Here is a 53,660-nt window from a genome sequence, read left to right as displayed (position 1 = left end):
GACCCGCTCCGTCTCGGCGAGCGGATGGCCGGCGGGCAGCACCGCCGCGTACGGGTCGTCGAGCAGGTGGACGAGGCGAACGCCCGGGTCGGGCGGCCGGGTCGGCGGGTGCACCAGCACGGCCAGGTGGGCCTGGCCCCGGCGGATCTCCCGCAGCGGGTCGGCCGGGTCGGCGAGTTGGAGGTCGGCGCGGACGCCGGGGTGGGCGGCGCGGAGCCGGGCCAGCGCGGGGGCCACCAGGGTGGCGCCCGCCGTGGCGAAGTAGCGGACGGCCAGCTGGCCGGTGCGGCCGGCCGTCAGGTCGGCCAGGGCGGACTCCGCGCGGGAGACGGCCGCGCCGATCAGCGCCGCGTGTTCGGCGAGGAGCAGCCCCGCCGCGGTGGGCCGCACCCCGCGGCCGACCCGTTCCAACAGCGCGGTGCCGGCCTGCCGTTCCAGCGCCGCGATCTGCTGGCTGACGGCGGACGGGGTGTAGCCGAGGTGGGCCGCGGCGGCGGTGACCGTGCCGCTGGCGACCACCGCGCGCAGGACCTGGAGGCGCCGCACATCGAGCATGTAGCACAGCTTAACGGAGTGCGTAGAACTCTTCGCTTGTTCTCAACGGACCGCTGGGGCACCGTCGAAGGGTCGGGCCCGGGTCAACACCGGGCCGGGAACGACCGGACGAACGGAGACGCGCGTGACCGCCAGCACACCGGGTCCGCGGGGCTGGGCGCGGGTGGCCGTGCTCGCCGCGCTGTGGGGCTCGACCTTCCTCTGGATCGACATCGTCCTGCGCGAACTCGCCCCGCTCCAGGTGACGTTCACGCGCTGCGTGCTGGGCGCGCTGGTGCTGGTGGTGGCCTGCCGGGCGCGCGGGCACCGGCTGCCCCGGGGCCGGACCGTCTGGCGGCAGCTCACCGTCGCGGCCTTCTTCTGCAACGCGCTGCCGTTCGCGCTGTTCAGCGTGGGTCAGCAGACGGTCGACTCGGGGATGGCCGGCGTGCTGAACGCCACCACGCCGCTCTGGTCGATCGCCCTGGGCCTGGCGCTCGGCTCCGAGTCCCGCCCGGGACCCGCCCGGCTGGCCGGCCTGCTGCTCGGCTTCGCCGGCACCGTCCTGGTCTTCGCGCCCTGGCAGTCGGGCGCGGCCACCGGGTGGGGCGCGGTCGCCATCCTCGGGGCCGCGGCCAGCTACGCCGTCGCGTTCCACTACCTGGGGCGCACCCTGGTCCGCCGGGGCACGCCCACCCTCTCGCTGTCCGCCGCCCAACTGGTCGCCGCCAGCGGCCTGACGGCGGTCGCGCTGCCGGTCGGCGGCGGCCTGGCGCCGGTCGACCCCGGCCCGTTGGTGGTGGTCGCGGCGCTGGTGCTCGGCGTCTTCTGCACCGCGGTCACCTTCCACCTCACCTGCCGGATCATCAACGACGAGGGCGCCACCAACGCGGCCGTGGTCGGGTATCTGCTGCCGGTGGTCTCGGTGCTGCTCGGGGTGCTGCTGCTCGGCGAGGAGCTGAGCGCGCGGGTGGTGCTGGGGATGGCGGTGGTGCTGCTGGGGGTCGGGCTGACGCGACGGGCCGCGCCGGCGCCCGGGCGCGGCGGCGTGCGCTGGCCGCGCGTGCGCGGGGGGCGCGGTGGCCCCGGGGGGCGCGTCCCCGCGGGCGCGCGCGGCGAGTAGCCGGCGCGCCGGCGGCGACGCCCCCGTCAGGGCGAAGGATCGCCCCCGTCAGGGCCGCGGGTGGTCCCGGTTCAGGGCCTGGGCTTGTGGGCGAACACCCAACGGTTGCCCTCCAGCGCGTCGTTGGGCTCGGGGAGCGGGCCACGTCCGTGCCGCCGGGTGAACTCGAAGGGGGTGTGCGTCCTGGTGGACCAGCCCCTGGCCGTCAGGGCACCGACGGAGTCGGGGCGCGGCCCGCGGTCGAAGAGAGCGAGCAGGTCGATGCCGATCTGTGCACGGGTCGCCGTGTAGGTCGCGCTGTCCCGGTAGGCCAGCAGGTCCTTCTCCAGCTTGACCTCGAAGGCCAGCGCGCTGCCCGCCGTGGTCAGGGCGTCGACCGTCTCGATCAGCCGGGTTTCGGCGGTGCTCGGCAGGTAGAAGAGCAGCCCCTCGGCGAGCCACACGCTCGGCTCGGTCGGGTCGAAGCCGGCGGCGGTGAGCGCGGTGACCCAGTCGCCGCGCAGGTCGACCGGGACGGTGACCCGGGCGACCTTCGGGGTGGCCGGCAGGTCGGCGAGCACCTGCTGCTTGAAGGCGAGCACACCGGCCCGGTCTATCTCGAAGACCACCCGGTCGGACGGCCAGTCGAGGCGGAAGGCGCGGGTGTCCAACCCGGCGCCCAGCAGCACCACTTGGCGGGCGCCGGCGCCGACCGACCGGAGCAGGAAGTCGTCGAGCACCCGGGTCCGCAGGCCGAAGTAGCGGGCGAACCGGCCCCACAGCGGGTTGCCGTCCCCGTCCGGCACCTGCTGGATGCGCACCGGCCAGGCCGCGCAGGCCGGGGCGGCGCGCACGAAGTGTTCCGCGTAGACGTCGCGGGCCAGGCTGTCGTGGCGGTGGGTCTCGATCGCCCGGGCCGCGGCGACCAGGAGGGCGGTGAGGCCGACCCCTCCGTCCACGCCTTCCAGGTCGGGGGGGCGCTGCGTCGTGTTGACCATGCTGTCTCCGTTGCGAGGGTGTTGACGGTTGTCCACGGGGGTGGTGGGCGGGGCTGGCGGGCGTCGGCCCGCCGGGGGTTCGGGGCGGCGCACGGGTTCGAGGGCCAGCGGGTTCCGGGGGACGGCGCTCGGGTCCGGGGGCGGCGCGCGAAGGGGGTGCCGCGCGCCGCGGTCATCCACCGGTGCGCTCCGGGAGCAGGACGGGTTTGACCACCCGGCCCGCGGCGCAGTCGCGTTCGGCCTCGTTGATGTCGGCGAGCGGGTAGGTGCGGACCAGTTGGTCGAAGGGGAAGTCGCCGACCTGCCACAGCCTGATCAGCTGCGGGACCAACAGGCTTGGCACGGCGTCTCCTTCGCAGATGTGACGGATACCGCGGCCGCCGGTCAGGGTGTCGGGTGCGAGGGACAGCGGGGTGTGGAACCGGGCCACCAGGCCCAGCGTCCCGGTCGGGCGCAGCGCCCGGAGCGCCGCGTCGACCAGCCACGGCGCGGCCGTGGTGTCCAGCGCGTACCGCGCGCCCCCGTCGGTCAGCCGACGGATCCGCTCGGGCAGCAGGGCCGTTTCGGCGGACAGCGGGACCGCGCCGAACCGTTCCGCCAGCGCCAGCCGTTCCGGGTGCCGGTCCACGGCCACGGTCAGCGCGCCGGCGGCGGTGGCCGCCAGCACGGCGGCCAGGCCCACGGCCCCCGCGCCGAGCACCACGAGGGGCTCGCCCGGGCCGACCCGGAAGGTGTTCAGCACGGCGCCGGCGCCGGTCAGGAAGCCGCAGCCGAGCGGCCCGAGCAGCTCGACCGGGAGCGCCGGGTCGACCCGGACCGCGTTGCGGGCCGGGACCAGCGCGTACTCGGCGAACGAGGACTGGCCGAACCACCGCGGCGCCAGCGCGCCGCCGGTCGCGTCGGTGAGCCGCGGCGGGTCGTCCTGGCGTCCGCCGAAGAGGTTGAGGGCGGCGAAGGAGTCGCAGTAGGCGGGCGCCGCGGCCCGGCAGCCACGGCAGTGGCCGCAGGAGTCGAAGCTCAGCACCACGTGGTCGCCGACGCCGATCGCGCCGTCCCGGCCGCCGCCGGTCCGCACCACGACGCCGGCCCCCTCGTGGCCGAGCACCGCCGGCAGCGGGCTACGGCCGGCGGAGCGTCGCACCGCGAGATCGGTCGCGCACATCCCGCAGCCGGCGATCTCGACCAGCAGTTCGCCGGCGGCTGGTGCCCCGGCCAGCGTCACCTCCTCGACGGCGAACGGGCCCTGGTACGAGCGCAGCACGGCCGCCCGGTACCTCAGCACCCCGCGTCCCGCGGCCGGTGCACGACGAACGGCCGCAGGTTGCCGTAGAGGCCCCACGGCCCGCCCGCGACGCCCACGCCACTGTCCTTCACACCGGCGAAGGGTTGCGCGAGGGACATCTCGGCGTGCTGGTTGATCCAGGCGGTGCCGCAGTCGAGCCGTTCGGCCACCGCCTCGGCCCGGTCCAGGTCGGTGCCCCAGACCGAACCGCCCAGCCCGTAGCCGGTGTTGTTGGCCGCGTCGACGGCCTCGTCGAGATCGCGGTAGGGCAGCACCGGCAGGACGGGGCCGAACTGTTCCCCGGTCACCACCGGGCTGTCGGGCGGCACGTCGGTGAGGACGGTGGGGGCGAAGAAGTAGCCGGGACGGTCCAGTCGGTGCCCGCCGGCCGCCGCCCGGGCGCCGTCCGCCAGGGCCCGCCGGGTGAGCCGCTCGACGCGGGCCAGCTGGGCGGCGTTGTTGACCGGCCCCAGTTGGGTCCCGGGGTCGAGGCCGGCCCCGACGGCGACGGCCCTGGCGCGTCCCGCGAGTGCCTCGACGACCTCGGCGTGCCGCCGGGCCGGCGCGTAGACGCGTTTGACCGCCACGCAGACCTGCCCGCAGTTGCGGAACGCGGCCCAGAACAGCCGGTCCGCGATCCGGTCCACATCCACGTCGTCCAGCAGCACGGCGGCGTCGTTGCCACCCAGCTCCAGGGTGACCCGGGCGAGCGAGTCGGCGGCCGCCGCGGCGACGGCCCGCCCGGTGGCCACCGAGCCGGTGAAGGTGACATGGCGGATGCCCGGGTGGCCGGCGAGCCGGGCGCCGAGCGGCTCTCGGCCGGTGACCACGGTCAACACGCCGGCGGGCAGGGCCCGGTCGAGCAGCGCGCCGAGCCGCCGGGTGGCGAGCGGCGTGCACGGGGACGGTTTGAGCACCACGGTGTTGCCGGCCGCCAGCGCGGGCGCGAACTTCGCCGCCGCGAGTTGGAGGGGAAAGTTCCACGGCACGATCGCGGCGACCGGCCCGAGGGAGCGCCAGCGGACCTCGCTGTGCACGGGCCGGCCGTCGCTGATCCGCCGGGTCCGGGGGGCCAGGTCGGCGAAGTAGCGCAGCCGGGCCGCCGTTCGGGCCACCTCGGCTGCGGACTCGGCCAGCGGCTTGCCCTGTTCCCGGGTGAGCAGCTGGGCGAGTTCGTCGCCGGCCGCCTCCACGACGCCGGCCGCCGCCCGCAGCGCGGCGGCCCGGGCGGCCGGGTCGGCGCGCCAGCCGGGCCAGGCCAGGCGGGCGCGGTCGACGGCGGCGTCCAACTCGGTGGCCCCCTGGTCGGGGGCCTCGTCGAAGACCTTCCCGGTGGCCGGGTCGACGACGCCGAACCGCGCGGCCGGGCGCCGGCGCACGGCGGCGGGGCCGGGGGCGGAACGGCGGGCGGAGGTGGGTTCCGCGAGGGGGCCGGGTTGGGGGGCGGATTCGGGGACGGTTTCGGGGCTGCGATCGGATGCGGCGGCGGGGACGGATGCGGGTGCGGATGCGGGTGCGGGTGCGGGTGCGGAGGTGACCAGGCCGCCGGGGCCGGGGGCGCGTTCGGGGCTCGGCATGCCGGTGGTCAGTTCGCGGCCGGGACGCGGGCCGCGTGCTCCCGGGCCTGCCGGTCCATCTCGGCCCGGAACGCGGCCACCAGCCCGGGCTGAATCCTTCCTGCATCGCGGTCGCCGCCCTCGCAGACCGCGCCACGCACCCCCACGATGTCCGTGCCGATGCCGGTCAACGTGCCCAGGTCGGCCTCTTTGACGCTGCCCGCGAGGGCGGCCAGCAGCCCGGCCGCGTGCGCCAGCCGGACGAACTCGGCGCAGGTGTCCGGCGGAACGTGGTCGAACAGCCGGCTCCCGTCCTTGATGGCGGTGTCCAGCATGGCCGCGTCCGCGCCGGAGCGGGCCGCGATGTCGGGCAGCGCCAGCGGGTTGACGCAGCCGATCCGGTGGGCGTCGGCGTAGCCGGAGGCGACGACGAGCGCCTCGGGTCGGTACTCCTTCACGGCCCGGACGACCCCGCGCATGACCTCGACCCCCTGCTCGGGTGTGGTGCAGCCGTAGAGCCCGACCTTGATGTAGGTGGCGCCGGAGACGACCGCGCCGAGCGCGGCCTGGGCCACCGTGCCGGGCTTGAACGGGACGTCGCCCAGGGTGGCGGAGACCGGCTTGGCGGCCGGGACCGCCTCACGGATCGCCCGGATGACCCAGGGGTAGTTGGCGCCGAGCGAGCCCTCGTCGGGCTTCTTGACGTCGACGATGTCGAGGTGTTCGGCGGCCTTCGCACAGTCGAGGGCCTCCTCGACGCTGTCCGGGGAGATGAGAAGCAACACCATGGGCTCCTTCCGCCGCAGGGCCGCCTGCCCGGGGGCAGGGGTGCGGATCACCTGGTTCCTGTGCGGCGCGCTCATCATTCACGCAGCCCGAAGCCGTCGGTAGGGCGTGAAAAACACCCGAGGGGCGCTCGTTCCACGCACTGTGCGCCGGTGCGCGCCGGGGGTGCGGAAGCGTTTCGGCCCAGCGCCGACGGGACCACCCCGGCCGGGGGCACCGGCGGGCCGGCGGCGCGGCCACGGGGCAGACTGGTCAGCCGGACGAGGCACCGACGGGTGGTCTCCGGGGGCCTCCAGGGAGCCTTTCCGGATGCCTTCGGGGGTGGCGGCGAGAGGAGCGCGGGACGTGGCCGGTGCCAGTGGTTGGGACGCGCGACTTGGCTGGGCGCACGGGCTCATCGCCGACGAACGGGCCCGGCGGGAGGCCGCGTTGGCCCGGCTGGCCGAGGAACGGGCCCGGGACCAGGCGGCCGGGGACCGGTTCAACGCGCTGCTGCGGGAGACCCGGTCGAACTACGCGGCCCCGGGGGTCAGGGAGGCGTTCGCCGGGTGGCAGGCGGCCAAGGCCCGGGTGCTGCCCGACGCGTTGTGGAGCCGCTCCCGGGCGGACGACATCCGGCACTGGCCCGGGTTGCCCTACGCGCTGCTCTACCTGGAGTGGGAGGCGCGGCACCCCCGGGAGTGGACCCGGCACGCGAAGAAGTGGGGGACGAAGGAGCGCCTGCTGCGCGACCTCGCGGTGCCCGAACACGCCACCCCCGTGCGGGCGAAGCTCACCGACCTCGTGGAGCTGGCCGTCCAACGCCCCTACCGGTGCAAGGACCGTGGCTACGTGGGCGTGGCCCGCGCCGTCGACAGCGCCGACCTGAGGGACCGGCTCACGGCCGCCGCCCGGACCGCCAACCCCTGGGCCCGCCGCCAGGCCGGCTACGTGCGCTGGCTCCTCGACCACCCCGGACTGCCCAACACCCGGCACGTGTGGCGCCGTTGGAACGACACGGAGCACGACGCACCGGACTGACGGCCGGCCCGCCAACGCCGGTGCGGGCGTGGCCCGTTGGGGCGAGCGCCGGAGCCTGGGTGTGCCAGGTCCCGGTGTGGCGGGGCCTGGCACCGGCGCCCGCGCGCGGCCAGGGTCGTGACCCAGGGCCGGTCCGCCGTCCAGCGCGGCGGCCGGCCCCACCGACCGGCACCCGCACAGCGGAGGAGACCCATGCGCCAACCCACCGGGCCCGCGACGCGGAACCCGACCTTTCGACGTGCCGTCCGCCCCCGTCGGTGCGGCCGGACGACCGGCTGGCGCCCGGTCGGTCGCCCGGCGCTCGCGCTCCTGGCGCTGGCCCTGACCGCCGGCTGCCACGCCGCCGACTCCCGCACCGACCCCCCGACCCCGGAGACAGGACAGGAAACCGTGACCAACGACGAACACGCCCACCCCTACGTGGGCATGTGGGTGACCGCGGACGGGCACATCCGCCAGGAGCTGCTGCGCAACGGTCGCTACGACGAGGCGCGCGGCGAACGCGAAAGCGCCTACACCGGCCGCTACCAGGTCACCGGCGACCACATCGACTACTGGGACGACACCGGCTTCACCGCGGACGGCGAGTTCGACGGCGACGTGCTCCACCACGGCGGCTACCTCTTCTACCGGGAGGGCAGCCAGGCCCACGAGGCCGCCCGGTAGCGTTCCCCGCGTCGAAGGCGTCGACTCCCGCGCGGCGTCCGACGCCGGAAACGGCCGCCGGAAACCGACGATGCTCGCTCCGACGACGGGAAGCAGCCCTCATGATGTCGTTCTACGCCAGGCTCGTCAGCGGCTCGGATGACGTACACCGCTATCGCGTCGTGCTCGACGGCGGGGAGCGGGAGTTCGATCTGGTCCTCGATACGGCCGCACGGCAGATCGTGGCGACCGATCCCGAGGGGGCGCCCGTCGCTGGTTTCAGGCTGTGTCTCGACAGCGGGGACATCGACGCCGAGACGCCGGTCGAGCGGGCGGGAATCCGGTTCAGCCGCGCGGAGTTCGCCCCCATAGCGGTGCACCTCAGGGACCAGTGGTCCCGGAACGGAGCCCCTCCCACGGGTGTGGTCCGGTACTTCGGCTAGGTTCGCGCACCGGGGAGCCCCGGTGGCGTCGCCGACGGGCGCACAGGCGTGTGTCCCTGCTCTACGACGGGCCGTCGTCGGCCGCTGTCGTCCTCCCGGTGGCGTCTGACGAGGCCGTTTCCCCGCACCACGCCGGCCACGGCTGGGCGCTCGCCGTTTCGGGCCAACTCCCCCTGGAGGGCGCCGGGGCGGTGACCTCGGCCGGGAGGAGGGAGCCGACCCAGGCGTCGGCGCGTTCGGTGCCGTGGCGGAGGCGTTGGCGGAGGACTCCCTCGATGTGGAAGCCGACCTTCTCGGCCACCCGACGGGAGGCGTGGTTGCCGACCTCGGCGCGCCATTCGATGAGGTCGATGCCCGCCTCGGCGAAGGCCCACCGGCAGACCGCCGCGACCGCGCCGCTGGTGACGCCGCGGGCCCGGGCCTCGGGGGCGGCCCAGTAGCCGATCTCGGCGGTCCGGTCGTCGCGCAGGTGGAGGCCCACCCGGCCCAGCCGGCATCCCGTCGCGGCGTCCTCGGTCAGGAACTCGGCGCGGGTTCCGTTGGCCCAGCCCTCGACGGTGACGCGCTCGACGAAGTCCGCCGCGTCCGATCGCCGGTAGGGGGACGGCAGGTCGATGTACCGGCGCAGCCCGGGGTCGAGGGACACCCGGTACAGCCAGTCGATGTCCGAGCCGCGGAACGGGCGCAGCCGTATGGAGCCGGCGTCGAGCGTGGTCGGTCGCATCGCGCCAGGCTAGTGAGTGGCGGGGAACGTCCGCCGCGCGCCGGAGGCGTTGGCGGGGCGTTGGCGAAGGCGTTGGCGCCGGTCGGGGCGAGGACGCGGGGCGGTGCGGGGTGGGTTACCCGGGGGCGATGCCGTGGAAGAGGCGGTCGAGGCCGCGGCGGAAGAGCAGGTCGGGGTGGGCGTCGGCGGGGTCGGCCCGCAGGAGGGCGGCCATGGCGCCGGCGAGGTGGGGGCGGCTGGGGTCGGCGGCGATGCTGGCCAGGTGGGCGGCCCTGGCGGCGGCCGCGTCGCCGTCCGGCGGCTGGCCCTCGTGCTGGGCGAAGTTGGCGACCCAGTTGTTCAACAGCGCGACGAAGTCGACCCGTTCGGGGATGTCGAGCCCGGTGGGTTCGAGGGCGGCCAGCAGGAACTCCAGGTAGTCCTGGACGCGCGGCCCCCAGGACGCCTCGGCGCTGAGCTGGGCGGCCCAGGGGTGTCGGCGGTAGGCGGCGCGGCCGCGTTCGGCGACCAGGGTGAGGTCGGCGACCCAGTCGCCGGTGGGTTCGGCCGGCAGGTCGTACTCGGCGGCGACCCGGTCGACCATCAGGTCGTGGAGGTCGGTCTTGCTGGCGATGTACCGGTAGAGCGACGCGGCGCCCGCGCCCAGCTCGGCCGCGACGGCGCGGATCGACACGGCGGCGAGGCCCTTGGCGTCGGCCAGCGCCACGGCCGCCCGGGCGATGTCGTCGAGGCTGTGTGCCGGTCGCGGTCCCTTTCTGCTGGCTCTGGCCCGCGTCCAGATCACCTCGGTGGTCACAGCGCCTCTCCGCCTCCGCGTCGCGGTCCGACCCCCGCGCATACTGCGTGCACTGTTCGCAGTAGGCTGGCACGCGTACTGCGAACAGCGATCGCTGAAGGAGTGGCCATGGCAGGACCATCCGCGCCAGCAATCCGTACGGAGGAACTCACCAGAGTCTACGGTCGGGGCACCAAGGCCCGGACGGCGCTCGACCACGTCGACCTCACCGTGCCGGCCGGCACGGTGTTCGGGCTGCTGGGCCACAACGGCGCCGGCAAGTCCACGCTGATCCGCCTGCTCTCGACCCTCGCCACCCCCACCTCGGGGCGCGCCTGGGTCGGCGGTCACGACCTCGTCGCCCGGCCCGCCGAGGTCCGGGCCACGATCGGCGTCACCGCCCAGCAGACCACGCTCGACCAGCGCCTCAGCGGGCGGGAGAACCTCCTCGTCTTCGGCCGGCTGCACGGGCTCTCCCGGGCGGCGGCCCGCCGCACCGCCGGCGACCTGCTGGACCGGTACGACCTGGCGGAGGCGGCCGACCGGCCGGTCAGCGCCTACTCCGGCGGCATGCGGCGCAGACTCGACATCGCCTCCAGCCTGCTGCTCGCCCCCGCGGTGCTCTTCCTCGACGAACCCACCACCGGGCTCGACCCGCACAGCCGCGCCGCCATCTGGCAGACCGTGCGGGAGCTGGCCACGGCCGGCACCACCGTCCTGTTGACCACCCAGTACCTGGAGGAGGCCGACCAGCTCGCGGAGCGCGTGGCGGTGCTGGACTCCGGCCGGGTCATCGCCGAGGACACCCCGCGCGCGCTGAAACGGCGGACCGGGCTGCGGCTGACCGTCACCCTCGCCAGCCCGGCGGCGCACGCGACGGCCTGCGACCTGCTGCGCGGCCTCGGCGTCACCGGCCTGCCCGACCCCGCCCGCAGGGAGACCGGCGTCACCGGCTCGGTGCCGGCCGGCACCGTCACGCTGCCCTCCCTCCTCACCGCGCTGACCGACGGCGGCGTCGATGTCGCCGACATCGGCCTGCACGAGCCCACCCTCGACGAGGCCTACCTCGCCCTGACCGGAGGTCCGGCATGAACGACCCGGCCAGCACGGGACAGAAGCCCGGCACGGGACAGAAGCCCGGCACGGAACCAAAGCCCGGCACGGGACAGAAGCCCGGCACGGGGCGGGCCGGCCGGCCACCCGGGGTGGCGCCCGCCGCGCGGCGCCGCCGGTGGTGGACCGACGGCCTCGTCATCGTCCACCGCAACCTCCTCGCCCTCCGCCGCGACCCGTCGGTGATCGCGGCGAGCCTGGCCGCGCCGCTCGGCATGATCGCCATGTTCGGCTACGTCTTCGGCACCGCGCTCAGCGACGGCTCGGCCACGGACTACCGGAAGCAGCTGGTGCCGGCGGTGTTCGTGCTGGTCGCCGCGACCGGCGCGGTGCTGACCGCCGGCACGACCGCCCTGGACGCCCGGAACGGCGTCACCGAACGGCTCAGGTCGCTGCCGATGCGGCGGGTCGCCGTCCCGTTCGGCCTGGCCGGCAGCCAGCTGCTGCTCTCGGTGATCTCACTGGCCGCGATGGCGCTGCTCGGCCTGGCCATCGGCTGGCGCGTCGAGGACGGGCCGGCGTCCGCGCTGGCCGGCTTCGCCCTGCTCCTGCTCTTCGGCTACGGCCTGACCTGGGCCGGGGTCTTCCTCGGACTGGCGCTCCGCTCCATCGAGACCGTCCAGCAACTCGCGCCGCTGGCCTTCGCGTTGGTGATGCTCTCCAACGCGTTCGTGCCGACCGACGGCATGCCGTCGGGCTTGCGGACACTGGCCGAGTGGAACCCGTTCAGCGCCGCGATCACCGCGGCACGGGTGCTCTTCGGCAACGCGTCGGTGCCCGCCGGGCCGCTTCCGCTGAGCCATCCCGTCCTGGCGACGGTGCTCTGGTCGGTGGCGCTGGTGCTGGTCTTCGTCCCCCTCACGGCCCGGCGCTTCGCCAAGCCGGAGTGAACGAGGGCCGGCGGGCCCGGACTTGGGAGAGTCGGGCACCGTTGTCGGGGCCCGGGGACACGAGGACACGAGGACACGGGGGCACGGGGGCACGCGGACACGGGGGCACGGGGGCACGATGGCGGGGCGACGGGGCCGGTGGCGCCCGGGAGGGACGCGGGGGATGCGGGAACGGGTCGTCGAACACCGGGAGTTGCCGGCCACGGTGCGGGACGTCGTGCCGTGGGGCGTGCTGGTGACGTTGCCCGGTGGGGTGCCCGGGCTGGTGGACCAGGCCAAGTCGCCGGGCTGGCGGTCCGGTTCGGCGCCGCCGCTGCCCGGCGACGTGCTGTGGGTGGTGGTGTTGGACGGCACCCGCGACCCGGTGCGGGTGAGTGCCCTGGCCGAGGACCGGGAGATCGCCCGCCGGCTGCGCGACCGAACCTGGCCGCGTTAGGCGCCGGTTGACCTGGCCGGGGCCCGGCCGTCAGTCCCCGGTCACCTCGCCCAGCGCCGCCTCGTAGGCGGTGAACGCCCGGACGACGGCGGCCCGTTCGGCCCGTGTCATGGGGGCGAGCGCGGCGCGCCAGGCGCGGGCGCCAGGGGAGAGCCAGCGTTCCAGCGTGGCCCGCTTCTCCGCCGGGACGCTGACGATGCGCCGGCGTCGGTCGTGGTCGTCCTCCCGCCGGTCCAGCACGCCCTTCCGGCTCAGCTCGCCGACCAGCAGGCTCGCCGTGGTCGGCGCCACCTCAAGCCGGTCGGCGAGGTCGCGGACCGTCATCGGGCCGTCGAGGAGCAGGAACGAGAGCAGCGACAGGTGGCGGGGGGCCAGCGCCATCTCGCGGAGTTCCTCGGGGACTTCCATCCGCTTGATCCGCCCGACGGCGCGCGGCATCACCAGCAGCAGGGTGCGGACGGCGGCGTCGAGTTCGCCGCCGTCGGCGGCGCCGACGGGGTGCGCGGGGTCCGGCTGGACGGGGGGCGAGACAGGCATTATGTTTGCTTCCAAATCTATTTTGCTCGCACGGGAAACAGGAGGCAGTATGCCGCACTGCACCGTCACGCTCGCCGAGGAACTGCTGGACGACACGACGGACCAGCGTCTCGCCACGGCCCTCACCGACGCCGTCGTCGCCGTCTACGGCGACTGGGCCCGCCCGCTGGTCGTGATCGCCTTCCACGCGCTGCCCACCGCGCGGTTCGCGGTCGGCGGCCAGCTCGGCACCGTCCCACCCCCGGCGGTCGAACTCCGCAGCCGCGCCGGGATCTTCACCCTGGTGCCGGACGCCGCGCCACGGCTGGCCGCCGGCCTCACGGACGCGGTGGTCGGCGTGCTCGGCGAGGACGTCCGGGCCGACACCGCCGTCACGCTGGTCGGGGTGGCCGACGACCGGTCCGCCGTCGGCGGCGTGCTGTTCAGCGTCCAGGACCCACGCTGAGCCCGCTCGGGCGCGTCAGGCGTCGCTGCCGAGGCCCGCGTCCCGGGCGAGCAGCGCCGCCTGGACCCGGTTCTCGCACTCCAGCTTCATCAGGATGCGGCTGACGTAGGTCTTGACCGTCGCCTCGCTGACATGGATGCGCCTGCCGGCGTCGGCGTTGGACAGGCCCTCGCCGAGCAGCGCCAGCACCTCCAACTCGCGCTCGGTCAGGGCCTCCAGCCGTTTCCTGGCCCGCTCGCGCTGGGCGCCGGCGGCGTTCGCGGCCAGCGAGTCGACGACGTGCCGGGTGGCGCCGGGCGACAGGAACGCGTCGCCGGCCGCCGCGGCGCGGACCGCCCGGATCAGCTCCCCGGGCGCCGCGTCCTTCAGCAGGAAGCCGGCGCCGCCGTGGCCCAGCGCGCGCAGCACGTTCTCCCGCTCGCCGAAGGTGGTCAGCACCAGCGCCCGCACCGCCGGCGCGACCCGCCGCAGTTCGGCCAGTGCGGACAGCCCGTCCAGCACCGGCATCCGGATGTCGAGCACCGCCACGTCCACCGCGTGTGACCTGGCCAGATCGACGGCCTGCCGGCCGTTCTCGGCCTCCGCCACCACGTCGATGTCGTCGGCGGAGGCGAGGATCATCCTGATGCCCGCCCGGATGAGCGGCTCGTCGTCCGCGACGAGGACCCTGATCACAGCACTCCATCACAGGCTGGCGGCGGTACCCGGCAAGGCGGCCGAACACCGGGTCGTCCGGGGACCATTGGCGGCCGCGCGCTCACCCTACGCGAGCCGACACCGCCGGGCCCCGGCCGGCCCCGCCGCCCAAGCCGGGGTCATCCGTTGGTCGTTGCCGGCCTAGCCGAACGTCGACCGCCCGGCCGACCGGCGGGTCCTACCGTGGGCGGGTGAACGTGACGAGAGAGACGACCACCGGTGCGGACGCGGCCGGGGGCAAGCCCTGGACGGTGCGGGGGGTCGCCGTCGAGGGGTCCCTGACCGCGGTGACGACGCTGGTGGCGATCGCCGGCCTGGGACAACACGGGGCCCTGGCGATGATCGGCGGCGGCCTGGCGGCCGTCGCGCTCACCCTGCTGCGGCGGCGGCACCCGGCGAGCGTGCTGGCCGCCGCCGGCGCGGCGACCGCGCTGTACGGCGGCTTCTGGCTGGTGCTGCTGGTGGCCGGCTGGTCGGCGGGCTGGCGGGTGCGCGCGCCGGGGCGCGCGGTCGCGGCCTTCACCACCTCCGGGGTCCTCTTCACCGCGCTGACCATGGTCTCCGACCCGTCCACCGCGCTGCGTCCGCAGTCCGCGCTGTACGGGGTGCTGGTGTTCCTGACCACGACCGCGCTGCCGGGCATCATCAGCCGCTACCGTGGCCAGCGCCAAACCCTGCTGCACGCGCTGCACGAGCACAACGCGCGCCTGCTGCGGGAGCGCGAACTGATCGGCTCACACGCCCGGTTGCGCGAGCGGCAGCGCATCGCCCAGGACATGCACGACAGCCTGGGCCACCGGCTCGCGCTGATCACCGTGCACACCGGCGCGCTGGAGGTCGATCCGTCGCTGACCGACGCGCAACGGGAGCGGGTCGCCGTGCTGCGCTCCGCCTCCGCCACGGCGCTCCAGGAACTGCGGGACGCGGTGGGCCTGTTGCACGAGGACGACGCGCCCGACGCGGGCCACCGGGGCGACGACCGGACGGTGCCGCGCGGGGTGGCCGGCATCGACGAGCTGGTGGCCGCCTCCCGGGACGCCGGGGCCACCGTCGCACTGCGCCGGGACGGCACGCCGCGGCCGTTGGCGCCGGCCGGCGAGCAGGCCGCCTACCGGATCACCCAGGAGGCGCTGACCAACGCGCTGAAACACGCGCCCGGCGCGCCCGTCACCGTCGAACTCCGTTTCGAGCCAGACGCGTTGGTGGTCGAGATCGCCAACGGGCCGGCCTCGCCGGAGGCGTTGGCCGCCGCCGGGCCGGTGGTGAGCGGCGGGCAGGGGCTGACCGGGCTGGCGGAACGCGCGCGGCTGGTCGGCGGCATGGTGCACACCGGCCACACCCAGGAGGGCGGCTTCCGGGTCGCCGGGATGCTGCCGTACGGGTCCCCGCCGACCGCGGGCGCGGGGGCTGGCACGGGGGAGGTGGCCGGCGACGCCGGGCCGGTCGGACGCTCCGTCGCGGCGCCTTTCGTCGACGCGGCGGGCGACTTTCGGGGACAGCGTCCGACGGCCCCGGAACGCGAGGGTGGCACGGTCATCGACTGGGCCGGATCGCCGGCGCGGCAGGAAGAGATCGGCAGAGCCATGGGACGCAGGAAGAAAAAGGGGATCGCGATCGGCTGCGGCGCGGCCCTGTTCATCGTGGTGAGCGTCGGCGCGCTGTTCGCCTGGGCCTACTGGGAGCTGGAGAGCGCCTCGATCAAGCCGTCCGTCTACGAGGCGGTCGAGATAGGCGACGACGAGGAGTCCGTGCGGGACCGGCTGCCGGGCACCTCGTTCCTGATCGAGGACTACCAGAACGAGGGCCCGGAGAAGCCGGCGGGCGCCGAGTGCCTGGTGCTGATGTCGACCGAGCAGCCCGACGACTTCAGCCGCTCCGCCGTCTACCGGTTCTGCTTCGAGGACGGCGCGCTGGTGGAGAAGCTGAGCTACGAGGTGGACCTGTGACCAAGACCCTCCGCAGGCCGCCCGGCACCGCCCAGCGCGCCGCCGGGACTCATTGCTCCAGCGAACCGACCAACTGGCGGGAGGCCGACCCGGCCGACGAACGGGACCTCCCGCACCCGCCACCGGGCCCGGCCCGGGGCCGGAAGCGGCGCCGGGACGGCAGGGAGAACAAGGGGGACGGGAAGAGCAAGGGGAACAAGAAGGGCGAGGACGACGCGGAGGACGCGGAGGACGCGGACGGCGTCGGCGGCGTGCTGGACGAGTTCACGTCGCCCTGGTGGGGCGATCTCGGGCCGGTCGGGGCGCTCGGCCTGATCGCCTCCGCCGCCGGCTTCGCCCTGTGGACCTACCTCGACCTGCCGGGGAGCCCGGACATCCCGGCGACGACCTACCACGAGGCGAGCCGGGTCGCCGCGATCGGCCTGGTCGTCGGCGGCACCTGGGCGGTGAGCCGCTGGCGGTCCGGCCGCCGGCGCGGCACCCCGGCGGCGGACCGGCAGGACGACGCCTGACCCACCTCGGCGACGGCGGCCCGTCGCCGGTCGCGGCCCCCGCCCCCCGGTCCGACCGGCGCACGGGTCTTCGCACCGGGAAACCCGGCCCCTCGCGCCAGGGAAGCGGCCCGACCGGCCCCTGACCCCGCGCCGGACACGCCGGGGCCGGAACGGGACGAGCGAGACATTCGCCCCCTTCGGGAAACTTCGGCGGCGTGCTAGTGTCGGTTCCAGTTGCAGTTGTGGTTCCCAAAGCTTCCGATGTCCTCAGCGGGCTTCACATTCGCTGGTATTTCTGTGGTTCCGGTTTTTCCGGCGGGACGATCATTACGCGACACGGTGTCCGCGCGGTGCGGGCGCCGATGTAACGCACTCCAAAGGAATTAATCATGGCCAGTGGCACCGTGAAGTGGTTCAACTCCGAAAAGGGCTTCGGCTTCATCGAGCAGGAGGGCGGCGGCCCCGACGTCTTCGCCCACTACTCCAACATCGCCGGGCAGGGCTTCCGCGAGCTTCGCGAGGGCCAGCAGGTGACCTTCGACATCGCGCAGGGCCAGAAGGGCCCGACGGCGGAGAACATCGTTCCCGCCTGATTCGCGGCACACGTTCACGGCCGGGCCCGCACCCCTTCGAGGGTGCGGGCCCGGCCGCGTTCCGCTTCCCGGGTCCGCCCGGCCGGCTCAGCGCCCGTCCGCGCAGAACGCGGCGTCCACCACGTCGAGCAGCTGCCCCCTGACCTCCGGGTCGGCCGCCACGGTCGTGCCGTAGACGGTGACCGTCTCGTCCCGGGCCACGGAGTGGCCGCCGACCACGGTGTTGCCCGGCAGGTCGCCGCCGTGGCCCCAGTAGGAGCCGCCGCAGCTCAGCGCGTAGCGGGTGAGGCCGTAGCCGTAGCGGGTGTCCGCCGGGTAGAGGTCGCGGCCCCCGACGTCGGTGGTGTCGTGCGTCATCAGCCACACGGCCCACCACGGCAGCAGCTCGCCGTCGTCCAGCAGCGCGCTCCAGAACGTGTTGAGGTCCTCCGGGGTGGACACCAGGCCGCCGGCGGCGCCGAACTCGTAGCCCGGCAGCTCCGTCACGTCCGTCGTCCCCGCCGCCGGATCGACCGGGCTGACGCCGTAGTTGCGGGCGTGCGGACCGCGCAGCTCCAGCTCACCGACCTCCGGCCAGTAGGTGTCGTCCAGGCCCAGCGGGTCCAGGATCGTGGACTCGACGTAGGTGCGGAAGTCCTCCCCGGTCACCTCGTCAATGATCATGCCGAGCACCAGGTAGTTGGTGTTCGAGTAGCCCCAGTCGGTGCCCGGCGCGAAGGCCGGCTCCTGGGTGAGGGCCAGCGCCAGCAGCTCCTCGGCGGGGGTGCCGACGGCGGACCAGTCCATCAGCTGCACGTGCTCGGGCAGTCCGCTGGTCTGGTTGAGCAACTGCCGCACCGTCACCGTCGAGTCGGCGAGCCGCGGCACGAACTCCCCGGCCCGGTCGTTCAGTCGAAGCTGGCCGTCGGCGACCAGCCGCATCACGGCGGTCGCGGTGAACGCCTTGGTGTTGCTGGCGATCCGGACCTGCCCGTCGGCCCCGGGCATCGGCGTCTGGGCGACCAGGTCCGCGGTGCCGGCGGTGCGGGTCCCGGCGTCCCCGTGCGCCAGCACGCCCGGCACCCCGTCCTCCTCCACCAGCACGTCCAGCCGCTCCTGCACGGCGTCCGCCGCCGCGCTTCGGTCGCTGCCGCCGGCCGTCGCGGTCGGGACGGTCACCCCGACCAGTGCGGAGGCGAGCAGCACGGCGGTGGTGAGGCGGCAACGCGTCATGGGATGACTCCTGGGATCTCGAACCGGTGGGCGCCACCAGGGAGTTCGACGCTGCGAAGCGCCCTGGCGGACACCTAGAGCATCTCGGCTGGCGCCGGCCGGCACACGGGGCGTCCCACCCATATCCCGGGGTGCACCTGTCCCCACCCACCCGGGACCTGCCGCCACCCCCACCCACCGGCCAACGCCCCGCCGGCCCCGCCCGGTCCACGTACGCTGGCCGAACGGACGCCGGAGGGGGAGCAGATGACGCGACGACGACGGGTGACACTGGACGCGGTGCGCGCGGACAGCTCCTCCGAGACCCTGGTCCTCGACTACCCGAGCGCGCCGCCCTACGTGGTGCGGGTGTGGCGCGGCACGGACCCGGACCCGGCCAGCTATCCAGCCACCGACCTGTTCGCCGCCCTGCTGCAGCTGCGCCTGGACCTGGAGGCCGACGGCCTGTTGCTCTGCTGCCAGGGCGCGCGGGGCGACGTGACCTCCTCCGGCATGGAACGGCAGGCGGGCGGCCACCAGGTCTTCCCGTTCACGCCGGCGACCCGGGAGGTGCGCCACGCGGAGGCGGTCGACATCTTCGCGCCGGCCGCCCCCGACCAGGTCGTCACGGTGGAGGAACAGCGCCGGGCGGTCTTCGCCCTGCACGGCCTCACCGACGACACCATCACCCGCCACCCGGGCGACCGGTGAACTAGCCGAACTCGCGTCCGCCGCACGGCCGGTGTGCGGCCGTCAGCGGCATTCAGCGGCATTCAGCGGCATTCAGCGGCCGGTGGTCACCTCGGCGCCGCGTAGCGCGAACCCGCGCGGGTCCGCCGGCCTACCGGCCACGACGGGCCGGCCGGGCGCCCGGAACGCCCCGGCCCGCAGCCGGACCCGATCGGGCCGCTCGACATGGAGCGAGCGCAGCCGCCAGCTCTCATCGACCCCGGCCGCCGACGCGGGCGGGGGCAGGGCCAGTTGCCCGATGGTGGCGGCCAACGCCGCCCGTCCGGCCGGGCCGCCGGGGGCCGCGTGGCACGCGACACGCTGGAGCAACGCCTCGGGCGGCGGCCAGGGCGACCGTCCGGAACGAGCCGAAGGGGCCGGGCTGGTCGCGACCGACCGGCGTTGGCCGGTGCCGCTGTCCACTTGGCCGTGGACGTGGCCGAGTCCGGCCGCCGGTCGCGACCGACCGGCCCGGAGCCCGCTGGTGCCGGCTCGATGCGCGGCGGGACGGGCCCGCCGGCCGTCCCGGAGAGCGCGGTGAGCGCGCCGCGTGAGCCGGTGGCTGGTTACTCGGCGGGGGACGTGCCTTGGTCGAAGTGGGTGATCAGCCGGCGCATCCGGTCGACCAGTTCGGGCGGCTGGACGATCCGGAAGTCCGCGTCCAGGGCGCCCAGCAGCGCCACCGGCCAGTCCAGGGAGTCCACGGTCATCAGCACCCGGCAGCGCTCCTCGGTGATCTCCTCGACCTCGCACCACCGGCCCACCCGCCGGCGGACGGTCGCCGCGGGCGCGTTGACCAGGATCTCCACGCGGTGCGGGCGGGGCAGGGCGCCCAGCCGAGCGCGCACGAACGCGGCGGCGTCCGCGGCGGGCAGCTCGCGGGGCCGGAACCGGCCGCCCGTGGCCCGGGGTTGGGAGAGCCGGTCCACCCGGAAGGTGCGCCAGTCGGCGCGGTCCAGGTCGTAGGCGACCAGGTACCAGCGACGGCCGAGGCAGACCAACCGGTGCGGCTCGACGCGCCGTTCGGTGCGGCGGGCGTCGGCCGCCGTGTAGGTGAAGGCGAGCCGCTCGCCGTCCCGGCAGCCCAGCGCCACCGTGGTCAGCGCGCCGGGGTCCACGCCGGCGGTGCCGGTGCCGGCCATGCCCACCGCCTCGGTCATGGTGCGCAGCGCCTCCACCCGGCGCCGCAGCCGCGCCGGCATCACCCGCACCACCTTGGCCAGCACCCGCACCGAGGACTCGGCCAGGCCGTCCACCGCGCCCTGGGCCGCCGTCTGGAGGCCGACCGCGAGGGCGACCGCCTCCTCGTCGTCGATCACCAGTGGGGGCAGTGCGGCACCCGCCGCGAGTTGGTAGCCGCCGGCGACGCCCCGGCGGGCCTCCACCGGGTAGCCCAACTCCCGTAGCCGGTCCACGTCCCGGCGCAGGGTGCGGGGCGAGACGCCCAGCCGGTCGGCCAGCTCGTCGCCGGGCCAGTAGCGGTGCTCCTGGAGCAGCGAGAGTAGGCGCAGCGTCCTGCTGCTGGTGTTGGCCATCGGGCACCCCCGGTCGCGCTCGTGGCCCAAGATCCAACCCGCGGGCCCCACCTTTTGCGGTCAGGAAGTGGCCGCAATCGATCTTACGCTGGCCGTAGACCCGCTGGAAACGGGACGAAACCGATCAATGCGTGGAAGGACGAGATCATGAGTGTGCAGGAGCTGACCTCTGTCGACGCGGGCCCCGAGGCGCCGGTGGCTACCGGTGAGCGGGCGGACCTCCTGGCGGCGCTGGCCCAGCAGCGCCACTTCCTGCGGTTCACCACGCGTGAACTGAGCGACGACCAGGCCAGGCAGCGGACCACCGCGAGCGAGCTGTGCCTGGGGGGCCTGATCAAGCACGTGACCGCGATCGAACGCGGCTGGGTGGACTTCATCCAGCAAGGCCCGTCCGCGCTGGGCGACTTCAGCGATATGACGGAGGAGGACTGGGCCAGCCGGGCCGACGAGTTCCGGTTGTTGCCGGAGGAGACGCTGGCGGGGGTGCTGGCCGAGTACGCCGAGACGGCCCGCCGCACGGACGAACTGGTCGCCACTCTGGAGAGCCTGGACCTCGACCACCCGCTGCCGAACGCCCCGTGGTTCGAGAGCGGCGCCCGCTGGTCGGCCCGCCGCACGGTGCTGCACATCATCGCCGAGTCCGCGCAGCACGCCGGTCATGCCGACATCATCCGGGAGTCCCTGGACGGCGCGAAGAGCATGGGCTGAGGGGGTGACCGATGGCCCGCTACCTGCCCCCGCCGGTGGGCCAGGTAGCGGGCACGGCGGCTATCCCAGCAGCTCGCGCCACTCGGGGGCGAGGGCGATCTCCCGGAACTGCTCCTGGGTCAACGGGCTTTCGTTCCCGTTGAGGGTGGTCTGGAGGATGTCGATCGACGCCCCGTCCGGGTAGTAGACGTCGGCGTAGAGGGAGCTTGGCAGGCCCGGCAGGCCCGGCTCCGGGCAGACGACGAAGGTGGCGAAGCCGTCTATGGTTTCGGGCTCGCACTCGGACGTGCTCTCGGGCTGCGCGTCTTCGTCGAAGGACGCGGGCGGGTACGTGGTGACGTAGACCTCGGCGATGTTGACCCCGTCGTCTATCAGGACGGTGGCGCTGCCCGGGACGTTGTTCCGCCCGGCGAGGATCGACAGGCCGTCCGGGGACAACGCCCGCAGAGTGTCCACGATGGCGGCCGGCTCGACCTCGTCCTCCGCCGCGTACTCGTCGTCCATGGTCGGCACGCCCTGCTGGGCGTCGATCCGGTCCAGGTACCGCTGCCAGACCGGGGCTTCCGCGATCGCGAACAACTCGGCCTCGTTGAGGACCGGCTCCGCACCGGCGGGCAGCTGCGTGGCGTCGCCGAGATAGAGACTGACGGCGACCTGCCGCACCCCCTCCTCACCGGGACCCCAACTGGTGGGCGACACCAGCCAGGCGTCCCAGTTGCGGCCCGAGTCCTCGCCCATCCAGGCGTAGTCATCCCGCTGCGTCGTGTCGTCCGTCGCCTCCGGGTCAACTCCCGGGCCTGGCTCGGCCCCCGGCTCCGGTTCGGTCTCGTCGCCCGGGGATCCGCTCTCGGCGATCCCGCCTGCTGTCCACTCCGCGAAGGACCGCACCGAGCCGTCGGGCAGCTCCTCGTCCTCGCAGAGCTGGGCCGAGGCCAGGTCGACGTCGAGGCATCCCTGGTAGTCCCCCCAGACGGCGGCGGTCCACCGGGTCAGCGCCACGTCCAGGGTGTACTCGGCCTCGCCCACCCGGAAGTCGACGGAGACGAGGGGGGTGTCCGTCCCCTCGGGGGCCCAGGCCAACACCTCGGCCTCCTGGGCCTCCGCGGGCAGCAGCCCGCTGAGGCTCCGCTCCAGCTCGGACTCGAACGCGGGGCCGCTCGCCGCGACCGGCCCCGACCGCTCGGCCGGCCCGCCGTTCTTGCCCCCGCCGCCGGGGAGTTGGGTGGCCACGACGATGCCGGCGACGGCGACGGCGCCCGTCACGGATGCGGCGCGGCGCCGCCACAACCTGGCCCGGCCGCGCCGCAGGCCGCCCTCGACCAGCTGCCCCGGAGTGGGCTGGTAGCCGCTGCTGGCCTGCCGGAGCATGGCGGCGAGGTCGCGTTCCAGCGGGGTGAGATCGTCTGTGTGGTGTGGCTCGTTCGTCATGTCGAGTCCCCCTTCCGCCGGTCTCAGGCGGTGGTGAGTTCTGCGAAGCCGGTCTGGCCCAGCTCGGCTCTGAGTTTGGCCATGGCGCGACTGGATCGGGAGCGGACAGCGCTGGAGGTCATGCGCATCGCCGCCGCCGTCTGTTCGATGCTCATGTCGTCCAGGAAGCGCATGACCACCACGGCACGGTCCTTGTATGGGAGGTTGCCGAGGGCCTGGAGGAGGGTGATCCGGAGCGTCGAGTCCCCTATCTCAACGGGCGTGTCGGGAAGCCAGGAGGCGGGCTGTTCATGGCTGCTCCGCCGTCTGCGATAGGTGAGATAGACCCGCACCAGGACCTTCTTCGCGTAGGCGTCCGGGTTGTCGATGCAGCGTCTGCGATTCCACACGGTGTACATGCGGCCGAGGGTCTCCTGCACCAGATCCTCGGCGAGATGGGTGTCACCGCTGGTCATCAGACACGCCGCACGGTATAGCGCCGAGCTGCGGCTCTCGGCGAATTGGCGAAAGGTCTCGTCGTCCCGCCGCCTCATCACGCCCCCCTGACAGTGGCTCTGCTTCCCCGACGCCCCGAAGAGCGCCCGGATTCGGATGGTCGCATCGGTGACGCCGCCGCGCGGGCGGCGTCACCGATGCTGGTCAGCTACCGCACGGGTCAGCTGAAGAGCGCGCGCCACTCGTCGGCGACCACGATCTCAGCCAGCTCGGTCCCGCTCAGCACCGCGTCCGTGCCGGTGGGCTCGGAGCCCTCCCAGTCGGTCACGTTGTAGGCCGTGATGTCGACCGAGGTGCCGTCCGGGTAGGTGATCGCGGCCCAGTTCATCGCGATCGGGTCGTCGGCGCTGGCCGGCCAGTCGCAGACGGTCAGCCAGCTGCCGTCGGCCAACTCGGTCTCGTCGCACAGCGGGTCGGCCGGCGCCGCGGGACCGGGGATGCCACCCTCGTCGGTGGGCGGCAGCGCCTCCGAGGCCGGACCGGCCAGCTCCGCTATGTCCGCGGGCAGCTCCGACGGCTCCTCGAACTGCGCGCCGCCGAAGGCGGTGATCTCCACCAGACCGGCGCCCGCGCCCTTGTCCACCAGTACGGTGGCCCGGCCGGGCTCGTCGTCCGTGCCGTCGGTGATCTCCAGCCCCTCGGGGGCCAGGGACCGGAAGGCGTCGCGCAGCTCGGCCGCCGGGATGTCGCTGGCGGGCTCCTCCACCCACTCCTCTGGCGCGCCGTACCGCGCGTCGGCCTCGTCCAACAGGGCCTGCCAGACCGGGGCCTGGGCGACCTCGGCGAGCTGCTCGATGTCAACCGGCGGGACGTAGGCGTCCGGGTCCGCCACGTCCGTCAGGTCCTTGGAAGCGCCGACCACCACCGCGCGACCGCCCGGCTCGTCAAGGCCCTCCCCTCCGGGGCCCTCCAGCCAGACCGACCAGTCCTTGCCGTGGTAGGGCTCGAAGCCCTCCTCCGGGTCGCCCTCCTCGATGTACTCCTCGGTGACCAGGGAGAGGATGGAGCCGTCGGGCAGCTCCGTCTGCTCGCAGCTGAAGCCCTCCCGTGGCTCGCCGAAGCCCTGGCAGCCGGCGATGTCCCGCCAGTCGTCCGTCGCCCAGCGGGAGACGCTCAGGTCGATCGAGGTGCCGCCGGAGTCGTCCGCCGCCAGCAGCGAGGCGTAGACGTCCGGGCCCGCGTCGAGCCCCTCGCCCTCGGCCTCGCCGATCTCCAACCCCTCGGGCAGCAGGCCCGTGAGCGCCTCGATCAGCTCCTCCCCCGTCTGCGGGACCTCGCTCACCCGCGGCGCCTCGCCCGCCTCCTCCGCCTCCGAAGCGGCGTGGCTGGGCACGGCCACCGCCATCGCGGTCACACCCGCCGTCGCCACGGCGGCCAGCAGGCCAAGCCGGCGCTTGGACGAAGCGTTCCGCACGGTGTCTTCCTGCTTGCTCATCTCTCTGCTCTCTCCCTCTTCGGCTCTCATCGGCGCGGGCCCGCGAGCCCTCCGACGAGCGCGTCCCCCCGGGGCCTCTCGCCCCGTCACTCATATCGATGCGGTGGCCACCGGGGGATGTCGCAGAAGTCGCGAAGTTTTTTTCTGGGGAGGCGCGAAGCGGGAGTTGACGGGGCGTCGGGTCGGGCGTGCACGGCGCCCGCGAGGTCGCGGGCGGGCCACCGGGAGCGCTCAACGCGGGTTCTCCGCTGGCCGGCGCGCGCCGGCGCCTGTTCGAGCCAGAACACCCTTCGCCAACTGTGTTTGTTCGATTACGATGCGGTACCGGCGGTCCCGATGGGGAGATCGCGGCCGCCCCTTGCCGGTCCCCACCCGGGATCCGGCCACGTCGACTGCCCCGGGGAGGCGGCCCGATGGGTCCGAACAAGGAGGGCATCGCTCGGGAGGTGGCGTTCCAGGTCGCCCGGAGCCTGCCCGGCGAGCGAATACGGGTGAGCTACCAGGCGGAGTCCGGCGGTGTCCGGGGCGTGCTGGGCTGGGCCGCGCTCTTCTCCTGGGTCGTGGAGCTCTACGACCTCGTCACCGAACGGCACTACACGATCGCGCTCACCGATGGCCACGTCCTGCTGCTGCGCACACCAGGCTCTCCCAGCGCGTCAGGAGGGTGCGACGAGTCGTGCCCCGCTCGGAGTTCGCCGCGCGGGTGCGGGACGTGCGGTGGACGGCGCTGGCCGAGGCCGAGTTCCGGGTGCGCTTTCCCGGCTGGTGGCGCTCCAGAAAGAGCTACATGTGGAGCCGCTCTGGAAGGACGAGTTCGCCCACTTCCTCGCCGACCTGAGCCACCCGCCGCAGGGGTACGGGCGGCCGGGGCCTGGGGAGCCGGGGCAGCGCGGGTACGGGGCGGGGCGGCCGCCCGGGGCGGGGTGGTAGCCGGGCGGCCCGTGCGGTGGGCTGGCTAGGCGATGACCTCGTCGGCCGGGGGCGGGCCCGGCGGGGTCGCGTCGGGGGCGAAGGGGGTGCCGCCGAGCTGTTCGCGGTGGTGTGGCGTGGTCCACCCCGACAGGTCGGGTCCGGCCGGCACGATGCCGGTCGGGTTGATCCCGGTGTGCACCCGGTAGTAGTGCTGCTTGATGTGGTCGAAGTCGACGGTGTCGCCGAAGCCCGGCGTCTGGTAAAGGTCGCGGACGTACCCCCACAGCACCGGGTCCTCGGCCAGCTTGTTGCGGTTGCACTTGAAGTGGCCGTGGTAGACGGCGTCGAACCGCACCAGCGTGGTGAAGAGCCGGATGTCGGCCTCGGTGATGTGGTCGCCGACCAGGTAGCGGCGTTCGCTGAGGCGTTCGGAGAGCTGGTCGAGCCGGTGGAAGACGTCCGCGTAGGCCGCCTCGTGTTCCTCCTGGCTGGTGGCGAAGCCGGACCGGTAGACGCCGTTGTTGACGTCGCGGTAGATCCCTTCGGAGACCTCGTCGATCTCGTCGCGCAGCCGCTCCGGGTAGAGGTCGGGGGCGCCGGGCCGGTGCAGCGCGGTCCACTCGGTGGCCAGGTCCAGCGTCATCTGCGCGAAGTCGTTGGTCACCAGCAGCCCGCTGGGGATGTCGACGATGGCCGGCACGCTGACCCCGCCGGGGTACCCCGTCTCGCGCGCGTCGTACGCCTCGTGCAGGAAGCGGATGCCGAGCACCGGGTCGCGCCCGTCCGGGTCCAGGGTGAACCGCCAACTGCGGTCGTCCTGGATGGGGTCCACCACGCCGACGGACAGCGCGGACTCCAGGCCCAGCAGCCGCCGGGAGATCAGCACCCGGCTGGCCCACGGGCAGGCGCGGCTGACCACCAGCCGGTACCGGCCGGCGGCCACCGGCCAACCGTCCTCGCCGGCCGCGGTGATGCGGTCGGCGAAGTGGCTCCTGGAGCGCTTGAACTTCTTCCGGCCGTACTCGGTGTTGCCCTCGCCCAGCTCCTGCGGCGCCGTCGCCTCGTCCGCGGCCCCGTCGCCCGAACCACTCTCGGCCATCGCGTGTCCCTCGTGTCGTCGCCTACCGCTGCTGTCTTCCGATCAGAGCATCCCTGCCCGCCGGGTGGGGCCCGGCACGCCCGGCCGGCGGCCGGTGCCGGCAGGACGGCCGAAGTTGGTGGGTGCGCCGGCCCGTGCCCGGGGCGGGGATGGGTCGGAAAGCGGCTGGTCGGGGCGGCGGGTGCGGCTTATGGGCGCGTCCGGCCTGGTGGGTGCCGGCGGTGTGCCGGGGCCGGGTTCCGGCCACCCGGCCGTCAACCGAACGGCCGGCCCGGCCGAAACCAACCCCCCGGGGCGCCGGGCCGGTCGGCCGGTCAGGAGGCGAAGTCCCGGCGGGCGGCCTCGATCTGGCCGAGGTGGCGCTGGGTCCAGTCGCACATCCCCGCCACGGTGCCCAGCAGGGCCCGGCCGGGGTCGGTGAGCGTGTACTCGACGCGTGGCGGCACGGTGGGGTGCACGGTCCGCCGGACCAGGCCGTTGCGTTCCAGCATGCGGAGGTTCTGGGTCAGCATCTTGTGGCTGATCCCGTCGATCTCCCCGCGCAACTCGCCGAAGCGGAGTGTCCGTTCGTCGAGCGCGCCGATGATCAGGAGTGCCCACTTGTTGGCGATGTCGGAGAAGATCTCGCGCGCCAACGAGTCGGCCCGGGTCAGGTCCGCGTCGGCGGGCAGGCCCTCGAACTGCTTGGTCACCATCTGGTTCCCCAGTCACCTAAAAGTGCGTTCTTCCACGTCAGCGACCACTCTCCTACCGTTCTCAAGTAACCACAAGAGAGCACGGGGCCCGCGCCGGGTCCCGGCCCGACGGGAGGCGCTTCCCTCATGCCCATCACCCTGCTGAACCCGGCCGGCCTGCCCCGGATCGACGCCTACCGGCAGGTGGCGGTGGCCACCGGCTCGAAGCTGGTCTTCGTCGCCGGCCAGGTGTCCTGGGACGCGGCCGGCACCACGGTCGGCGCCGGTGACCTGGCCGCCCAGGTCGAACGCTGCTACCTCAACGTGGGCACCGCGCTGGCCGAGGCCGGCGCCTCCTTCGCGAACGTGGTGAAGCTGACCGCCTATGTAGTGGACTGGACCCCGGAGCAGATGCCGCTCTTCCTTTCCGGGGTGGCCCGTGCCGCTGACCGGCTGGGCGTCTCCCCGGTCGCGCCGGCGACCCTGCTGGGTGTCGCGGCCCTTGACGTGCCGGACCACCTCGTGGAGGTCGAGGCCACCGCGGTCGTCGACTGACCGGTGGGCGGCGGGGTCAGGTACGCGAGCCCGGTGAGCCGCGGCGGCTCCGCGTCGATGGCCTTCGGGGCGGTGAAGCGAGCGATCGTGGGGAGCCGTTACACCCGTCGACCCCGCTGGGGCCTCGGGTTGACCGAGACTCCAGCGGGGCGGGGGTGCTGACTCATTCAGCGTCGGCGAGCCGCGGGTCCTTCTCTTCTTCCTCTGCTTCCTCGGGGTCAGCCGCCGCCGCCAGCTCCCGGACGAGGTACGCCTCCAGCCGCTGGCCACGGCTCCGCGCGACCCGGTGCACGTTGCGCAGCGCGAAGACCAGGCAACCGCCCAGATCGTCCAGGTCCTCCGCCTCGTACTCGCCGCTGCCGATCACCTCCTCGGCCACGTCCAGCAGTTCCTCGGCGTACGCCAGCTGCTTGCGCTCCGTCGCGTCCGCCAGCTGGCTGACCCGCCCCTGCCCGCCGCCCACCAGATAGCAGGGCCGACCACGATCATCGCTCCACGGCAGCAACCGCCCCGGCATCTGGTCAACAGTGATCATCGATCGAACTCCCCTTCGCATGTCTTTCCACCCAACGGCCAGTTGCGGCCGATGTGTAGCGAACTGCTTACAGCGTGGGACCAGTGGTTCTAGGCTCGCCAGTGAGTCGCGGGTGACATTGACCCCGTCGCAGGAGAGGCAACAATGAGCAACATCTATGGGGAGTGGTTGAAGGCCCAACGCGAGGGCGCCGGCCTGACCCAACAAGAGCTGGCGAACCGGGCGATCATGACCCGCTCCCACATCTCCCACATCGAGGCCGGCCGCAGGATCCCATCCCGGGAGGACGCCCGCCGCCTGGACCGCGCCCTGAACACGGGGGATGTACTGAGTACGTTCCTCCCCGGTGGGGACGAGATCGCGATCGCGGACTACTTCGAGCCGGTCCGACAGCTACAGCAACAGGCGACCATGATTCGGGAATTCTCCTTCTCACTGGTCCCTGGGTTGCTCCAGACCGAACGCTATGCACGCGCCATCCTGGGCTCGGCCTTCCCTCCGGTGAGTGGTGAGGAGCGTGACAGGCGTGTAGTAGCAAGGGTGGGGCGCTCTGAACTGCTGCAAGACCCTGTCACGCCCATACTGTGGGTGCTCCTCGACGAGGCGGCGCTCCGCCGCCCAGCCGGGGGGGCAGAAGTGATCGCAGAGCAGATCGAGCACATCGCAACGCTCACGGAAGCGGGAAGGATCAGAACCCACGTGATGCCGCTCGGCAGCGATGTATATCCGCTCATGCACAGCAGCTTGACGTTGATGTCGTTCGAGGATCAGCCCCCCTGCGCTTACACCGAGGGCCACATCTTCGGCAAGCTGCACGACTCCCCGTCCGTAGTCGAGCGCCTCCAGAACGCCTACGATTTGACCCTGGGCGATGCGTTGCCCCAGGAAGACTCCCTTGCCCTGATGAGGGCCATCGCGAAGGATCACGAGACCTCATGACGAACCGCATCATTCCCAACAGCACTGCCGTAAACGGTTGGCGGCGGTCTTCCCACAGCAACGCGGACGCTGGGAATTGCCTGGAAGTCCTGGACAACCACCCCGCCGGCGTCCCTGTCCGCGACTCCAAGAACCCCGCCGGGCCCGCCCTTGTGGTTCCGGCCGCCGCCTGGGGCAGCTTCCTCGTGTTGGTGAAGGGCTGACGAGCCCCTCTCCGACCACGGCCGAGGTCACCGCTCAGCTGTCGGCTCGGTAGGGCGCGATCAGTTTCTCGATCGTGAGGTCCGGGCTGTCGGCGAACTTGTCCACCGCGTCCATGCCCGCCCAGACCGCGCCGTCCTGGGCCATGCCCAGGTAGACGTTGCGGCGCGCGATCATCCCGATGGGGAAGAGTTCGGCGTCGGCCCACTCACTGAGCACTTCGAAGATCTCCTCGTCCCACTCCGCCAGGGCCGGGTCGAGCTGGAAGTCGAACCGCGTCAGCGGGACTTCGGCGCGGTCTCCGGCGGAGGCCAGCCCGCCGAACTCGGCGATGAAGCGGCGGGCCGCCGGGTGCGGGCGGGGGAAGGTGCCACGTCCGCAGAGCAGTTCCTCCCAGGCGTCGGTGTCGACCGCGCGGCCGGGGTACCAGCCCAACACGCGCAGCGTCCGGTCCGTCCCCTCGCTCCACTGCCGTGCAGTGCTGCCGTCCACGCCAACTCCTCCTCCGACGGATGACGTTGGCAGGCTGCCAGGCCGGGCCGGCACGGCGCGAACGGTTTGTGTCGCCGCCGGCGGGAGTGGTCCAGCACCACCACGTTGTCGGGGGGTTCTCCCCACCCCGGGACGCCTTCTGGGGCCACTGCGTCGCGGCGCCACCGCGCCCAGGGTGGGAGGAGAAGGCAACGGCCGACCTGGGGAGTGGCGGACATGGGTGGGAAGCGGCGGATCGGCAGGCGGGTGGGGGCGGCGGCGGTCGCCGGGGTGCTGCTGGCGACGGCGGCGGCACCGGCGGTGGCCGCCGGTGTCAGCGAGCGGACCGGGACGCAGCGGGGTGACGCCTGGCGTGGCACGTTGGTGGCCGCCGAGCGGGTGTTCGGGCTGCCCGACGGGCGGGCGGCGGCGGCCGAGTTGACGGCGCACGGCTTCGACGCGGGTGCCACCCGGTACGGGGTGGAGGCGTGGCGGCTGGTCTACCGGACGGTGGACGAGTTCGGTCAACCGACCACGGCCAGTGGTCTGTTGGCGCTGCCGTCACGGGCCGCCGGCCACCGGCTGCCGGTGGTGTCGTACGCGCACGGCACGGAGGTGCACCGGGACGCGGCGCCCTCGGTGCACCGGGGGTTCGCCACGGCTCCGGTCGTCGCCTACGCGTCGGCCGGCTACGCCACGGTGGCGCCCGACTACCTGGGGCTGGGGCTGGGCGCGGGGCCGCACCCGTGGATGGACGTGCCGTCGGAGACCACCGCTTCGCTCGATCTGCTGCGCGCGGCTGGGGAGTTCGCGCCCCGGGAGGGGCGGCAGCTGCGGCGGGAGGTGCTGGTGACGGGGTTCTCGCAGGGGGCGTCGGCCGCGTTGGGGCTGGGGCGGGCGCTCCAGGCGGGGGCGGACGACTGGTTCAGGCTGGGCGCGTTGGCGCCGGTCAGCGGGGCGTACGACTTCGTCGCCTCGCAGCTGCCGGCGGTGCTCGACGGGCGCGTCGCCCCGGAGTGGGCGGTGGCGTACACCGCGTACCTGCTGGTCGCCTACGACCGGTTGCACGAGCTGTACGCCTCGCCGGCGGAGGTCTTCCGCGCGCCGTACGCGGAGACGGTGCCGGAGCTGTTCAGCGGTGACCACCCGGGTCAGGAGGTGATGGCGGGCCTGCCGGCCACCCTGGCGGAGCTGCTGACCGAGGAGGGCCACGCGTTGCTGGCCGCGCCGTCAGGTGAACTGGCCCAAGCGCTGGCCGAGTTGGACAGCGTCTGCCGGGACTGGCGGCCCCGGGTCCCGGTGGTGCTGTGGCAGGCCGGCGGGGACGAGCAGGCGGTCAACGAGAACACCGCGGCCTGTCTGGCGGCGCTGCGCGCGGGCGGGGCGCGGCCCGGGGTGCGTGACCTGGGCCCGGTGGAGCACGACGGGTCGCGGCACATCGGCTCGCATGTGGCGGCGGTGCCGGAGATCATCCGCTGGTTTGACCGGCTGGGCTGACCGGCCGGGCTGACCGGCCGGGCTGACCGGCCGGGCCGGTCGATGGGTGGGGGCTCCGATGCCACACTGGGCGGATGCGTGACGGTGAGCTGGGGGCCTTCATCCGGGCTCGGCGGGAAGCGGTGCGGCCGGACGAGGTGGGCCTGCCGGCCGGTGCGCGGCGGCGCACGCCGGGGCTGCGGCGGGCCGAGTTGGCGATGCTGGCGGACGTGAGCGTGGAGTACCTGACCCGGCTGGAGCAGGGGCGGGACACCCGGCCGTCCGGCACGGTGCTGGCGGCGTTGTCCGCGGCGCTGCGGCTGAGCGGTGCGGACGTGCTCCATCTCCAGCAGTTGGCCAGCATCAACGCCGGCCCCGAGCTGTGCCGGTTCACGCATGCCGGCGACGCCGGCGGGCGGGCCACCGAACAGCGGGTGCGTCCGCAGGTGCGGGCGTTGCTGGGCCAGTTCGAACCGCACGCCGGCTGTGTGCTCAGCCACCGCTCCGACGTGCTGGCCTGGACGGAGGGTTACGCGCGGCTGATGGGTCCGCTGGGCCTGTGGGAGTCGACGCCACCGGGCTCGCCACCGGGCTCGCCGCCGAACCTCGCGTGGTTCACCTTCGTCGGGTCGGGTGCCAGGCTCGGCTTTCCCGACTGGGCCGGGCTGGCCGACGAGCAGGTGGCGACGCTGCACGAGTTGCGTTGGGGCGACGGCGGCGTGGACGCATTGGCGGACCGGCTGGCGGCCGAGGCCGGGCCGGAGTTCGCCGAGCGCTGGGCGCGACGCCCGCTGGGCGCGCCACGGTCCGGGACCCGGACCGTTCACCACCCCGAGGTCGGGGACCTGCGGTTGGACTTCGAGGTCATGCAACTGGCCGACGAGGACCAGCGGTTGCTCCTCATGCTGGCGGCCGACCCGGCGAGCGCGGCGGCCTGGCAACGTCTGCCGGCGACCAGCGCGGGCGCTACGGCCGCAGGCGCTCAGGCCGCAGGCGCTCAGGCCGCGCGGGCCGGGGGTGGCGGGCGGGCTGAGCGTGGCGGGCACGCGGCCGAGGCCGGGCGGCGCGCTGGGGACGAGCGGGGTGGGCGGGCGGAACAGCCCGGACCGGAGGCGGAGGCCAGGTAGGCCGAACAGGCCGAACAGGCCGAACAGGAGAAACGGGCCGGGGCCGGCCGGACCCCTTGCCGCACGGGCGTGCCTCCTCGGTGGGGCAGTCGGCGGACCGGGCAGGGCTCGGCGCCAGGGCTGGCCCGCGCCCGGACGTCCGCGCCGGCACGAGTCCGTGCCGGGCAGGCGCGCCCGTGTGGCAGTCGGCCACCGGGGCGGGGGCCAGGGTCCAGACCGCCGGACCAGCACAGGCCGCCGCCCGGTGCCGGGGCGCCGGCCAGCCGGACCGAACGCACGCCCCACGCCGCGAAACGGGCGCCGAGGCCGCTCGGGAGCCGGTCGCCGGGCCACCCGCCGAACCCCGTGCCCGGCCGGGCATGCCGGCCGGGCGGCGGGCGACCACCCGGCGGGAGCGGGCGCCCAGGCCGTCGGTTCGTCCGACACCGGTGGCCCGGCCGCCAGCGTCAGACGAAACCGAGAGGAGGAACGGCCAGCCCACTTCGAACCGGGGATCGAGGCCGCTCGGCGGCCGGTCGCCGGGCCACCGGCCGCACCGGCCGGACCTCCGCGCCCCAACCGGCCCGCACGTCCGGACCCCCCGCGCCCCGACCGGCCGCACCGGCCCCGGCATCCCGGGCGCACCCCCGGAGCGCGCCTCGCGCGCCGGCGCGCGACCGGGGGCGCGGTCAGCCGCCCGGGTAGGGCGCGGCGGCCCTGGCCTGGGCCAGGGCCTCGCCCCACCAGGCGAGTTCGTCGAACATCGCGGTGGCCTCGGCCCGGGTCTCGGCGGGCACGTCGAGCTGCCCGGCCTCGTCCAGCATCGTCCAGTAGCGGGGAAAGCTGACGGTGTCCCGCACGGTGACCGTGTGCAGCTCGCCGTAGACCTGGCGGAGTTGCTCGACGGCGAGCGCGCCGCCGAAGGTCGCGCCATAGGAGACGAAGGCCACCGGCTTGGCACGCCACTCGCCGTAGTGCCAGTCGATGGCCGCCTTGAGAGAGGCCGGGAAGCTGCGGTTGTACTCGGGCGTCACCACCAGGTAGGCGTCGGCCTCGCGCAGGGCGTCGGTGAGCGGGGCCAGGCCGACGGGCCGCTCGTCCTCGGTGGCGACGGCGGGCGGGGTCGGCCCGAGGGCCAGGGGCAGCTCGGTGTCGGCGAGATCGACCAGGCGGATCTTGAACCGGCCGTGAGCCTCGGCCTGCTGGACGGCCCAGTCGGCCGCCACCGGCCCGAACCTGCCCTCCCGGACGCTGCCGATCAGCACGGTGAGCCGGAGCGTGGGGGCGGTGTCGCTGACGTGTGAGGTGGTCATGGTGCCTTTCGGGTGGGGTGGACGCGGCGGGTGCTGCCGCGCTCGTCGAGTCTCGGCCGGCCGGTGGCGCGCGGGGAGACCGTGCGGGGGCTGGCCCCAGCGGGGCCACCCTGCGGGCCGATGGCGCGGGCAGTGGCGCGGCCGTCCCCCGGAACCCCTGGGGGGTATCGTGCTGGGGGCCCGGCCGAACTCGTCCCGGTCGGCGGCCCCCGCCCGCGGCCGCAGCCCGGTGCCGGCACACGGGGCTCCGCCGCAGGTGAACGGGGGTTCGACCGGCCGCCGGCCGGGGTGGCGGCGGTGGGCGCGCTCGGGGCGGCGGACGACGGGGGCGGCGTGGGCGACTTGACTTATACCCCCCGGGGGTATTCGATGGGGCCTGTCGGGGACGGACGCCCCGACGCACGTACGCCGAGCGCGAGGAGATCCGCGATGAGCACCGCCACCCCCGGGACCGGTATCGAGGCCACCTACACCGTCGATGGCATGACCTGCGCACACTGCGTCAACGCGGTGACCAGCGAGGTCAGCGCGTTGGACGGGGTGCGCGAGGTCGAGGTCGACCTGGCCGGCGGCCTGGTGCGGGTCCGCAGCGAGCAGCCGCTGGCCGAGGCCGCGGTGGCCGGGGCGGTCGAGGAGGCCGGCTACCAGCTGGTACCGACCGTCCCGCCGGCGCAGGGCGAGTCCGGCGGCTGCTGCGGTGGCGGCGGCTGCCACTGAGCCGGCGCCCACGCCGGGCGGCCACCGCGCCGCTCGGCCGCCGGCGCCCGGCGCCCGTCGGCCGGGCCCGGCCACGACCGAACAGCACACAGCCCAGCACCAGGAGCAGGGAGCAGCGATGAACACCGCGACCAGGGTCGGCGCCTTCGGTGCCGTCGTCGCCCTCGCCTTCGGCACGGCGTTCGGCGTGGGGGCGTTGGTCGGGCCGGTCGGCGCCGAGCCGGCCGCCGCCCACGGCGGGCCGGGCGGCCACGGCGCGGACGACGACCCCCAGGACAGCGACACCAGCGACACCAGCGACACCAGCAACCACGGCGACCACGGCGACAGCGGCGGCCACACCGGCAGCGGCGGCGACAACGGCGCGAACGGCGCCGACGACGGGCACGGCCACCACGGCGTCGAGGAAAGCGCCGCCGAGACCGTCACCCCGGGCGGCCTCCAGGTCGCGGAGCGCGGCTACACGCTGCTGCCGCCCACCGAGCCCCTGCCCGCCGGGGAGCGGACCGAGCTGGCCTTCCGGATCGCCGGGCCGGACGGCGGGCCGCTGACCGCGTACCAGGTCAGCCACGAGAAGGAGTTGCACCTGATCGTGGTCCGCCGGGACCTGACCGGCTTCCAGCACCTGCACCCGGAGCTGGCCGAGGACGGCACCTGGACGGTGCCGATCACCCTGCCGGCGGCCGGCGGGTACCGGATGTTCGCCGACTTCCTGCCGGCGGGCGAGGAGACCGGCCTCACCCTGGGCGCCGACCTGTCGGTGGCCGGGGAGTACGCGCCGGAGCCGCTGCCGGAGCCGGCCGCGACCGCCACCGTGGACGACTACACCGTCGAACTGACGGCGGCCGACGGCGCGGTGCGGGCCGGCGCGGCGACGGAGCTGACGCTGACCGTGCGGCGGGACGGGGAGCCGGTCACCGATCTGGAGCCCTATCTGGGCGCCTATGGCCACCTGGTGGCGTTGCGCGCCGGTGACCTGGGCTATCTCCATGTGCACCCGCAGGGCGAGCCGGGCGACGGGGTCACCGCGGCCGGCCCGGAGATCACCTTCCACACCACGATGCCCAGCGCGGGAACATACCGGCTCTATCTGGACTTCCAGCACGAGGGCGAGGTCCGCACCGCGGAGTTCACCGTACGGGCGGGAGCGGCGGCGGAGACCGGGGCGGACGACCCCGGTGCGCACGCGGGCGACGGCCACCAGCACTGAGGCCGGGCCGCGGGCACGGTTCGCGAGGAGAGAGACGATGAGCAGCACCGACACCAGCACACCCGACACCGCGACCGGCCAGGTGGAACTGGCCATCGGGGGCATGACCTGCGCCTCCTGCGCCAACCGGGTCGAGCGCAAGCTCAACAGGATGCCCGGCGTGACCGCGACGGTGAACTACGCCACGGAGAAGGCGAAGGTCAGCTTCCCCGATGAGGTCACGGTCGCCGAGCTGATCGCCCAGGTCGAGGCGACCGGTTACACCGCCGAGCCGCCCCCGCCACCCCCCGATCCCGCCGCGGCGGACCGGCCGGCCGGGGTGGACGACGCGGACGCGGCGGAGGACCGGCGGCTGCGGTCCCTGCGGGAGCGGCTGCTGGTCTCCACGGTGCTGTCGGTGCCGGTGATCGCGCTGGCGATGGTGCCGGCCTGGCAGTTCACCTACTGGCAGTGGATCTCGCTGGCGCTGGCCTGGCCGGTGGTGGTCTGGGGGGCCTGGCCGTTCCACCGGGCGGCCTGGACCAACCTGCGGCACGGCGCCTCGACCATGGACACCCTGGTCTCGCTGGGCACCCTGGCCGCGCTGGGCTGGTCGGTGTACGCGCTGGTGTGGGGCACGGCGGGCGAGCCGGGGATGACCCACCCGTTCCGGTTCACCATCGAACGCACCGACGGCAGCGCCAACATGTACCTGGAGGCGGCGGCCGGCGTCACCACCTTCATCCTCGCCGGGCGGTACTTCGAGGCGCGCGCCAAGCGCCGCTCGGGCGCCGCGCTGCGGGCCCTGCTGGAGCTGGGCGCGCGGGACGTGGGGGTGCTGCGGAACGGCCGGGAGGAGCGCGTCGCGGTCGAGGAACTGGTGGTCGGCGACACCTTCGTGGTCCGGCCGGGCGAGAAGATCGCCACCGACGGCGAGGTGGTGGAGGGCTCGTCGGCGGTGGACGCCTCGATGCTCACCGGCGAGTCGGTGCCGGTCGAGGTGGGCGTCGGCGACCCGGTCACGGGGGCGACGATCAACGCCGGCGGCCGACTGGTGGTGCGCGCGACCCGGGTCGGCGCCGACACCCAACTGGCCCGGATGGCACGGCTGGTGGAGGACGCGCAGAACGGCAAGGCGCGGGTGCAGCGGCTGGCGGACCGGATCTCCGGGGTGTTCGTGCCACTGGTGATCCTGCTGGCGGCTGGCACCCTGGGCTTCTGGTGGGGCACCGGCGACGGGCTGTCGGCGGCGTTCACCGCGGCGGTCGCGGTGTTGATCATCGCCTGCCCGTGCGCGCTGGGCCTGGCCACGCCGACCGCGCTGCTGGTCGGCACCGGGCGCGGCGCCCAGCTGGGCGTGTTGATCAAGGGTCCTGAGGTGCTGGAGTCGACCCGCCGGGTGGACACGGTGGTGCTGGACAAGACCGGCACGGTCACCGAGGGCCGGATGACGCTGCTGGCGGTGCGCACCGCGGACGGCGTGGCCGAGGACGAGGTGCTGCGGCTGGCGGGCGCCCTGGAGAACGCGTCGGAGCACCCGATCGCCCGGGCGGTCGCCCAGGCGGCGGCCGAGCGGACGGGGCCGCCCCCGACGCCCGAGCGGTTCGACAACGTGCCGGGGCTCGGGGTGCGGGGCCAGGTCGAGGGGCACGCGGTGCTGGTCGGCCGGGAGCGGCTGCTGACCGCGGCGGGTCTCGCGCTGCCGCCGGAGCTGGCCGGGGCGCTGACCGAGGCGGCCGAACGGGGCCGCACCGCGGTGGTGGTGGCCTGGGACGGCGCGGCGCGCGGGGTGTTGGAGGTGGCGGACGCGATCAAGCCCAGCTCGGCCGAGGCGATCGTCCGGCTGCGGAAGTTGGGGTTGACCCCGATGCTGCTGACCGGGGACAACGAGCGGGTGGCGGCGTCGGTGGCGCGGGCGGTGGGCATCGAGGCCGACCAGGTGATCGCCGAGGTGCTGCCCACCGAGAAGGCCGCGGTGATCGACCGGCTGAAGGCGGAGGGCCGGGTGGTGGCGATGGTCGGGGACGGCGTCAACGACGCGGCCGCGCTGGCCACCGCCGACCTGGGGCTGGCGATGGGCACCGGCACCGACGTGGCGATCGAGGCCGCCGACCTGACGCTGGTCAGCGGCGACCTGCGGGCGGCCGGGGACGCGATCCGACTCTCCCGGCGGACGCTCGCCACGATCCGGGGGAACCTGTTCTGGGCGTTCGCCTACAACGTGGCGGCGCTGCCGCTGGCCGCGGCCGGGTTGCTGAACCCGATGCTGGCGGGGGCGGCGATGGCGTTCTCCTCGGTCTTCGTGGTCAGCAACAGCCTCCGGCTGCGCGGCTTCCAGGCCAGCAGGACGGCGGCGCCGGCGGTGGCCACGGGCGGCTCGGTGACCGCGGGCGGTTGAGGTCGGACGCCGAGGCGGGGCGGCGGTGGGCGGCGGTCGTGGTGGCACGGCCGCCGCCTCCGGCGTTCCGGTCCGGCGGCCCCGCGCGGTGACGGCCCCGGGGCCGGCCGGTCAGTTGGTGCGGCGGGAGACCAGGTCGCAGAGCGCGTACAGCGCCCCGACGGCCGGTCCTGGCGGCAGCGTGGTCAGCACCCGGCGGGCCCGGTCCAGCCGTTGTTCCAGCACCTCCTGGGCGAGCGGGACGGCCGGCGAGGCGCTCAACAGGGCCAGCGCGCGGGCGTGTTCCGGGGAGCCGGGCACCGGCCCCGCGGTCAGCAGGCCGCGCAGCTCGGCGTTGGCCTGGCTGGTGTCGCGCAGCGCCAGCAGCACCGGCAGGCTGACCACGCCGCTGGCGATGTCCTGCCCCTGCTGCTTGCCGGAGTCCGACTGCGCCGAGGTCACGTCGATCAGGTCGTCGCCGATCTGGAAGGCGATGCCGAGCTGTTCGCCGTAGTCGCCCAGCCGCTCGCTCACCTCGGCCGGCACGTCGCCCTGGAGCGCGCCCAAGCGCAGCGCGGCGGAGATCAGCGCGGCCGACTTCCCGGCTATCACCTCCAGGTAGTAGGCGAGGGCGTCGTCGTCGGGGCCGGGCCCGAGCAGCTCCCTGAGCTGGCCGGCGACCAGCCGTTCGGCGGTCTGGGTGTGCAGGGCGAGCGAGCCGTCGTGCAGTTCGGCGGCGATCTGGCCGCCCCTGGCCAGCAGCCAGTCGCCGGAGTAGACGGCGACGGCGTTGCCGAAGCGGGCGTTGACGGTGGGCCGGCCCCGGCGGACGGTGGCCCGGTCCATCACGTCGTCGTGGTGCAGCGAGGCGACGTGGATCAGCTCGGCGAGGGCGGCGGCGCCGACCAGGTGGTCGGCGGGCGGGTCGCCGAACTCGCCGCCCAGCAGGGCCAGCAGCGGGCGCAGCCGCTTGCCGCCGGCCTCGACCAGGTGCCCGACGGCGCCCGTCACCCGGGGGTCGGACGCCTCGTTGACGCAGGCACGCAGCCTGGCCTCGGTGCGGTCCAGGCCGTCCCTGAGGCGGGCGGCCAGCGCCGCGTCGGATATCTCCAAGGTGCGGAGCAGACTCACGTATCCGACCTCGGGATACGGGAGCGCGTGATTCGGCATCCCCGTCCTCGTCCTTCTCGGTGCGCCACCGGCTGGAGGTGTGCCGGGGTGCCGGATGTCGGACCCCGCGCCGGAACCGGGCGATCCGGTGACCGGCTGGCCCCGGGTGACCACGGGTTGGCGCTGGCGGCGCGAAGCCCGGTGGCCAACGAAAGTGATCACTTCGGGACAGCGATCGACAACATCTGGCGAACCACGGCAGGTTGCTGACAGCTTGCCCGAGGTTTCGCTCACTGAAGCGATTGTGACGGGTAATGCGCCGCTCATCACACCGCGACCGCCGCCCGGCGGGCCGCCCGCACCAGACCTCGCGGGCCGCCACGCGGGCCCGTCAACCGGCCCGCCCCAGGACCCGCCCGTCGCGCCGGGTCAGCCGATCAGGCGGCGGCGCCAGTCCAGGCCCCGGACCACGATGGCCCGGTTCGGGTCGCCGTCCCACTCGGCCGTCAGGCCGGCCCGCCCGAACGCGGCCACCACCTGCCGGCCGACCCACTCCGTGTCGCCCACCCGGTCGGTGAACTGCCCGAAGTGCAACACCAACGCCCCGCCGGTGACCACCGAGTCGGTGCTCTGCTGGTGGAAGAAGACATAGCCCCGCGCGTCCGGCGCGCTCACCCCACCGATCTCGTGGATACCGCAGTTGCGGCAGCAGGCGAAGTTCTCCTCGGCCGTGATGCCCAGCCCCCGCAGCTCGGCGAAGACGTCCGTGACCCGCTCCGGGTCGGTCCGGTCCGTCCAGCCCGCCTGCTCCTCGACCCTGGCCACCCACAACGCGTCGGCCAGCGCCCGGGCCTGGGCCGGCGAGACCGGCCGTTCGTCGCCCCGGACCAGGTAGTCCACCGCGACCATGGCCAACCGGTCGCGGTCGGCGTAGCCGCCCCACAGCAGCCGCCGCAGCTCCTCGTGCAGCGCCTTCGCGTCCTCGGTGGACAGCTCCAACGGGGGCGGCGGCGCCGGGACGGGCAGCTCGACCGGCTCCCAACTCAGCCCGGCGGCCCACTCGGGCTCCCGGGCCGCCCAGCCGGCCAGCGCGTCGACCACCGGCCCGGGGGCGGCCAGCACCGTCCTGAAGTGTTCCGCCGGGCCGCCGTCGCGGTGTTCCAACTCGTAGGCCCCGCCGGCCTCGTGCCACACCTGGGCCATCTGCTGCGGCAGATCGGGCACGCGTTGCAGCACCAGGAAGTTGCCCTCCTGGTCACCGAGTCGGCCGACCAGGCGGGCCAGCGTCCGCACATCGGGCCGGACCACGCGCGTCCCGCGTTCGGTCCGGACGGTGATCTCCAACATGCGTCCACCCTGCCACCAAACCAGCGGCCGCAGGTCACCAACGTGTCCCAACCCGCCCCCACGGCCGGGACACCGCCACCAACCGCCCGAGGGGGCGGGTCCCTGGCCCGGGGTCAGGCCCGGCCCGGCCCCGGGCCACGGCGGGTCGGGGTCGGGGTCGGGGTCGTTGGAAGGTCAGAGCGTGCCCAGGTCGGAGCTGATCCAGCGTTCGGGGCGCAGCCGGATGACCACCTGTGGGCCGTGCTCGGCGAGGGCGACGGCGACATAGCCCTCGACCTTCTCCGGCGGCAGGTAGCGGGCGCTGACCTCCCGCAACTCGGCCTCGCCGCCCTCGGTGACCGAGGTGACCGGCCCCTCGACGGAGACATAGCGGATGGTGGGCACCAGCCGCTCCACCATGATGGTGAACCGGCCGGCCTCGGCGATCAGCCGGTGCTTGCGGGAGTCCTTGCCGGTCAGCACCCACAACTCGGCACCCGGCCGGTACTGGTACCAGACCGGGACGGTCAGCGGGGCGCGGTCCTCGCGGCCTGAGTGCACCGAGAGGGCGGCGATGTGCGGCTCGGCGAGGAACCGCTCGCGGTCCTCGGTCGACAGTGGCATCTCGTCTGTCCAATCCTCGCTTCAAGACGGTCGCAGACCGCTCCCCCGCAGATCGGCTGAGCGGCCGGGCGGCGGGGGCCGACCGCCCTGCCCCCCGTGGACACGGCGGGCGGCTCCACACCCGTGCGGCACCCGCAACAACCGGGCAGCATACGGGTGTTCCCAACCCGGCACCCGGTCACACCCGGACGGGAAAACGGGCACCGAGCCGGCGGACGCACCGCCGACCGACGCCCCGCGGCCCGGCGTCAGGTCGGGTCCGACGCCCGGCGCAAGCCTCCCACCCGGCACTGACAACGCGGCCCGCACGCGCGGCCGCGCTGCGGACCTCCCCCGGTCGTCGTAACCTCGATTCGTGCGACAAACCGGACGAATGCCCTGGTGTTCCCGTGCCGTCCCGGCCGGCCCGCTGGCCGGCCTCGTCGCCGGCGCGGCGGCCGGCGCGGCCGGCACCACCGCGCTGAACGCGGTCACCTACCTCGACATGGTGGTGCGCGGGCGCGGTGCCAGCGACACCCCCGAGGAGACCGTGGAACGGCTCTCCTCGACGACCCACCTCCCGGTGCCGGGCCGGGGCGAGGCGCGCGCCCACCGGGTCGCCGGCCTCGGCCCGCTGCTCGGGCTGGCCACCGGCATCGGCGTCGGGGCCGTGCTCGGCGTGGCCCGCGCGACCGGCCGGCGGCCCGGCCGGTCGGTCACCGCGGCGGCCGCCACGCTCGGCGCGCTGCTCGCCGCCAACGCGCCGATGGCGGCGCTGGGCGTCAGCGACCCGCGGACCTGGTCGGCCACGGACTGGCTCAGCGACCTGCTGCCGCACGCCGGCTACGGCGTGGTGACCGGGTGGACCCTGACCGCGCTCCTCCCCGACCGCTGACCCCGGGCGGGCCGGCGGACCCGGGGCGCGCCCTGGCCGGACCGGCCCGACCAACCCAACCGGGCCGGGTGCACGCGTCGCGGGGTTCCGGGTGTCAGTGCGGTGCACCAGAATGGCTGCTCCTGCTCGACAAAAGCTCCCGGAGGGGCCCTAATGGCACATGAGGTACGCGGTGTGATCGCACCGGGCAAGAACGAGCCCGTGCGGGTGGAGACCATCGTGGTCCCCGACCCGGGGCCGGGCGAGGCGCTGGTGCGGGTCCGCACCTGCGGGGTGTGCCACACCGACCTGCACTACAAGCAGGGTGGGATCAACGACGAGTTCCCGTTCCTGCTCGGCCACGAGGCCGCCGGCGTGGTGGAGTCGGTCGGCGAGGGCGTGACCGAGGTCGAGCCGGGCGACTTCGTGGTGCTCAACTGGCGCGCGGTGTGCGGCCAGTGTCGGGCCTGTCTGCGGGGCCGGCCGCAGTACTGTTTCGCCACCCACAACGCGAAGCAGCGGATGACGCTCACCGACGGCACCCCGCTGAGCCCGGCGTTGGGCATCGGCGCGTTCGCCGAGAAGACGCTGGTCGCCGCCGGCCAGTGCACCAAGGTCGACCCGGCGGCCTCGCCGGCCGCCGCCGGTCTGCTGGGCTGCGGCGTGATGGCCGGCATCGGCGCGGCGATCAACACCGGGCAGGTGGGCCGGGGGGACAGCGTCGCGGTGATCGGCTGCGGCGGGGTCGGCGGCGCCGCGATCATGGGCGCCCGGCTGGCCGGCGCGGCCAGGGTGATCGCGGTGGACATCGACGAGCGGAAGCTGGCCACCGCCCAGGGGCTGGGCGCCACCCACACGGTGCACTCCGGGCAGACCGATCCGGTGGCCGCGATCCGCGAGCTCACCGGCGGCTTCGGCGCGGACGTGGTGATCGAGGCGGTGGGCCGGCCGGAGACCTACGAGCAGGCGTTCTACGCCAGGGACCTGGCCGGCACGGTGGTGCTGGTCGGCGTGCCGACCCCGGAGATGCGGATCGAGCTGCCGCTGCTGGACGTCTTCGGTCGGGGCGGAGCGCTCAAGTCGTCCTGGTACGGGGACTGTCTGCCGTCCCGGGACTTCCCGATGCTGATCGATCTCTATCAGCAGGGCCGGTTGGATCTGGACGCGTTCGTCACCGAGACGATCGCCCTTGACCAGATCGAGGAGGCGTTCGACCGGATGCACACCGGCGAGGTGCTCCGCTCGGTGGTGGTCCTGTGAGCGCCGGCACCCAGGTGGAGCGGGTCGTCACCTCCGGCGTCTTCGAGTTGGACGGCGGCAGTTGGGCGGTGGACAACAACGTCTGGCTGGTCGGTGACGACGCCGAGGTGCTGGTGGTGGACGCGGCGCACGACGCCGAGGCGATCGCCGCGGCCGTCGGCGAGCGGACGGTGGTGGCCATCGTCGCCACCCACGCGCACAACGACCACGTGAACGCGGCGCCCGAGCTGGCGCGGCTGACCGGCGCGCCGGTGCTGCTGCACCCGGCCGACCTGCCGCTCTGGTCGGCGACCCACCCGGACCGCGCGCCGGACGGGGAGTTGGCCGACGGGCAGCGGCTCGCGGTGGGCTCGGTGGAGCTGACGGTGCTGCACACGCCGGGGCACGCGCCGGGCGCGGTCTGCCTCCACGCGCCGGCGCTGGGCACGGTGTTCACCGGGGACACCCTCTTCCAGGGCGGTCCGGGCGCCACGGGGCGTTCGTTCTCCGACTTCCCCACGATCGTCGACTCGATCCGGGACCGGCTGCTCACCCTGCCGCCGGCCACCGTGGTGCGCACGGGCCACGGGGACAGCACGACGATCGGTGAGGAGGCGCCGCACCTGCCGGAGTGGATCGCCCGGGGCCACTGAGCGGCCACCGGGCGGTGCACCGCCCGGGCGCGGCGCGGCCACGAACCGGACGCGGAACGGGCGGGAACCGGACGCGGCGCGGGCGTTGGCCGGACGCGGAACGGGCACGAACCGGAGGCGGAACGGGCGTTTGGCCGGACGGCGCGCCCGGCCTGGGCGCGGAACGGGCCGGGGGCGGGCCCCGGTGCCTGGCCCCGGTGCCTGGCCCCGGTGTGCGGGGCCGGGGCGCGGCGGTGGGGCGCGGCGGTGGGCCGCATAGGCTGGCCGGCCGGAAGCAGCGGCAGCGGGGGGAGCGCGCGATGGTCGAGCAGACGCCGGGCAGCGGTGGCGGCGCGGGGCAAGCGCGGCTGCCCGCCGCCTTCCTGGCCCACGCCGTGGCCACCGCGCCCCCCGGCGCGCCGGTCGTCGCCCTGGCGCTGGACCAGGCGCGGGCGCTGCCGCCCGGCCCGGAGCGCGGCCGGCTGCTGACCGCGCTGCTGACCGGCCCGTGCGCCGCCGAGGCGCCCGGCTGGCTGCTCGCCGCCGCGCTGTCCACCGACGAACTCCCGCCGCTGCGCGCCGCCCTGGACCATCCGGGCTGCCCGCCCGAGTGGCCGGCCGAGGTGGTCGCCCGCAGCGCGGACGAGCGGCTGGGCGCCCTCGGGCACGCCGGCGCGTCCGCCGCACTGCGCGCCGCCGTGGTCGCCGAGCTGCGCCGCCGGGTGCCGTCACCACCCCCGCCGGTCGACACGCGGTCCGCCGCCGAGCCCAACGCGGCCTGGCTGGCGCTGCGTTCCCCCGACCTGGCGGACGAGGTGTTCGCCGCGGCCGTCCGGTTGCTGCCCGGGCCGCCGGCGCAGCTGGCCGAGGGACAGCCGTTGGGCGCCTGGGTGGCCGGGCACCGGGCGGCGCTCACCGCCTGGCGCGCGCTGTGGCGGGAGGTGCTCACCACCCACCCCGAGCGGACCGCCGAGCTGTGGGCACTGGTCACCGACGAGCAGGCCAGGGCGGTGCTCGGCGAGACGCTGCTCGGCGCGCTGCCCCGGCAGGTGCCGGCCGGCCTGCTCGCCGAGTTGGCGACGGCGGACCTGGCCAGCGCCGCCGGCGCCGCGCTGACCAGCCGGGTCTGCCAGGCGCTGCACGCCGGCCGGTCCCCGGACGAGACGGCCGCGTCGTTCGCCGACGAGCTGGCCGCGCTGCCGCCGGCCGACCGCCGGCTTCCGCTGGCCTACCTCGGTGCCTTCGGCGGCACCCCGGACCGCGGTTTGGCCGCCGCCACCGACTGGGTGGCCCGGGCGCTCGCCGAACGCTGGCGACCGCTGCTCGCGGCGGCCGACGACGAGCCGGGCTGGCGCACCCCGCCGGCGACCAGGGCCGCGCTGCGGCGCCGGTTCGCCGAGGTGGCGCTGACCGCCCTTGAGCTGTGGCGGCCACGGCCGGGCTTCCCGCTCTGCCAGCCGGAGCAGCTGGCCTGGCTGACCGAGCTGACCCGGCTCCTGCCCGGCCAGCGTCACGAGTTCCGGGGCCGCGCCGGGGCCTTCCTGGCCGACGCGGAGCGCGGCCCGGCCCACCGGCGGCGCCGCCGGGGCGCCTATCCGGCGGCCGACGACCCGGCCTACGACCGGGCGTTGCACGAGCTGCGCAAGGGGCTCGGCCTGGGCTGGCGTGGCATCCCGGGCAATCCGCCGCTGACCGAGCTGGCCTACCAACCCGCGGCAATCCTGGACCGGTTCGGCGCCCCCGGGGTCGCGGACGAGCGGCTGGAGCGGCTGTTGCTGACGCACGCCGTGCGCGGCTACCCCAGCGGCCCGTCGGTGGCCGAGTTGCTCGCCCGCCACTCGGCGCCCGGTGCGGCGCTGCGCCGCCTCACCGAGCGGTCGGCGGAGCTGCTGGCCGACCACCCGGGTGCCGAACGCGTCTGGGTCGCACTGGTGTTGGCCAGCGAGCACCGGGAGCCGGCCACGCTGCGCGCGCTGCCGGCGGCGCTGGCCCTGGCCGCCCCGCCGGCCCCGGCGGACGGCGGCCCGAGCGTGCTCTCCCTGGTCACCGAGGCGTTCGCCGAACTCCCGGCGGCCTGGGCGCACTTGGCCACCGGCCAGGGCCGCGCCCGCGGCGCCCGCCGCACGCTCGGTGAGGCCCTCGACACGGCGCTCGCGGCGGCCCTGGCCACGGCGGCCACGCCCCGGCCACCGGCCTGACCGGACCCGGTGACCGCCGCCCGTTCCCGGTGGCTGAAAATGGGCGCGCGGCACGGTCGAGCGCGGAGGGCAAACGATGCGGGAGAAAACGCGAGCAACGGTCAGGGAGTTGGCCAGGGAGGTCGTCGCGGCGGAGCTGGCGGAGGGCGCGGCGGGCGCGATGCGCCAGGTCGCCGAGGAGGCCGCCCGGGACGCGGTGCGCGGCGGCAACGAGCGGCTGGTGGCCCAGCAGGTGCGGCGGCAGCTGGCGGACGACGGCGAGTTCCGCCCCCGGCTGCTGGCCGAGGCCGTCGAGACCGCCGCCCGGGCCAGCCAACGGGCGGTCGAGGCCAGCAAGCTGGACTTCATGGCCTTCGCCCGCGCCCGCGCCGAGCAGGTGTTCGCCGAGACCGCGCGGCCGGTGGTCGAGATCCACGCCGGCCAGCGCCCGCCCGTCTCGTTCACCGAGGTCAGCCACCGAGTGCTGCCCGACCTGCTGGTGGTGCTGGCGGCCCGCTGCCACGCGCTGCTGGTCGGGCCGGCCGGCACCGGGAAGTCGACGCTGGCCCAACAGGCGGCCTCGGCACTCGGGTTGGAGTTCCACGCGCTGTCGCTCGGGCCGACCACCCCGATGAGCAAGATATTCGGCTACTACGACGCGCACGGCACCTATCACGCCACCCCGTTCCGGCGGGCGTTCGAGCACGGCGGGTTGATGCTGCTCGACGAGTTGGACAGCGGCCACCCCGGCCTGCTCTCCGAGCTGAACCAGGCGCTCTCGCTCGGCGTCTGCGCCTTCGCCGACGACATGGTGACCGCCCATCCCGACTTCCGGGTCGTTGCGACGGCGAACACCTACGGCACGGGACCGGACCGCCAGTACACCGGCCGGCAGGCGTTGGACGCGGCCACCCTGGACCGCTTCACCCTGCTCGACGTGCCGGTCGACGAGCGGTTGGAGGAGCAGCTGACGTTGGCGCACGCCCCCACCGAGGCGGTGGCCGCCCGCGCCGTGCTGAAGAAGGTGCAGTGGCTGCGCTCGACGGCCGAGCGGAAGCGGCTGCCGGTGATGTTCTCGCCGCGCGCCAGCATCGAGTCGGCGAAGCTGCTGGAGGCCGGCGCCAGCCTGGAACAGGTCATGGAGTGGCGGGTGTTGCGCGGCGTCTCGGCCGCGCACCGGTCCGCGCTGGGCGAGGACGAGGGCAACAACGACGGGCCGCCGGCATGAGGCCGAAGACCGCGGTCGAGCTGCCGCCGATGTGGTCCTGGCAGGACTTCCTGGACCGGGCCGCCGCCCCGGCCACCGCCGACAACGCGCGGGCCCGCCAGGACCGCGACGGGTGGGCCGGCAGCGGGTTCCAGGAGTCGCTGCGGCTGGCCACCGACGGCTGGGCGCAGGCGCTGCCGGAGACCGATGTGAGCATCGCCGCCCTGCGGGAGCGCACCGGGCGGCGGGTGCGGACCACGGTGCTCGAACCGCGCTGGGACGTCACCGGCAGCGAGGTGGACGTCGGCGCCTTCCTCGCCGGCGTGCCGGAGTGCATGGTCGACGCCGTCCCGCAGCAGGTCACCACCCGGGGCCGGGTGGTGACGCTGCTGGTGCCCGCGGTGTGCGGGCACCAGGTTCCGACGGACCACATCCGGCACCGGGGTCTGGCGCTGGCCGCGTTCTGCTCGGCGATCGTGACGGCCGGGCACAGCGTCGAGGTCTGGTCCGGCTGGGGCACCAACCTGCCGGACGGCCGGATCGCGGCGGTGGCCCGGGTGGTCTCGCCGGCCGAGCCGCTCGACCTGGGCCGGCTGATCTTCGCCATGGCCCATCCGGCGATGCTCCGCCGGCTGTGGTTCGCGGTGTGGGAGACCGAACCGGAGCCGTTCGTCCGGCGGTTGCTGGACGCGAACTACGGGAGGTCGCCGTTCACCTGCTTCCCTGAGGACCTGCCGGAGAACGCGCGCGACGCCTATGTGCTGCCCGACCTGGACCAGGACGAGCAGCGGTGGGAGACGCTGGACTCCGCGTTGGCCTGGTGCCAGGAGGTCTTCACGGAGCTGGGGCTGATCCGCGCGGACTGAACACCCGCCACCGCCTCCGGCCGTCCTGAGGCGGTGGCGTGGGCACCGGCCCGGCCGGGGCTCGGCCGAGGGCTCAGGCTCAGGCTCAGCCGAAGGAGAGGTTCATGTCGGTCACGTACCAGCGTCCCTCCAGCTCGGCGGCCTCGACCTCGATGCCGATGTCGCCGGGTGCCACCCCCGTCGAGTTGGCGACGACGATGTCCTGGAGCGACTGGCCGTCCACGGTGATCTGGCCTCCGTCGAACGTCGCCGCCCCGCCCGACTCGGTGGCCCCCGCGGCCTCGACGACCGGCGCCTCGCCCAGGTCAGCCGGGGTGAACGACGGGCCGAGCGTGCTGACCCCCTGCTGCGCCGCCAGCGCCTCGGGGCCACCGCCCGCGCACTGGCCCGGGGTCGCGGCCACGGGCGTGCCGTCGGGGCCCTCGATCGTCATGACGAGGCAGGCGTCCGCCGGCTCGTCCGTGATGACCGCGGTGACCCAACTGGCCACCGCCGCTTCGGCGGTGGCCTGGCCACTCACCGCCTCGCCCGAGCCGGACTCGGACCCGGACTCGGACCCGGACTCGGAACCGGCCTCCGCGTCCGCCGAGGCGCCGTCCTCGGACGGGGCCTCGGACTCCGCCGTCGCGCCCGACTCCGTCTCGGCCTCGGACTCGTCCGAACACGCCGTCAGACCCAGCGCGACCGCCAGGGCGAGCCCGGCCACACCGGCGACCCGGCGCCGGACCACGGGCTTCGGGATGCTCATCTCTCAGGTACTCCCACGTTGTTGTCGATCCACTCCGTGCAGCCGGTACGGTACGCAACTCCGCGCGCGCCGGCGCACGCCGACCACGGAACGGCGCGCGCGGGCGGTCAGCCGCGGGGGCCGAGGAACAGGCCGCCGCTCGCGTCGATGACCTGGCCGGTGATCCAGCGGGCGGCGTCGGAGGCCAGGAAGGCGACCACCTCGGCGACGTCGTCGGCGCCGCCCAGGCGGTCCAACGCGGTCGCGGCGGCGATCCGTTCGGGCAGCCCGGGCACGTCGAAGGCGGCGCCGTTGGTGGCCGTCCTGGTGGCGCCGGGCGCGACGGCGTTCACCGTGATGCCGCGCGCGCCGAGCTGGTTGGCGAGGGTGCGGCTCATCGTCTCGACCGCGGCCTTCGTCATGGCGAAGGACGTCTGGGCCGGGTTGGCCATCCGGGTCGCCACCGAGGACAGGGAGATGACGCGGCCGCCGTCGGGCAGCAGGGGCAGCGCGCGTTCGATGATGAAGTACGGCGCGCGCACGTTCACCGCGAAGAGGCGGTCGAACTCCGCCCGGGTCGGCCCACCGAGCGGGCCGGCCGGCGGCGCCGCCGCGTTGTTGACCAGGATGTCGAGCGGACGGCCGGCCAGCCCGGCCTCGACGCCGGCGAAGAGCGTCTCGACGTCGCCGTCGACGCCCAACTCGGCCCGCACGGCGAGGGCGGTCCCGCCGGCCCGCACGATCCGGTCGACGGTCGCCGCCGCGCCGTTCTCGTCCGTGCCGAAGTGCACGACGACCAGCGCGCCCTCGGCCGCCAGCCGGACCGCGACCGCCTGTCCGATGCCCCGCGAGGCACCCGTCACCAGAGCCGTCCGGTCGATGAGTCCCGGCATGCCACCACCCCATTCATGTGAGTAACTAACATCGCGGTAGTATCTATCACATGAGCGAGCGGCAACCAACCCTGCGGGAACGCCAGCGGTCCGAGACCCGGCACGCGATCCAGGCCCACGCGGTCCGGCTGTTCACCGAACGCGGCTACGACGCGGTGCCGGTGACCGATGTCGCCGAGGCCGCCGGCGTCTCGGCGATGACCGTGTACCGGCACTTCCCCACCAAGGAGGACCTCGTCCTGGTGGACCAGCCCACCGGACTGATCGCGGAGCGGGTCGCCGCCTCGCCCACGACGTGGCCGGTGCCGCACCGCGTCGGCGGCGCGCTCGTGGCGGCGGCCACCGCGCTGACCGTCGGGGCCGAGGCGGCGGCCGACCGGCGCTTCCTGCTCGACTGCCTGCGGCTGATGGTCGCGACGCCCGCGCTGCGGGCCCGCCATCTGGAGCGCGAGTACGCGATGCAGCAGGCCGTCGTCGAGGCGCTCGGCATCGACCCGGCCGACGCGGAGGCCGCGTTCCCGGCCCGGGCGGCGGTCAGCGCCTGCCTGGCCGCGCTGCACACGGCGCTGACCCGCTGGGCCGAGGACGACGGCGGAACGGAACTGCCCGAACTGATCGCCCGCGCGCTCACCGCGTCCTTCGGCCCGGACGTCCTCCGGGCGGCCTGAGCCGGAGCACAGGACGCGGCCGGTCGGGAGCGCCGGGCAGCCCCACCGAGGACCACCGGACCACCGCCGGACCACCGCCGGACCACCTCATGCCGACAGCCGACGGCCGGTATCCGGCAGTCGGTATCGGGCAGTCGGTATCGGGCAGTCGGTATCGGGCAGCCGGCAGCCTTTCGAGACCGGCAGGGAGCCCTCGCCGCCTGAACCGGACCACGGGCAGCCGGAGTTCCGGATGCCGCCCGCCCTCGTCCGCGGCACGCGGCGCCGCCGCCGCGGGGCGCCGGCCGGCGGACGGGTGCGGCGCGCTCGGGGCCCCGGGTGGGCCGGTACCGGCCCACCCGCCGTGCCGACTACGCGTCGTCGAGGAAGAGTTCGCCGACGACCTCGCCGGCGAAGACCTCGCCGGTCGGGCGGAAGCCCATCCGCAGGTAGAACGGCTCGGGGCTGCCGGGACCGGTCTCCCACATCACCGTCACCCGGCGCTGCCCGCGCCGCCTGGCCTCGGCGAGCAGCTCGTCGACCGCGAACCTGCCGTAGCCGCGCCCCTGGAACTCGGCGCCCACGTTCAACCGCCAGACGCCGCACCGGAACAGGGATATCTCGTTCTCCGGGTCGAAGCCGCCCATCACGAACGCGACCAACTGGTCGCCGTCGTAGACCAGTCGCGGCCAGGCGGTGTCGGGTGAGGCGTACGCCTCGGCCAGCGAGTGCGCGACCGGCGCGACCAGGTGTTCCTGGTCGCGCCTGACCGCCAACCGACAGGCGGCGGACACGTTCTCCGGGGTGACCCGCGCCAACCGCGGGCTGGTAACCGTCATCGACCCACCTTAGGTACGAAGGCCGGTCAGGCGTTCCTCAACATGCTCCTGGTCACCGCGAAGTGGCCGCGCAGCAGGGCCCGTCCGGCCAGCAGGCCGAGGACGGCCGTGCCGGTGCCCACCAGCGCCGCCAGGTTGGCGTCGCCCTGGCCCTGGACCTGCACGAAGGCGTACCAGAAGGCGCCGTCCGCGTCGTGGATCGGCTCCCAGACGCCGGCGGCCAGCACCCAGCCGTAGGCGCCGTGCGCGAGCAGGCCGAACGGCAGCAGGGCGGTGACGCTGCCGGCGGTCATGTCGGTGAGCAGCCACCACAGTTGACGCCAGGTGCTCGGGTCGCGGAGCAGCACCAGGGTCCTGACCGGCGCCACGGTGCCCGGCGCCCAGTGCGCCCGCCGCGGCGCCGGCAGCGGCACCCCGCCCCAGCGGGCCACCAGGGACCGCCGCCAGTCGGCGAAGTGCCGCAGGGCGCCCAGCAGTACGGGGGTGGTGTAGAGGCCGATGCCGACCGGGATCAGCCCGATCGAGACCATGAGCAGGGAGAAGAGCGGCACCGAGACCAGCAGCGACACCAGCCCGAGGCCGAGCCCGCGCCAGGGCGCCTTCGCCGCCGCGACCAGCCACGCCTCCCGGCCGACCGGCCCGAGGCCGCCGTACGGGGCGGACCCGTCGTGCTGCCCGCCGTGCTGCCCGTACCGCCCGTGCTGGTCGGCGGGCTGGGCCGGGTCGTGCGTGGGGCGCGCCGCCGGTGCCCCGGTCGTCGGCCGCCCGCTCTCCGCATGCTCCAGAACCACGCTCATCTCGGTGCTCCCTTCCGCCGCGTCCGCGACGCGACCCCCGCCGGCGCCCCCGACGGCCGCCTCAGCTCGTGGTCACGATCCTTCCGTTGACGGCCCTCGGGTTCAGCCCGGTCACCCACCCAACCTGGGTGTACCCGGCACCACCCCCGCGCCCGGGCACCAGCCCCACCGCCGGCGGGGTGGTCAGCGCCGCGGGGTGGTGGCCCGCCAGCGCCGGTCGATCGCCCGGAACAGCGCCGGGTAGACGCCCAGGTGCCGGAACGGCCTGATGGCGGCCATGTACACCGCGCCGAACCGGCCGTTGCGCTTCACCAGCACCGCCATCTGACCTCGGTAGCCGCCCGCCCCGTCCGACACCCAGCCGACGTGCAGCACGGTGTGCACCGTCCGGTTGGCCAGTTCGGCGGCCCACTCGTTCGGCAGTTGGTAGACGGAGGTGAACGGCACCGACCGGAAGTCGGGGCCCCGGGGGGCCGCGCGCAGGTCCGCCGGCAGCCGCTCGCGCAGCGAACTGACCCGGCCGTCGAGCCCGCTGCCCGGCCGGTCCCAGCCGAACCACCGGCCGAGCCGCCAGCGGATCGCGAACAGCGCGCGGTAGACGGGCGAGGTGATGCCCGGCTCAGGTGCCGCGCCGGGCTCCACCGCCGCGGCTTCGCCCGGCCGCTCGGCCGGCTCCTTCCCGCCGTTGGCCATCAGGGTGACCAGGTGGTGCAGGTCGTCCGGCCCACCCGGGGTCGGCAGCGCCCACACGTCGTCGACGCGGAAGTCGCCGGCGATCTCGTGGACCCGCCAGGGGAGGGAGGTGTGGGCGGCATTGGGCAGTCTCATGCTCGGCCCCCTGTTCTATACGATGCCGTACAGACCAGCCTAGCGCCAGTTATACGGGTGCGTATAGATGGGGCGCGTGGGGAACAGAGGGGAGCACGTCATGGCCAACGCCCGTACGCCGCGCGGCCGGTGGGTCGAGGAAGGGTTGCGGGCCCTGGCCGCCGGCGGCCCGGAGGCCGTCCGGATCGAGCCGCTCGCCCAGTCCCTCGGCGTCACCAAGGGCGGCTTCTACGGCTACTTCAGGAACCGGGACGCCCTGCTCACCGAGCTGCTCGACACCTGGGAACGCGAGGTCACCGAGTCGGTGATCGAGGCGGTCGAACGGGACGGCGGCGACGCCAGGAGCAAGCTGGACCGGCTGTTCACGCTGGTCGCCGCGCTCGGCGACGGGCTGGCCACGGGCACCGCCCTCGACCTCGCGATCCGCGACTGGGCTCGCCGCGACCCGGCCGTCGCGGCCCGGCTGCGCCGCGTGGACAACCGGCAGATGGCCTACCTGCGCGCGCAGTTCAGCCAGTTCTGCGCGGACGACGAGGACGTCGAGGTGCGCTGCCTGCTCACCTTCTCGGTGCGGATCGGCAACCACTGCGTGGCCGCCGACCACGGCCCCCGCAGCCGCGCCGAGGTGCTGGAACTGACCCGGGCGTGGCTACTCCGCTAGGTCGGTCCCTCCCGGCCGGCTCGGCCGACCCAGCCCACGCGGCCGGCTCGACCCACCCACCGAACAGCCGTGGCGCCGCCGCCTGTTCGCCGGCGAGGTGTGCGTGGCGGCCGGCGCCGGCCGCCACGCACACC

Annotated in this window: 58 protein-coding genes (1 of these 58 running past the window's edge); 30 read left to right on the top strand and 28 right to left on the bottom strand. The window is 74.7% G+C overall.

All coding sequences use genetic code 11. The features are described 5' to 3' along the window. Positions 1–555, bottom strand: partial view of a LysR family transcriptional regulator gene (locus tag RM844_RS30120; protein WP_311670601.1) — the 5' portion only. It extends 342 nt beyond the left edge of the window; the window shows 555 of its 897 coding nt (coding positions 1–555); the start codon lies at positions 553–555; its stop codon lies off the left edge, out of view. A 124-nt stretch (positions 556–679) separates the two neighbouring features. Here RM844_RS30120 and RM844_RS30115 point away from each other — a divergent pair, with 124 nt between their 5' ends. Continuing rightward, positions 680–1,657: a DMT family transporter gene (locus RM844_RS30115; protein ID WP_311670600.1), complete on the top strand. Its 978-nt coding sequence runs from the start codon at positions 680–682 to the stop codon at positions 1,655–1,657. Positions 1,658–1,728: 71 nt separating this feature from the next. Here RM844_RS30115 and RM844_RS30110 read toward each other — a convergent pair whose 3' ends face one another. The 4 genes from RM844_RS30110 to RM844_RS30095 all read right to left on the bottom strand — a co-directional run bounded on the left by RM844_RS30110 (position 1,729) and on the right by RM844_RS30095 (position 6,257). Then, the gene (locus RM844_RS30110; protein WP_311670599.1) at positions 1,729–2,634 is read right to left on the bottom strand and encodes a class I SAM-dependent methyltransferase; all 906 of its coding nucleotides are present in this window, start codon (positions 2,632–2,634) and stop codon (positions 1,729–1,731) included. Positions 2,635–2,806: 172 nt separating this feature from the next. After that, a complete protein-coding gene (locus RM844_RS30105; protein WP_311670606.1) occupies positions 2,807–3,913 on the bottom strand; it encodes an NAD(P)-dependent alcohol dehydrogenase in 1,107 nt (368 codons plus the stop codon). Then, on the bottom strand, positions 3,910–5,295 hold the full coding sequence (locus tag RM844_RS30100) for an aldehyde dehydrogenase family protein (protein WP_311670598.1): 1,386 nt from the start codon (positions 5,293–5,295) through the stop codon (positions 3,910–3,912). The genes RM844_RS30105 and RM844_RS30100 overlap by 4 nt, the downstream gene beginning before the upstream one ends. A 206-nt stretch (positions 5,296–5,501) precedes the next feature. After that, complete coding sequence (locus RM844_RS30095; protein WP_311670605.1) at positions 5,502–6,257, bottom strand: (5-formylfuran-3-yl)methyl phosphate synthase; 756 nt, start codon at positions 6,255–6,257, stop codon at positions 5,502–5,504. Positions 6,258–6,603: 346 nt separating this feature from the next. Here RM844_RS30095 and RM844_RS30090 point away from each other — a divergent pair, with 346 nt between their 5' ends. The 3 genes from RM844_RS30090 (at position 6,604) to RM844_RS30080 (ending at position 8,366) form a co-directional block, all read left to right on the top strand. Next, positions 6,604–7,278 (top strand): hypothetical protein, encoded by a 675-nt coding sequence (locus tag RM844_RS30090; protein ID WP_311670597.1) that lies wholly within the window; start codon positions 6,604–6,606, stop codon positions 7,276–7,278. A gap of 390 nt (positions 7,279–7,668) precedes the next feature. Next, positions 7,669–7,944 (top strand): Atu4866 domain-containing protein, encoded by a 276-nt coding sequence (locus tag RM844_RS30085; RefSeq protein WP_311670596.1) that lies wholly within the window; start codon positions 7,669–7,671, stop codon positions 7,942–7,944. A gap of 101 nt (positions 7,945–8,045) precedes the next feature. Further along, positions 8,046–8,366, top strand: a complete 321-nt coding sequence (locus tag RM844_RS30080) for a hypothetical protein (RefSeq protein ID WP_311670595.1) — start codon at positions 8,046–8,048, stop codon at positions 8,364–8,366. A gap of 61 nt (positions 8,367–8,427) precedes the next feature. On the opposite strand, the gene RM844_RS30075 is transcribed toward RM844_RS30080, so the two are convergent. Together RM844_RS30075 and RM844_RS30070 are read right to left on the bottom strand one after the other, a co-directional pair. Beyond that, on the bottom strand, positions 8,428–9,090 hold the full coding sequence (locus tag RM844_RS30075) for a GNAT family N-acetyltransferase (RefSeq protein ID WP_311670594.1): 663 nt from the start codon (positions 9,088–9,090) through the stop codon (positions 8,428–8,430). A 115-nt stretch (positions 9,091–9,205) separates the two neighbouring features. Continuing rightward, on the bottom strand, positions 9,206–9,886 hold the full coding sequence (locus tag RM844_RS30070; protein WP_311670593.1) for a TetR/AcrR family transcriptional regulator: 681 nt from the start codon (positions 9,884–9,886) through the stop codon (positions 9,206–9,208). Between the two features lie 108 nt (positions 9,887–9,994). On the opposite strand from RM844_RS30070, the gene RM844_RS30065 reads away from it, so the two are divergent. From RM844_RS30065 to RM844_RS30055, 3 genes are all read left to right on the top strand, one after another. Then, positions 9,995–10,957: an ATP-binding cassette domain-containing protein gene (locus RM844_RS30065; protein ID WP_311670592.1), complete on the top strand. Its 963-nt coding sequence runs from the start codon at positions 9,995–9,997 to the stop codon at positions 10,955–10,957. A 113-nt stretch (positions 10,958–11,070) separates the two neighbouring features. Next, positions 11,071–11,868, top strand: a complete 798-nt coding sequence (locus RM844_RS30060; RefSeq protein WP_311670591.1) for an ABC transporter permease — start codon at positions 11,071–11,073, stop codon at positions 11,866–11,868. A 163-nt stretch (positions 11,869–12,031) separates the two neighbouring features. Continuing rightward, positions 12,032–12,304: a hypothetical protein gene (locus RM844_RS30055; protein WP_311670590.1), complete on the top strand. Its 273-nt coding sequence runs from the start codon at positions 12,032–12,034 to the stop codon at positions 12,302–12,304. A 30-nt stretch (positions 12,305–12,334) separates the two neighbouring features. On the opposite strand, the gene RM844_RS30050 is transcribed toward RM844_RS30055, so the two are convergent. Then, positions 12,335–12,841, bottom strand: coding sequence for a MarR family transcriptional regulator (locus RM844_RS30050; RefSeq protein WP_394814632.1), 507 nt, complete (start codon positions 12,839–12,841; stop codon positions 12,335–12,337). A gap of 49 nt (positions 12,842–12,890) precedes the next feature. On the opposite strand from RM844_RS30050, the gene RM844_RS30045 reads away from it, so the two are divergent. Then, entirely contained in the window at positions 12,891–13,286 is a 396-nt protein-coding gene (locus RM844_RS30045) for a tautomerase family protein (protein WP_311670589.1), read from the top strand. Positions 13,287–13,301: 15 nt separating this feature from the next. Here the strand turns inward: RM844_RS30045 and RM844_RS30040 are convergent, their stop codons facing one another. Further along, positions 13,302–13,961: a response regulator transcription factor gene (locus RM844_RS30040; RefSeq protein WP_311670588.1), complete on the bottom strand. Its 660-nt coding sequence runs from the start codon at positions 13,959–13,961 to the stop codon at positions 13,302–13,304. Between the two features lie 212 nt (positions 13,962–14,173). On the opposite strand from RM844_RS30040, the gene RM844_RS30035 reads away from it, so the two are divergent. From RM844_RS30035 to RM844_RS30025, 3 genes are all read left to right on the top strand, one after another. Then, positions 14,174–15,928 (top strand): sensor histidine kinase, encoded by a 1,755-nt coding sequence (locus RM844_RS30035; RefSeq protein ID WP_311670587.1) that lies wholly within the window; start codon positions 14,174–14,176, stop codon positions 15,926–15,928. Further along, positions 15,925–16,440 carry a hypothetical protein gene (locus RM844_RS30030; protein ID WP_311670586.1) on the top strand — a complete coding sequence of 172 codons (516 nt, stop codon included), beginning with the start codon at positions 15,925–15,927 and terminating at the stop codon, positions 16,438–16,440. The genes RM844_RS30035 and RM844_RS30030 overlap by 4 nt, the downstream gene beginning before the upstream one ends. Before the next feature lie 371 nt (positions 16,441–16,811). Continuing rightward, positions 16,812–17,015, top strand: a complete 204-nt coding sequence (locus RM844_RS30025) for a cold-shock protein (protein ID WP_311670585.1) — start codon at positions 16,812–16,814, stop codon at positions 17,013–17,015. 87 nt (positions 17,016–17,102) lie between these two features. Here the strand turns inward: RM844_RS30025 and RM844_RS30020 are convergent, their stop codons facing one another. Beyond that, entirely contained in the window at positions 17,103–18,227 is a 1,125-nt protein-coding gene (locus RM844_RS30020) for a serine hydrolase domain-containing protein (RefSeq protein ID WP_311670584.1), read from the bottom strand. Positions 18,228–18,473: 246 nt separating this feature from the next. Here RM844_RS30020 and RM844_RS30015 point away from each other — a divergent pair, with 246 nt between their 5' ends. Next, on the top strand, positions 18,474–18,917 hold the full coding sequence (locus tag RM844_RS30015) for a hypothetical protein (protein ID WP_311670583.1): 444 nt from the start codon (positions 18,474–18,476) through the stop codon (positions 18,915–18,917). A 72-nt stretch (positions 18,918–18,989) separates the two neighbouring features. Here RM844_RS30015 and RM844_RS30010 read toward each other — a convergent pair whose 3' ends face one another. Both RM844_RS30010 and RM844_RS30005 read right to left on the bottom strand, forming a co-directional pair. Then, on the bottom strand, positions 18,990–19,208 hold the full coding sequence (locus RM844_RS30010) for a hypothetical protein (RefSeq protein WP_311670582.1): 219 nt from the start codon (positions 19,206–19,208) through the stop codon (positions 18,990–18,992). 293 nt (positions 19,209–19,501) lie between these two features. Then, positions 19,502–20,470 (bottom strand): helix-turn-helix transcriptional regulator, encoded by a 969-nt coding sequence (locus RM844_RS30005; protein ID WP_311670581.1) that lies wholly within the window; start codon positions 20,468–20,470, stop codon positions 19,502–19,504. Positions 20,471–20,617: 147 nt separating this feature from the next. On the opposite strand from RM844_RS30005, the gene RM844_RS30000 reads away from it, so the two are divergent. Further along, positions 20,618–21,178 carry a DinB family protein gene (locus tag RM844_RS30000; protein ID WP_311670580.1) on the top strand — a complete coding sequence of 187 codons (561 nt, stop codon included), beginning with the start codon at positions 20,618–20,620 and terminating at the stop codon, positions 21,176–21,178. Between the two features lie 60 nt (positions 21,179–21,238). On the opposite strand, the gene RM844_RS29995 is transcribed toward RM844_RS30000, so the two are convergent. The 3 genes from RM844_RS29995 to RM844_RS29985 form a co-directional block, all read right to left on the bottom strand. Beyond that, positions 21,239–22,606: a hypothetical protein gene (locus RM844_RS29995; protein ID WP_311670579.1), complete on the bottom strand. Its 1,368-nt coding sequence runs from the start codon at positions 22,604–22,606 to the stop codon at positions 21,239–21,241. Between the two features lie 23 nt (positions 22,607–22,629). After that, positions 22,630–23,139, bottom strand: a complete 510-nt coding sequence (locus RM844_RS29990) for a SigE family RNA polymerase sigma factor (RefSeq protein WP_311670578.1) — start codon at positions 23,137–23,139, stop codon at positions 22,630–22,632. A gap of 122 nt (positions 23,140–23,261) precedes the next feature. After that, entirely contained in the window at positions 23,262–24,536 is a 1,275-nt protein-coding gene (locus RM844_RS29985; RefSeq protein ID WP_311670577.1) for a hypothetical protein, read from the bottom strand. A gap of 676 nt (positions 24,537–25,212) precedes the next feature. On the opposite strand from RM844_RS29985, the gene RM844_RS29980 reads away from it, so the two are divergent. Then, entirely contained in the window at positions 25,213–25,374 is a 162-nt protein-coding gene (locus tag RM844_RS29980) for a hypothetical protein (protein WP_311670576.1), read from the top strand. Positions 25,375–25,491: 117 nt separating this feature from the next. On the opposite strand, the gene RM844_RS29975 is transcribed toward RM844_RS29980, so the two are convergent. Both RM844_RS29975 and RM844_RS29970 read right to left on the bottom strand, forming a co-directional pair. After that, positions 25,492–26,547: a glutathione S-transferase family protein gene (locus RM844_RS29975; RefSeq protein WP_311670575.1), complete on the bottom strand. Its 1,056-nt coding sequence runs from the start codon at positions 26,545–26,547 to the stop codon at positions 25,492–25,494. A gap of 314 nt (positions 26,548–26,861) precedes the next feature. After that, on the bottom strand, positions 26,862–27,242 hold the full coding sequence (locus RM844_RS29970) for a winged helix-turn-helix transcriptional regulator (RefSeq protein ID WP_311670574.1): 381 nt from the start codon (positions 27,240–27,242) through the stop codon (positions 26,862–26,864). Between the two features lie 126 nt (positions 27,243–27,368). Here RM844_RS29970 and RM844_RS29965 point away from each other — a divergent pair, with 126 nt between their 5' ends. Beyond that, positions 27,369–27,776, top strand: coding sequence for a RidA family protein (locus tag RM844_RS29965; protein WP_311670573.1), 408 nt, complete (start codon positions 27,369–27,371; stop codon positions 27,774–27,776). A 163-nt stretch (positions 27,777–27,939) separates the two neighbouring features. Here the strand turns inward: RM844_RS29965 and RM844_RS29960 are convergent, their stop codons facing one another. Further along, positions 27,940–28,311, bottom strand: a complete 372-nt coding sequence (locus RM844_RS29960) for a hypothetical protein (protein ID WP_311670572.1) — start codon at positions 28,309–28,311, stop codon at positions 27,940–27,942. 144 nt (positions 28,312–28,455) lie between these two features. Between RM844_RS29960 and RM844_RS29955 the strand changes: the two genes are divergently transcribed. Further along, on the top strand, positions 28,456–29,250 hold the full coding sequence (locus RM844_RS29955; RefSeq protein ID WP_311670571.1) for a helix-turn-helix domain-containing protein: 795 nt from the start codon (positions 28,456–28,458) through the stop codon (positions 29,248–29,250). Next, positions 29,247–29,453, top strand: a complete 207-nt coding sequence (locus RM844_RS29950) for a DUF397 domain-containing protein (RefSeq protein ID WP_311670570.1) — start codon at positions 29,247–29,249, stop codon at positions 29,451–29,453. The genes RM844_RS29955 and RM844_RS29950 overlap by 4 nt, the downstream gene beginning before the upstream one ends. Positions 29,454–29,487: 34 nt before the next feature. Here RM844_RS29950 and RM844_RS29945 read toward each other — a convergent pair whose 3' ends face one another. Then, on the bottom strand, positions 29,488–29,943 hold the full coding sequence (locus tag RM844_RS29945; protein ID WP_311670569.1) for an SUKH-3 domain-containing protein: 456 nt from the start codon (positions 29,941–29,943) through the stop codon (positions 29,488–29,490). A gap of 216 nt (positions 29,944–30,159) precedes the next feature. Between RM844_RS29945 and RM844_RS29940 the strand changes: the two genes are divergently transcribed. After that, positions 30,160–31,419, top strand: coding sequence for an alpha/beta hydrolase family protein (locus RM844_RS29940; RefSeq protein WP_311670568.1), 1,260 nt, complete (start codon positions 30,160–30,162; stop codon positions 31,417–31,419). Between the two features lie 74 nt (positions 31,420–31,493). After that, complete coding sequence (locus RM844_RS29935; RefSeq protein WP_311670567.1) at positions 31,494–32,525, top strand: MmyB family transcriptional regulator; 1,032 nt, start codon at positions 31,494–31,496, stop codon at positions 32,523–32,525. A 668-nt stretch (positions 32,526–33,193) separates the two neighbouring features. On the opposite strand, the gene RM844_RS29930 is transcribed toward RM844_RS29935, so the two are convergent. After that, positions 33,194–33,817: an NADPH-dependent FMN reductase gene (locus RM844_RS29930; RefSeq protein ID WP_311670566.1), complete on the bottom strand. Its 624-nt coding sequence runs from the start codon at positions 33,815–33,817 to the stop codon at positions 33,194–33,196. 429 nt (positions 33,818–34,246) lie between these two features. Between RM844_RS29930 and RM844_RS29925 the strand changes: the two genes are divergently transcribed. The 3 genes from RM844_RS29925 (at position 34,247) to RM844_RS29915 (ending at position 38,121) form a co-directional block, all read left to right on the top strand. Further along, positions 34,247–34,534 carry a heavy-metal-associated domain-containing protein gene (locus RM844_RS29925; RefSeq protein ID WP_311670565.1) on the top strand — a complete coding sequence of 96 codons (288 nt, stop codon included), beginning with the start codon at positions 34,247–34,249 and terminating at the stop codon, positions 34,532–34,534. Positions 34,535–34,652: 118 nt separating this feature from the next. Beyond that, positions 34,653–35,744 (top strand): hypothetical protein, encoded by a 1,092-nt coding sequence (locus RM844_RS29920; protein WP_311670564.1) that lies wholly within the window; start codon positions 34,653–34,655, stop codon positions 35,742–35,744. Between the two features lie 37 nt (positions 35,745–35,781). Further along, positions 35,782–38,121 (top strand): heavy metal translocating P-type ATPase, encoded by a 2,340-nt coding sequence (locus RM844_RS29915; protein WP_311670563.1) that lies wholly within the window; start codon positions 35,782–35,784, stop codon positions 38,119–38,121. Between the two features lie 111 nt (positions 38,122–38,232). Here the strand turns inward: RM844_RS29915 and RM844_RS29910 are convergent, their stop codons facing one another. The 3 genes from RM844_RS29910 to RM844_RS29900 form a co-directional block, all read right to left on the bottom strand. Beyond that, positions 38,233–39,270, bottom strand: coding sequence for a polyprenyl synthetase family protein (locus tag RM844_RS29910; RefSeq protein ID WP_311670562.1), 1,038 nt, complete (start codon positions 39,268–39,270; stop codon positions 38,233–38,235). 369 nt (positions 39,271–39,639) lie between these two features. Further along, on the bottom strand, positions 39,640–40,557 hold the full coding sequence (locus RM844_RS29905; protein ID WP_311670561.1) for a DUF6891 domain-containing protein: 918 nt from the start codon (positions 40,555–40,557) through the stop codon (positions 39,640–39,642). 174 nt (positions 40,558–40,731) lie between these two features. Beyond that, the gene (locus RM844_RS29900) at positions 40,732–41,160 is read right to left on the bottom strand and encodes a pyridoxamine 5'-phosphate oxidase family protein (RefSeq protein ID WP_311670560.1); all 429 of its coding nucleotides are present in this window, start codon (positions 41,158–41,160) and stop codon (positions 40,732–40,734) included. A 355-nt stretch (positions 41,161–41,515) separates the two neighbouring features. On the opposite strand from RM844_RS29900, the gene RM844_RS29895 reads away from it, so the two are divergent. The 6 genes from RM844_RS29895 to RM844_RS29870 all read left to right on the top strand — a co-directional run bounded on the left by RM844_RS29895 (position 41,516) and on the right by RM844_RS29870 (position 48,134). Beyond that, on the top strand, positions 41,516–42,034 hold the full coding sequence (locus tag RM844_RS29895; RefSeq protein ID WP_311670559.1) for a hypothetical protein: 519 nt from the start codon (positions 41,516–41,518) through the stop codon (positions 42,032–42,034). Between the two features lie 153 nt (positions 42,035–42,187). Beyond that, positions 42,188–43,273 (top strand): S-(hydroxymethyl)mycothiol dehydrogenase, encoded by a 1,086-nt coding sequence (locus RM844_RS29890; protein WP_311670558.1) that lies wholly within the window; start codon positions 42,188–42,190, stop codon positions 43,271–43,273. Continuing rightward, a complete protein-coding gene (locus RM844_RS29885; protein WP_311670557.1) occupies positions 43,270–43,905 on the top strand; it encodes an MBL fold metallo-hydrolase in 636 nt (211 codons plus the stop codon). Before RM844_RS29890 ends, RM844_RS29885 begins: the two co-directional genes overlap by 4 nt. A 299-nt stretch (positions 43,906–44,204) precedes the next feature. Further along, positions 44,205–46,082 (top strand): hypothetical protein, encoded by a 1,878-nt coding sequence (locus RM844_RS29880; protein WP_311670556.1) that lies wholly within the window; start codon positions 44,205–44,207, stop codon positions 46,080–46,082. Positions 46,083–46,158: 76 nt separating this feature from the next. Further along, positions 46,159–47,289 carry an AAA family ATPase gene (locus RM844_RS29875; protein ID WP_311670555.1) on the top strand — a complete coding sequence of 377 codons (1,131 nt, stop codon included), beginning with the start codon at positions 46,159–46,161 and terminating at the stop codon, positions 47,287–47,289. Continuing rightward, a complete protein-coding gene (locus RM844_RS29870) occupies positions 47,286–48,134 on the top strand; it encodes a DUF7192 family protein (RefSeq protein WP_311670554.1) in 849 nt (282 codons plus the stop codon). Before RM844_RS29875 ends, RM844_RS29870 begins: the two co-directional genes overlap by 4 nt. A gap of 85 nt (positions 48,135–48,219) precedes the next feature. Here the strand turns inward: RM844_RS29870 and RM844_RS29865 are convergent, their stop codons facing one another. Both RM844_RS29865 and RM844_RS29860 read right to left on the bottom strand, forming a co-directional pair. Further along, positions 48,220–48,882 carry a hypothetical protein gene (locus RM844_RS29865; RefSeq protein ID WP_311670553.1) on the bottom strand — a complete coding sequence of 221 codons (663 nt, stop codon included), beginning with the start codon at positions 48,880–48,882 and terminating at the stop codon, positions 48,220–48,222. 107 nt (positions 48,883–48,989) lie between these two features. Further along, positions 48,990–49,754, bottom strand: coding sequence for an SDR family oxidoreductase (locus RM844_RS29860; protein WP_311670552.1), 765 nt, complete (start codon positions 49,752–49,754; stop codon positions 48,990–48,992). A gap of 50 nt (positions 49,755–49,804) precedes the next feature. On the opposite strand from RM844_RS29860, the gene RM844_RS29855 reads away from it, so the two are divergent. Then, positions 49,805–50,422, top strand: a complete 618-nt coding sequence (locus RM844_RS29855) for a TetR/AcrR family transcriptional regulator (RefSeq protein ID WP_311670551.1) — start codon at positions 49,805–49,807, stop codon at positions 50,420–50,422. 350 nt (positions 50,423–50,772) lie between these two features. Here RM844_RS29855 and RM844_RS29850 read toward each other — a convergent pair whose 3' ends face one another. The 3 genes from RM844_RS29850 to RM844_RS29840 all read right to left on the bottom strand — a co-directional run bounded on the left by RM844_RS29850 (position 50,773) and on the right by RM844_RS29840 (position 52,865). Continuing rightward, positions 50,773–51,240, bottom strand: coding sequence for a GNAT family N-acetyltransferase (locus RM844_RS29850; protein ID WP_311670550.1), 468 nt, complete (start codon positions 51,238–51,240; stop codon positions 50,773–50,775). Between the two features lie 26 nt (positions 51,241–51,266). Continuing rightward, positions 51,267–52,037 carry a sensor domain-containing protein gene (locus RM844_RS29845; RefSeq protein ID WP_311670549.1) on the bottom strand — a complete coding sequence of 257 codons (771 nt, stop codon included), beginning with the start codon at positions 52,035–52,037 and terminating at the stop codon, positions 51,267–51,269. A 183-nt stretch (positions 52,038–52,220) separates the two neighbouring features. Continuing rightward, complete coding sequence (locus RM844_RS29840) at positions 52,221–52,865, bottom strand: DUF2867 domain-containing protein (protein WP_311670548.1); 645 nt, start codon at positions 52,863–52,865, stop codon at positions 52,221–52,223. Positions 52,866–52,965: 100 nt separating this feature from the next. Between RM844_RS29840 and RM844_RS29835 the strand changes: the two genes are divergently transcribed. Next, positions 52,966–53,526, top strand: coding sequence for a TetR/AcrR family transcriptional regulator (locus RM844_RS29835; protein WP_311670547.1), 561 nt, complete (start codon positions 52,966–52,968; stop codon positions 53,524–53,526). The last annotated feature ends 134 nt before the right edge of the window (positions 53,527–53,660 follow it).

The sequence above is a fragment of the Streptomyces chisholmiae genome, from assembly GCF_031845445.1.
Taxonomy (GTDB): Bacteria; Actinomycetota; Actinomycetes; order Streptomycetales; family Streptomycetaceae; genus Streptomyces; species Streptomyces chisholmiae.
This window is presented reverse-complemented; position numbering and strand designations above follow the sequence as displayed.

What these genes read in the sequence shown, in the direction of transcription:
- RM844_RS30050 (WP_394814632.1), bottom strand. Translation starts at nt 12,841, where the DNA reads ATGCCTGTCTCGCCCCCCGTCCAGCCGGACCCCGCGCACCCCGTCGGC.
- RM844_RS29850 (WP_311670550.1), bottom strand. Translation starts at nt 51,240, where the DNA reads ATGACGGTTACCAGCCCGCGGTTGGCGCGGGTCACCCCGGAGAACGTG.
- RM844_RS29905 (WP_311670561.1), bottom strand. Translation starts at nt 40,557, where the DNA reads ATGTTGGAGATCACCGTCCGGACCGAACGCGGGACGCGCGTGGTCCGG.
- RM844_RS30025 (WP_311670585.1), top strand. Translation starts at nt 16,812, where the DNA reads ATGGCCAGTGGCACCGTGAAGTGGTTCAACTCCGAAAAGGGCTTCGGC.
- RM844_RS30005 (WP_311670581.1), bottom strand. Translation starts at nt 20,470, where the DNA reads ATGGCCAACACCAGCAGCAGGACGCTGCGCCTACTCTCGCTGCTCCAG.
- RM844_RS30075 (WP_311670594.1), bottom strand. Translation starts at nt 9,090, where the DNA reads ATGCGACCGACCACGCTCGACGCCGGCTCCATACGGCTGCGCCCGTTC.
- RM844_RS30110 (WP_311670599.1), bottom strand. Translation starts at nt 2,634, where the DNA reads ATGGTCAACACGACGCAGCGCCCCCCCGACCTGGAAGGCGTGGACGGA.
- RM844_RS29855 (WP_311670551.1), top strand. Translation starts at nt 49,805, where the DNA reads ATGAGCGAGCGGCAACCAACCCTGCGGGAACGCCAGCGGTCCGAGACC.
- RM844_RS30080 (WP_311670595.1), top strand. Translation starts at nt 8,046, where the DNA reads ATGATGTCGTTCTACGCCAGGCTCGTCAGCGGCTCGGATGACGTACAC.
- RM844_RS29990 (WP_311670578.1), bottom strand. Translation starts at nt 23,139, where the DNA reads ATGAGGCGGCGGGACGACGAGACCTTTCGCCAATTCGCCGAGAGCCGC.
- RM844_RS30065 (WP_311670592.1), top strand. Translation starts at nt 9,995, where the DNA reads ATGGCAGGACCATCCGCGCCAGCAATCCGTACGGAGGAACTCACCAGA.
- RM844_RS29835 (WP_311670547.1), top strand. Translation starts at nt 52,966, where the DNA reads ATGGCCAACGCCCGTACGCCGCGCGGCCGGTGGGTCGAGGAAGGGTTG.
- RM844_RS29970 (WP_311670574.1), bottom strand. Translation starts at nt 27,242, where the DNA reads ATGGTGACCAAGCAGTTCGAGGGCCTGCCCGCCGACGCGGACCTGACC.
- RM844_RS30020 (WP_311670584.1), bottom strand. Translation starts at nt 18,227, where the DNA reads ATGACGCGTTGCCGCCTCACCACCGCCGTGCTGCTCGCCTCCGCACTG.
- RM844_RS29925 (WP_311670565.1), top strand. Translation starts at nt 34,247, where the DNA reads ATGAGCACCGCCACCCCCGGGACCGGTATCGAGGCCACCTACACCGTC.
- RM844_RS29915 (WP_311670563.1), top strand. Translation starts at nt 35,782, where the DNA reads ATGAGCAGCACCGACACCAGCACACCCGACACCGCGACCGGCCAGGTG.
- RM844_RS29840 (WP_311670548.1), bottom strand. Translation starts at nt 52,865, where the DNA reads ATGAGACTGCCCAATGCCGCCCACACCTCCCTCCCCTGGCGGGTCCAC.
- RM844_RS29940 (WP_311670568.1), top strand. Translation starts at nt 30,160, where the DNA reads ATGGGTGGGAAGCGGCGGATCGGCAGGCGGGTGGGGGCGGCGGCGGTC.
- RM844_RS29900 (WP_311670560.1), bottom strand. Translation starts at nt 41,160, where the DNA reads ATGCCACTGTCGACCGAGGACCGCGAGCGGTTCCTCGCCGAGCCGCAC.
- RM844_RS29910 (WP_311670562.1), bottom strand. Translation starts at nt 39,270, where the DNA reads ATGCCGAATCACGCGCTCCCGTATCCCGAGGTCGGATACGTGAGTCTG.
- RM844_RS29965 (WP_311670573.1), top strand. Translation starts at nt 27,369, where the DNA reads ATGCCCATCACCCTGCTGAACCCGGCCGGCCTGCCCCGGATCGACGCC.
- RM844_RS30045 (WP_311670589.1), top strand. Translation starts at nt 12,891, where the DNA reads ATGCCGCACTGCACCGTCACGCTCGCCGAGGAACTGCTGGACGACACG.
- RM844_RS29995 (WP_311670579.1), bottom strand. Translation starts at nt 22,606, where the DNA reads ATGACGAACGAGCCACACCACACAGACGATCTCACCCCGCTGGAACGC.
- RM844_RS29930 (WP_311670566.1), bottom strand. Translation starts at nt 33,817, where the DNA reads ATGACCACCTCACACGTCAGCGACACCGCCCCCACGCTCCGGCTCACC.
- RM844_RS30055 (WP_311670590.1), top strand. Translation starts at nt 12,032, where the DNA reads ATGCGGGAACGGGTCGTCGAACACCGGGAGTTGCCGGCCACGGTGCGG.
- RM844_RS29875 (WP_311670555.1), top strand. Translation starts at nt 46,159, where the DNA reads ATGCGGGAGAAAACGCGAGCAACGGTCAGGGAGTTGGCCAGGGAGGTC.
- RM844_RS29920 (WP_311670564.1), top strand. Translation starts at nt 34,653, where the DNA reads ATGAACACCGCGACCAGGGTCGGCGCCTTCGGTGCCGTCGTCGCCCTC.
- RM844_RS29955 (WP_311670571.1), top strand. Translation starts at nt 28,456, where the DNA reads ATGAGCAACATCTATGGGGAGTGGTTGAAGGCCCAACGCGAGGGCGCC.
- RM844_RS29975 (WP_311670575.1), bottom strand. Translation starts at nt 26,547, where the DNA reads ATGGCCGAGAGTGGTTCGGGCGACGGGGCCGCGGACGAGGCGACGGCG.
- RM844_RS29860 (WP_311670552.1), bottom strand. Translation starts at nt 49,754, where the DNA reads ATGCCGGGACTCATCGACCGGACGGCTCTGGTGACGGGTGCCTCGCGG.
- RM844_RS29985 (WP_311670577.1), bottom strand. Translation starts at nt 24,536, where the DNA reads ATGAGCAAGCAGGAAGACACCGTGCGGAACGCTTCGTCCAAGCGCCGG.
- RM844_RS30015 (WP_311670583.1), top strand. Translation starts at nt 18,474, where the DNA reads ATGACGCGACGACGACGGGTGACACTGGACGCGGTGCGCGCGGACAGC.
- RM844_RS30000 (WP_311670580.1), top strand. Translation starts at nt 20,618, where the DNA reads ATGAGTGTGCAGGAGCTGACCTCTGTCGACGCGGGCCCCGAGGCGCCG.
- RM844_RS29845 (WP_311670549.1), bottom strand. Translation starts at nt 52,037, where the DNA reads ATGAGCGTGGTTCTGGAGCATGCGGAGAGCGGGCGGCCGACGACCGGG.
- RM844_RS29950 (WP_311670570.1), top strand. Translation starts at nt 29,247, where the DNA reads ATGACGAACCGCATCATTCCCAACAGCACTGCCGTAAACGGTTGGCGG.
- RM844_RS29880 (WP_311670556.1), top strand. Translation starts at nt 44,205, where the DNA reads ATGGTCGAGCAGACGCCGGGCAGCGGTGGCGGCGCGGGGCAAGCGCGG.
- RM844_RS29960 (WP_311670572.1), bottom strand. Translation starts at nt 28,311, where the DNA reads ATGATCACTGTTGACCAGATGCCGGGGCGGTTGCTGCCGTGGAGCGAT.
- RM844_RS29870 (WP_311670554.1), top strand. Translation starts at nt 47,286, where the DNA reads ATGAGGCCGAAGACCGCGGTCGAGCTGCCGCCGATGTGGTCCTGGCAG.
- RM844_RS29935 (WP_311670567.1), top strand. Translation starts at nt 31,494, where the DNA reads ATGCGTGACGGTGAGCTGGGGGCCTTCATCCGGGCTCGGCGGGAAGCG.
- RM844_RS29865 (WP_311670553.1), bottom strand. Translation starts at nt 48,882, where the DNA reads ATGAGCATCCCGAAGCCCGTGGTCCGGCGCCGGGTCGCCGGTGTGGCC.
- RM844_RS29890 (WP_311670558.1), top strand. Translation starts at nt 42,188, where the DNA reads ATGGCACATGAGGTACGCGGTGTGATCGCACCGGGCAAGAACGAGCCC.